The following is a 55,561-nucleotide window of genomic DNA, read 5'->3' as shown; positions in this document are numbered from 1 at the left end:
GGTAGCGGCGCTGTCGGTGCTGGTGGGCCTGGAGACAGTGCCTCAGGTGCTGCTGGCGCTTTCCACGGTGGTACTGCTCTACCTCTACCGCATCCCTCGCCAGCTGGGCTGATGCGCGTACTTCTCTGCCTGTTGGCCCTGCTGGCCTTCGGCGCCCTGGCCGAAGACAGGCCAAGGGTCATCAGCCTGGCGCCCTCAATGAGCGAAATCATGCTCGAACTGCACGCCGAGGACTTGCTGGTGGGTGTGCTTGATGGCGGTGAGCGGCCTGCGGCGTTGTCTGGCCTGCCATCGGTGGGACGCCATGGGCAATTGGACATGGAGCGCCTGCTCAGCCTCAAGCCTGATCTGTTGCTGCTGTGGCCCGACAGCGTGGCCCCGGCCCAGCGCGATCAACTCAGGCACCTTGGGATCGCGACGTTCGTCGGTGAACCCAAGGATATCGACCAACTCATCGGGCAGATCGAAACCATCGGACAGCGGGTCGGCCGAGCGGAGCAAGGCCGGCAATACGCACAGGCCCTGCGTGAGCGGATGCGCAGCTTGCGCGAGCAGTACCATCGTGAACGACCGCTGCGAGTGTTCTACCAGGTTTGGGACAAACCGCTGTACACCCTCGGCGGGCGGCAGATCGTCAGCGACGCTTTGACGGTTTGCGGTGCCAGCAACCTGTTCGCCGACCTTCCCCAGCCTGCACCACAGGTGAGCGTGGAGGCCGTACTGTTGCGCGATCCTGACGTGATCCTGGCCGGTGATCCGGCGCAACTGGCGAGCTGGAAGGCCTGGCGTACGCTCAGTGCGGTGAAGGCCGACCGCCTGCTGGTGGTGCCCGACAAAGGCCTGGAGCGCCCCAGCGGTCAGATGATCGACGCCACGGCACGTTTGTGCGCGTTGCTGGAGGCTAAAGCACCGGTGTCCAGGTGACGCTCAGCAGCCAGGTGCGGCCTTCTTCGCGATACCCGTAGTTGGCGCCCTCATAGTTGTAATGGGTGCGGCTGTATTGCTTGTCCAATAGGTTGTCCAGCTTCAGGTCGAACTTCACCTCATTGGTAGCTGCCCAGCTGCCGCGCAGTCCCAGTAGACCGTATCCGCCAATAGTGTCGGTGTTCGCTTCATCGTTGTAGCTGCTGCTGACCGCCTGCCAACTGGCGCCTAGCGCGAAACGTTCGAACTGCCGATCGAGGTCCAGGCTCACAGTACGCCGGGCACGGCGGGAGAGGGTGTGGCCGCTGTCGCGGTCGCGTGGATCGATTAGCGAGAGGCCCAGTTGGGAGGTCCAGCCGTCCCAGTCCTGGCTCAGGGCCATCTCGAAACCATTGACCCGCGCGGAATCGACATTCTCCGGGCGTACGCTGTAGTTGATAGCGTCCTGCAGGTCGGTGCGATACAGCGAGGCTTCCAGCTTACTGCGCTCGCTCAGCTGGCTGCGCCATTGCAGCTCGTAACTCTTGGAACGTTCAGGCTTGAGATCCGGATTGTTGTAGCCCGGGAAGTACAGGTCGTTGAAAGTCGGTGCCCGAAAACCTTCGCTGTACGAGAGCAGCACATCGTTATTCACGTTGAGCGGTACTGTCAGGCTACCGCTCCAGCTGGTCTGGCCGCCGAACTGCTGGTTGCGGTCATGACGTACGCCAAGCTCGGTGGAAAAGTATTCGCCACGGAATCGGTGCTGGGCGAAGGCGGCGCGGTTCCAGCGGCTGTCTTCGGTGAAATCGGCACTGGCATGGACACGATCTTCGTACCAGTCGCCTCCCAGCAGCAGGCTGTTGCGGTCATCCAGTGTCAGGTCGTTCTGCCAGGTGGCTTGGTCGCGGTAGGTATTGAATGGATAGCGGGTCCCGGCGAGTTTGTCGCGGCTTTCGTCGCGATTCTCGCTATGGGCCAACTCCAGCCGACTATTCCATCCCTCGCTGACCTGAGCGTCCAGATAGCTGCCGATGCTGCTGACGGAAAAGTCCGAATAGGGCTCTTGTGCGCTGAAACCACGAGGCTCGTCGTACTCGCGGCGTCCACGGCTATCGAGCACATTCAGCCCTGTCTCGAAACGTTCGCTGAAGGTGTGGCTTAGACTCAGGTTGAATGACTTGTTGCGGTAGGCGTCATGATCCGCGTCGCTGGCAAAGGATGGCCCGGTCGAATCGATGCCTGCCGTCTCATCCAGGCTGGCGCCGAGGTTGAAGCGGGTCGCCTCGCTGCCGCCGGAGAGCCCGAGGCTGCGCTGGAAGCTCTGGTTGCTGCCCGCCGCCAGGCGCAGGCGTGGTTGCAGGCCAGGACCTGTGCCGCGACGGGTGAAAATCTGGATGACCCCGCCAATGGCATCGCTGCCATAGATCGCCGAGCGTGACCCGCGCAGCACTTCGACCCGCTCGATCTGGTCGACGTCCAGGTATTGCAGGGCGCTGTCCCCGGATGTGGCATTGGCGATGCGCACGCCATCGACCAGCACTAGGGTCTGGGCCGCCTTGGTGCCGCGGATGAAGATCCCTGGCAGGCTGCCGCGTCCACCGGTGGGCGCTACCTGAACGCCAGGCACACGGGTCAGCAGGTCGGTGACATTGGAGGGTTGCAGGCGATCAATGTCGTGACGGGTGAACACGGTATTCGCGGCGCTGGTGGCGCTGCGCGACTCGACCTGGCGACTGGCGCTGATCAGCACGTCGGGGAGTTTGAGGGCATCGTCGCGATCCGGTTCGGCGGCCAGCAAGGCGGTGGGCAGGCAGAAAACTGCAGTGGCGAGGGACGAAATCTTCATCGGTAGTTCCATAACATTCGCGGGCAAGCCCCGCTTCCCTAGGGCTTGAGAGCAACCCTGTGGAAGCGGGGCTTGCCCGCGAATGCGTCAATCAGACAGCGTAAAGGCTTACAGGCCGAGCTTGGCCATCCGGGCCTTCACCGAGGCTTCGATACCGGCGGTATCGAGCCCGCACTCGGCCAGCATCTGCGCAGGCTTGGCGTGTTCGACGTAAATGTCCGGCAGGCCCAGGTGCAGCATCGGCTTGAGCACGGCTTCCTGGGTCAGGAACTCACTGACCGCAGCCCCCGCACCGCCCATGATGGCGTTCTCTTCGATGGTCACCAGCAGATCATGGTGGGCGGCCAGTTCCAGCACCAAGGCCTCATCCAAGGGTTTGACGAAGCGCATGTCGACCACGGTGGCGTTGAGGCCGTCGGCGACCTTCATGGCCTCGGCCAGTTGCACACCGAACACCAGCAGGGCGACTTTCTCGCCTTTGCGGCGAACCACGCCCTTGCCGATTGGAAGCGGCTCCAGGTCGCCGCTGATCGGTGCATTGGGGCCGGTACCACGAGGGTAGCGCACTGCCGCCGGGCCGTTGTACAGGTGGCCGGTGCTGAGCATCTTGCGCAGTTCGTTCTCGTCGCTTGGGGTCATCACCAGCATGCCCGGGATGCAACGCAGGTACGAGAGGTCGAAGCTGCCCGCGTGCGTCGGGCCGTCTTCGCCGACCAAGCCTGCGCGGTCGATGGCGAACAGCACGTCGAGGTTCTGTACCGCCACATCGTGGATCAACTGGTCATAGGCACGCTGCAGGAAGGTGGAGTAGATCGCCACCACCGGCTTGGCACCTTCGCAGGCCATGCCTGCGGCCAGGGTGACCGCGTGCTGCTCGGCAATCGCCACGTCGAAGTAGCGCTCCGGGTAGCGTTCGCTGAAGGCCACCAGGTCCGAGCCTTCCTTCATTGCGGGGGTGATGCCCACTAGGCGATTGTCGGCCGCGGCCATGTCGCACAGCCATTGGCCGAACACCGCCGAGTACTTCGGCCCGCTGACCTTCTTCGGTGCGACCGGTTTGTCGGCAGGTTCGAGCTTGGTGATGGCGTGGTAGCCGATCGGGTCCACTTCGGCCGGGGCGAAGCCTTTGCCTTTTTTGGTGATCACGTGCAGGAACTGCGGGCCCTTGAGGTCACGCATGTTGCGCAGAGTGGCAATCAGGGTCGGCAGGTCGTGGCCGTCGATAGGGCCGATGTAGTTCCAGCCCAGTTCCTCGAACAAGGTGCCGGGCACCAGCATGCCTTTGGCGTATTCCTCGGTGCGGCGGGCGATTTCCCAGGCGCCGGGCAGGCGCGACAGGACCTTCTTGCTGCCCTCGCGCATGCTCGCGTAGGTGCGGCTGGACAGGATCTTGGCCAGGTAGTTGGACAGGCCGCCCACGTTGCGCGAGATCGACATGTCGTTGTCGTTGAGGATCACCAGCATGTCGGCGTCGACTTCCTGGGCGTGGTTCAACGCCTCGAAGGCCATGCCGGCGGTCAGCGCGCCGTCACCGATCACCGCGATCGACTTGCGTGGGTCGTTCTGCAGGCGGGCGGCAATGGCCATGCCCAATGCGGCACTGATCGACGTGCTGGAGTGGCCGACACCAAAGGTGTCGTACTCGCTCTCGCTGCGCCGCGGGAAGGCGGCGATACCGTCCTTCTGGCGCAGGCTGAGCATACGTTGGCGGCGGCCGGTGAGGATCTTGTGCGGGTAGGCCTGATGGCCCACGTCCCAGACCAGACGGTCGTCCGGCGTGTCGAAGACGTAGTGCAGGGCGATCGTCAGCTCGATGACGCCCAGGCCGGCGCCGAAATGCCCACCGGTCTGACCAACGGTATAGAGCAGCTCCTGGCGCAGCTCGTCGGCCAGGGTCTCCAGGTCGGCTTCAGCCAACCGGCGCAGGCCGGCAGGCGTGTCGGCGCGGTCCAGCAGCGGCGTGACCGGGCGTTCGCGGGGGATCTCTTGAAACGTCGTGGGCATCAGGCGAGTCGTTATAGATGTGAAGACGCGGCAGTTTACCCCATTGTAGGAATTACTGCCCATTCAGACGCAGGTTGCATGCCCCCTGTGCGGGCCGGCTCACCCGCGAATGCGCAGGTCAATTGAGCATCGCATTTGCGGGCTAGCCGGCTCTCACAGTCGAGGTGTCAGGGTTTCAGTGGCGACGTTCGACGATGTAGCGGGCCAATGCGCGAAGGGGGGCTGCGCTGTCACCGAAGCCTTCGAGTGCTGCCAGCGCCTGGTCGCGCAGCTCGAGCGCGTAGGCCTTGGCCGCTTCCAGGCCGAGCAGGGCCGGGTAGGTCGGTTTGTCGCGGGCGATATCGGCCCCCTGGCGTTTACCGAGGGTGGCGGTGTCGCTCTCCACGTCGAGGATGTCGTCCTGCACCTGAAAGGCCAGGCCAATGGCCTGTGCATAACGTTGCAAGGCCTCGAGCTGCGCTTGGCTGGCGCGGGCGCTGGCCAGGGCGCCAAGGCGCACGCTGGCTTCGATCAGGGCGCCAGTCTTGTGCCGGTGCATGTATTCAAGGGCGCGCTGGTCGAGCTTGAGGCCCACCGAGCCCAGGTCGATGGCCTGACCGCCGACCATGCCCGCTGGCCCAGCAGCCTTGGCCAGAGCCTGGACCATGGCCAGGCGAGTGGCGTCGTCCTGAGGGCTCAGGCGCGCATCGAGCAGGGCGCTGAAGGCCAGGCTCTGCAGGCCGTCGCCGGCCAGAATGGCGCAGGCCTCGTCAAAGGCTTTGTGAGTGGTGGGCTGGCCACGACGAAGGTCGTCGTCGTCCATGGCCGGCAGGTCATCATGCACCAGTGAATAAGCGTGGATCAGCTCCACAGCGCAGGCGGCGCCATTGGCCTGCTCGGCCGGGGCACCGAAGGCCTCGCAGGCAGCGTAGGCCAGCAGTGGGCGTACGCGCTTGCCGCCGTTCATCACGCTGTAGCGCATGGCGGCGTAGAGGCGTTCGAGCTCCTTGGAAGGCGCCTGGAACAGCGGTTCGAGCGCAGCATCGACACGTGCCTGGCAGTTGGCCTGGTAGGCGCTGATCATGCTTCGGGCTCCGCATCGAAAGGCTGGGCCGCCAGTTCGCCATCGCGTTCGAGCAGGATCTGCACCTTCTGTTCGGCCTGTGCCAGGGCGCCCTGGCAGTCACGGGTCAAGGCAATGCCTTGTTCGAAGGCGGCCAGCGACTCTTCCAGCGACAACTCGCCGTTCTCCAGGCGCTCAACCAAGGCTTGCAGGTCGGCGAGGGATTGCTCGAAATCGATGGAGGCTTTTTTGCGGGCCATGGCGACTGTCTCGGTGGCATTCAGAACGGCGCGACACTAGCAGAGCGGGGCAGGGGGAGCAAACCGGGGAGGGTAATCATTCGTCGCATTTTGTTGCATTTGTGTCGGAGGCGGCAGCTTGCAAATTGCAAAGCGCTCAGATTGTGAGCGTTTTGGCCCTCTGCCATAATCCCGCGCGCTCTGCGCCGCGGCCTACAAACCGTCGGCATCTCTCCTACTCGATGTCACGTAACGGATTACGTTGTGAGCTTCCTTTCGATCGAATTCGGCCTCTGCTTCACGCTGTTCTTCATTGTCTATTGGAGCCTGTGCTGGAGCATACGTCTGCAGAACGTGCTGCTGCTGGCGGCCAGCTATGGGCTGGTGGCGAGTTACAGCCTGCAGTCGCTCTACATACTGCTGGGTTACAGCGTGCTGGTGTACCTGCTCGGGTTGCTGGCGGCGCGTTACCCGGGGCGCTGGTTCAGCCGGGCTTTGTTGCTGGGGTTGGTGCTGGGCTGCTTCTACCTATTCAAGTACCAAGCGTTCTTCGTCGAAGGCGTGCAGGCCGCCCTTGCCCAGTCGGGATGGCGCGTGTCCTTGCCGGTGCTGGAAGTGCTGGTGCCGATTGGCATGTCGTTCTACATCTTCCATTCGGTGAGTTACTTGGTGTCGATCAACCGGTGCGAGCTGGCGCCAGCCGCGCCACTGAATCTTGCGTTGTACCTGGCATTCTTCCCAAGCCTTGTGGCTGGCCCGGTCAACCGTGCCCTGGACATGCTGCCCCAGATCTGTCCAACTGCGATCCGCCAAGTGCTGGAGCCCCAGCGGGCCTTGGGGCTGATTGCCCTGGCAGTGGTCAAAGTGTTTTTACTCGGTGGTTGGCTGGCCAGCGAATGGGTGGATCCGGTGTTCGACACGCCCGGCAGCTTCACGCCCGAGCAGGTGTTGCTGAGTGTGTATGGCTACAGCTTCCTGATCTATTTCAACTTCAGCGGTTACACCAACCTGGTGACCGGCATCGCCCTGCTGCTGGGTTTTCGCCTGCCGGAGAACTTCAACGCGCCCTATGCGGCGCACAACCTCAAGGCATTCTGGGGGCGTTGGCATATCAGCTTGTCGCGCTTCATCCGTGACTATGTCTACATCCCCTTGGGCGGCAATCGCCAGGGCGTGTGGCGCGGCAACCTGAACATGTTGCTGGCCATGTTGGTGTCCGGCCTTTGGCATGGTGCGAGCCTGAACTTCATTCTCTGGGGCGCGCTTCATGGTGTGGGGCTGGCGGTCTACAAGCTGTTCGATCAACTGCTGCCTGGGGCCAAGGCACTGCCGGGGGCAGGGCTGGCTGCGCGATTGCTGACCTTCCACTATGTGGCATTCGCCTGGGTGTTCTTCCGCAGTACGACACTCGAGGGCGCCTGGGAAATGCTCGGCAATGTCGCCCAGGTGAGCATCGCCGGATTGTCGTCCTCCACGGGTTTGGCGGTGCTTGGCTGCGTGTTGTGCGTGGCGACTTATCCACAGTGGCTGGCGATCTTGCGCCAGGGCTTTGCCGCCAGCCAGCGCCTGCCATGGCCGTTGTATCCGGTGCCGCTGGCGGTATTCGTGTCGTTGGTGATCTTTGCATCGCAATCGGGCGTGCCGGGGTTCATCTATGCCAGTTTCTGATATCCGACAGTTGTTCCAGGCGCAGTTGGGCGCTGCCCGGGTGCTTTACGCGTTGGTCATCGCTACGCTGCTGCTGTGCTGGCTGAACCAGGACTCGATCAAGCTGTATTGCCAGCAGAAATACCACCAAGGTTGTGAGCTGCCGGTCATCGGCCAATCGTCTGCCTGGCGCCTGGGCGCAAGCCTTACCTTGGCACTGGAAGACGCACGCGACAGCTTTGTCGACAGCCTGCGGCGCAATACGCAGGTGGCCGCGACCCCGGCGCCTGTCGTCCTGCCGCCGACCATGCCGGTGGTGACCGTGGATCTGCAATCGGTCGCTCCGCCTGCCAAGCCTCGGCCAGCGCCCACGGTACAAGTGCCGCCGGCCAAGGCCATGCTGCCGATCGTAGCGCCCTCCGGCACGCTGGCGAGCCTAGCCACCGGCGATGAAGTCTTTCTGGTGGGGGACTCGCTGATGCAGGGCGTGGCGCCGCACCTGGCCAACAGCCTGCGCAAGCGCTACCAGATCAAGACGGTCAACCTTAGCAAGCAAAGCACCGGCCTCGCCTACCCGGGGTTTTTCAACTGGCCCAAGACCGTGACCGACACCCTGGCTGCCAATCCGAACATTCGCCTGATGATCGTGTTCATGGGGCCGAACGATCCCTGGGACATGCCCCAGGGCAAGGGCAAGCCGTTCCTGCGTTTCAAGTCGCCTGAGTGGGAGGCGATCTACCGTTCGCGGATCGACGCGATCCTCGAGCAGGCCCGCCAGCGCAAGGTCCAAGTGATCTGGGTTGGCCCGCCGAATATGGAACAGCCTCGGCTGTCCACGGCGATGGCTTACCTCAGTGGTCTGTATCAAGAGCGTACGGCGTTGTTCGGCCAGCACTATGTCTCGGCCAACCCGTTCCTTGGCTACCCTGACGAGCAGTTCGCCTATGCAGTGCAGACACCAGAGGGGCAGCGGGTCAAGGTGCGGGGCGACGACGGCATTCATTTCACCATCACCGGTCAGAAGATGATCGCAGCACAGGTGCTGTCGCTGATCGCCTTCCCGGGTTTGACTGTTACAGGACATTGAAATGCGCCAATGGCATCACCTGCTGGGCCTGACCCTGCTGATCTGCGCCCTGCCAGGCTGCAGCACCGGTGCGGGGGCTGCCGCACAGGCACAGCCTGCGGCCAGGACGATTCCCGCACAGCCGGCGCGTCAGGATGGCAACATCGCGCTGCTGGCGAACAAACTGCGCGGCGCCAATCGAGCGGGCGTCTCCATCGTCCAGTTCGGTGACTCGCATACCGCCGCCGACCTGTTCAGCGGCGAGCTGCGTCGGTTGTTGCAGCAGCGCTATGGCGATGGAGGTATCGGCTTGGTACCGGCATCGTCCGTGCCGGGAACCCGCAACGACCGGGTGATCGTCGCCAGTGCGCGGCAACAGTGGGAGTTGGTGTCGGCGCGCAATCAGCAGAGCAGCCAGTTTCCCCTGGGTGGATACTTGTCGCGGCCGGTGCTGGCAAACGCCAGCGTGACGCTTCAGGCCCGCGACCCCGATACGCAGCGCTACCGAATCTCGGCGTTGTACCAGGCAGCAGGCAACAGCACGCTGGTGGCCAATGGCAACCAGCGGCGCATGCTCCCGGCCAGCAATGGGCAGTGGCGCTTCAGTCCGGCGTTCACCAATCTGAGCTTGCCGGTGCGGCTCGGCGTGGAAGACAGTCAAGGTGTGATACTGGGTGGCTGGTACATCCAGGGCCAGAAGAACGCCGGCGTGACCTATTCGTCCCTGGGCATCAACGGTGCTCGGCTGGAGGTGGTGAACAAGTGGCAACCCGGTTGGCAGGAGAGCCTCAAGACCCTGCGAGCGGACTTGGTGATCCTCGCCTACGGCACCAACGAAGCCTTCGATGACACCCTCGACCTGAGTCTCTACCAATCGCAGTTGGACGCGGCCCTCAGCGGACTGCGCCAGGCGCTGCCGCGTGCGGCGATCCTGTTGATAGGCCCGCCCGACTCGATCAAGCATCGCAAGGCTCGCACCTGTACGGCTCGCCAGCCGCAGCCGTTGGCGTCGGTGATTCGCATCCAGCGCCAGGCCGCGCAGAAGCACAAGGCGCTGTTCTGGGACTGGCAGGCATACATGGGTGGGCCGTGCTCGATCGCGGCCTGGCAAGCGAGTGGGCTGGCGCGTCCGGATCTGGTGCACCTGACCGCCGAGGGGTATCGCAAAAGCGCGGCGGGGCTGTATCAATTCTTGAAAGGGCCGCTGCAGCTGCGCTGACAGCGGCAGCATTGTGAGCGCCGAAGACGGCCCGCTCCCGCAAAAACCACGATGCTCTCGAGAGCGCCTAGGATCTAGTGGGAGCGGGTTCACTGCGCAGAAGTCGCCGCGCAGCAAGCATGTTGCGCTGACTCAGGCCGGCACGGCTTCGCGCTCGGCCATCGCCTCGCGATAGCGCGCCAACTCCTCGATGGTCAGCACCGGCAGGTTGTACTGGCGGGCATAGACCGCCACCTGCTCGCCCCGGGCCATGCTGCCGTCGGGGTTCATCAGTTCGCACAGCACCGCCGCCGGGCGCAGGCCGGCCAGGCGTGCCAGGTCCACCGAGCCTTCAGTGTGGCCACGACGTGTCAGGACGCCGCCATTGCGCGCACGCAGCGGGAACACATGCCCGGGGCTGACGATGTGGCGCTGCTCGGCAGTGGAGCGCAGCGCGGCTTCGATGGTGGTGATGCGGTCCTGGGCGGACACGCCGGTGCTGACGCCCTCAGCCGCTTCGATGCTGACGGTGAAGCCGGTGCCATGGCGCGTCTGGTTGTTCTGCACCATCGGCGCCAATTGCAGGGCGTCGACCGTGGCTTCGTCCAGGCACAGGCAGACGATGCCGCTGCAGTCGCGGATCATCATGGCCATGGTCTGCAGCGAGATGTTCTCGGCGGCGGCGATGATGTCCGCTTCGTCCTCGCGGTCGTCATCGTCGAGCAACAGCACAGGACGCCCGGCCTGGAAGGCGGCGATGGCAGCGGTGACATTGGGGAATTGGGGATGATGCGTGGTGGACATGAAACGCTCCTCGTAAATGATCGATGAACGTCTCGGGGCGAATAAAATGCGCGCGCAGGAGCACCGGATGGCCCCCGCCTGACGCCTTCTTTCATCCGGACTATGACCGTCGGCCCTGGAATCTCACCAGGTCTGCTGACCCCCGGCATGGCCGGGGCGCTCGCGGGCTTATCTTTCGATTTACCGCCGGTGGGGACTTTCACCCCGCCCTGAAGACCGGGCAAGCATACCCCACTGTGCCACCCCGCTGGCAAGCCGGCGGTGTACGACCTTCGGCGGTATCATGGCCACCAAGGCTTTTGTGAGGCAGTACATCATGGACATTCTCGACGTCGCCGGCGGCAAGCCGGTCAAGCTGTGGACCGAAGGCGTGCCGGTGGAGGACGACGCCCGCAAACAACTGATGAATACCGCGCGCATGCCGTTCATCTTCAAGCACCTTGCGGTGATGCCGGACGTGCACTTGGGCAAGGGCTCGACCATCGGTAGTGTCATCCCTACCGTCGGGGCGATCATCCCGGCTGCGGTGGGGGTGGACATCGGTTGCGGCATGATCGCCGCGCGCACCTCGCTGCACGCCCGTGACTTGCCGGATAACCTGCACGGCCTGCGCAGCGCCATCGAAAAAGCCGTGCCCCATGGCAAGACCTTCGGGCGGCGTGACCAGGGCTCCTGGGACGCGGTGCCTAACCATGTCGACCAGGCTTGGCGCGGGCTGGCCGCGCGTTTCAAGGCGATCACAGACAAGTACCCGCGCTTGGAGAAAACCAACAATCGCCATCACCTGGGCACCCTGGGTGGCGGCAACCATTTCATCGAGGTTTGCCTGGATGAGGCCGACCGCGTGTGGTTCATGCTGCACAGTGGCTCGCGCGGTGTCGGCAACGCCATCGGCAACCTGTTCATCGAACTGGCCCAGGCCGACATGCGCCAGCACTTGGCGAACCTGCCCGACAAGGACCTTGCCTACTTCGAAGAAGGCAGCCGGCATTTTGCAGACTACGTGGAGGCGGTGGAGTGGGCCCAGGACTTCGCACGGCACAACCGCGAGCTGATGATGCAGGCGGTGATTGCCACCACGCGCAAGGTCTTGGGCAAGCCTTTCGAAGCGAATCTCGAGGCGGTCAATTGCCACCACAACTACGTGCAGCATGAGCAGCACTTCGGCCGTGAGGTATTGGTCACCCGCAAAGGCGCGGTGTCAGCGCAAAAAGGCCAGTTGGGTATCATTCCCGGATCCATGGGCGCCAAGAGCTTCATCGTGCGTGGGCTGGGCAACGAAGAGTCGTTCTGCTCCTGCAGCCATGGCGCAGGTCGGGTGATGAGCCGCACCAAGGCCAAGAGCCAATTCACTGTCGAGGACCAGCGGCGGGCCACGGCGCACGTGGAGTGCCGCAAGGACAAGGACGTGATCGATGAGATCCCGATGGCCTACAAGGACATCGATGCGGTGATGCACGCCCAGCGAGAGCTTGTGGAAGTGCTTCACACCTTGCGTCAGGTGGTGTGTGTCAAAGGCTAAGCCTTGTAGGTGCGGGTTCGGATGATGATTGCGCCGAGCCCTTGATTGGGTGCGGAGAATCCTCCACCGGCGAAAAAGTAGGATCGCGAGCACCCCTCGTTCTCTTTTCGGAGAGAAGCTTTTAGGACCCTTCCCAAACCACTGAACACCTACCTACGGCCCGATTACCTGTTGGTTTAATCCCGCCCCTACTGGATATCGGATGATCAGAAGGGGCACAGGGATGTCGCATGTTTTTTCGGCCTGGGTGCTCGTTGCCGTTGGCTGCACGAGCTTGATCATTGCCGCAGCGCCCATGTCACGCAGGGGATAGGAGCATTTGCGGACAATTAAAAAGCCGGCTTGTGGCCGGCTTCTCGGGGACGGTCTTGGCTAATTTTTGGTAAGCCGCAACCGCCTTAACGGGATGGCCATGAAGGCCTGAAAAGAGATGGCGGACGGCTGTGTGAGGCGTCGCCAGGCCCTCTGGATCGCGGCTTGCGCCGGCCGGGGCTGAATGTGCGGCGTAGCATACTAGGGCTGGCGCGGGTTGCCCAGCAAAAAGTGGCGCCGGGGTGTTTCAGCAAGGGCGGCGTAGGCTGAAACATGACCAGTGGAATACCCAACCGAGGATCTGCATGCCCTGGGCCTGGCGCTGGCGGGGGGTGTAACGCTCTGTGGGCTCATGACCGTGCAGGTACAGGTTGTCCAGTCGATCGCGGCTCAGGCGATGAACCCTCAAGCGGCCATTGTGCATCAACACGTAGGTCTCGCCGTCCACGACCCATGTCAGGCTCCGGTCGATGACCAGGGTGGCGTCGGTGGGGATGATCGAAGCGATGCCGGTCATGGGCATCGGGATGCAGGCGGCATCTTCTGGGGCAACGCCCAGCATCTGCAGCATTTGTTCGGAAAACGACAGGTATTTGCCTTCGTCGGGCTGGAGCGTTCCATTGCGCAGCAGATGGATCGGGAGGCGGATGAAGGTCCCTTCTTGATTGGCTGGTTGCGCCATGTTGAGGTGCGAGGGGTATGGGTTCGCGAGTGGATTGACGTGCTTGGGCCCTTCGCCCGTGCGCAGCCAGCGCCGATGTACGCAGAACAGTTCGGCGATATCGTCCAGCCGGGCCAAGGGCACGCCGCGCCTGAACCAGTTGTTGACGTGCTGGGGTGTGACACCGCGAAGGATGGCAAAGTCGGAAGGGGTCAGGTGGCACTCCTGGAGGAGGACTCTGAGACGGTCACCGGAAGTATTCATGGAGGCCGAGTCTAGCGAGTCGGTGCGGGGGCGGGAATGAACCGGGAGTTGATGAGTTTTGTAGGAAATAAATGCAATTGTCGGAGCTTTGCGTAGGGCGAAGTAGGCCGTTTCGCGTGAAGGTGCCGTGCATTTCAACCAGGCAAAAAAAACCCTGCCGAAGCAGGGCTTTTCTTCAATCCGGTCTTAGCCCTTGTAGGCGGCAACCGACTTGGTGATCTCGGCACGGGCGGCATCAGCGCCTTCCCAGCCCTTGACCTTGACCCACTTGCCTTTCTCCAGATCTTTGTAGTTCTCGAAGAAGTGCTTGATCTGTTCCAGCAGCAGGGCTGGCAGGTCGGTGTATTCCTTCACGTCGACGTACAGCTGGCTCAGCTTGTCGTGCGGAACGGCCAGGACCTTGGCATCGCCACCGCTCTCGTCGTCCATGTGCAGGACGCCGACCGGACGGGCGCGGATGACCGAACCTGGAGCGACCGGGTACGGGGTCACGACCAGCACGTCCAGCGGATCACCGTCGTCGGCCAGGGTATTCGGGATGTAGCCGTAGTTGGCAGGGTAGAACATCGGGGTGGCCATGAAACGGTCGACGAACAGGGTGTCGCTGTCCTTGTCGATCTCGTACTTGATCGGCGCGTGATTAGCCGGGATCTCGATGGCGACGTAGATGTCGTTCGGCAGGTCTTTGCCCGCCGGAATCTTGCTGTAGCTCATTGGGCAGTGCCCCCGTGTTTGACCAAAAAGTGGCGGCGATTATAGGCACATTCCTACCGGGCATGCCACGCCCCGCCGGATGTGCGGCCCCGTCAGGCCTGGGTTTCGCGGTACAGAGGGTGCTCGGCCTGCAACCGGTCCAGGCGTGCGAGCGGGTCCTGGCGATAGAACAGCGCCAGTTGCTGGTACACCTGTGGATAAACCTGGTGCAGCAGGTCGGGCGCACTGAAGAAGTACTCGCTGGTGACGGCGAAGAATTCCGCCGGGTTTTCGGCGGCGTACGGGTCGATGGCGGTCTCGGCGTCGGGATTGGCGTCCAGTTGCCGGTTCATGTCGTTATAGGCCTGCTGCATGGCGCTGGCCCAGTCTTCCACGCGCATGCCCTTGTGCAGCGGCGGCAGGCCATTGGCATCACCATTGAGCATGTCGAGCTTGTGGGCCAGTTCGTGGATCACCAGGTTGTAGCCTTCCCAGCCGCCACTGGCCAGCGCCCCGGGCCAAGCCAGGATCACGGGGCCCTGTTGCCAGGCTTCACCGCTGTGCTCGGCGTCCCAAGTGTGTTCGACACCGCTGGCGTCGCGGTGGCGCTGGGGGCTCACGAAGTCGTCGGGGTAGAGGATGATTTCGTGGAAGCCCTGGTACCAGTTCAGCTCGCCTAGATGCAGCAGCGGCAGTTGGGCCTGGGCGGCGAGGAACAGACGCTGTTCGTCGTCCAACTGCACCCCGGGCAAGGCGGTCAGGTGCTTGTCGTGCAGAAACAGCACACAGGCTTCACGCAGGGTGCGGTCTTCTTCGTCACTGATGCCGTCGAGCATGGGCAGGCGCTCGCGAATCACCTGCCACAGCTGCGGATCGACGGGGTATCGAGCCAGGGTACGTCGGCGACGCCAGGCGCGCAGCGACCACATGACCGGTCAGTGGGCCTTCGCCGTGCGGCCCAGGCGGCCACGCAGCAGACCCAGGATCATCGGCACCAGCGACAGGATAATGATGCCGACGACCATCAGCGACAGGTGCTGCTTGATGAACGGGACGTTGCCGAAGAAGTAGCCCAGGGTCACCAGGCCGCCGACCCACAGCAGCGAACCTGTGATGCTGAAGGCCAAAAAACGCGGGTAGAGCATGTGTGCGATGCCAGCGACGAATGGCGCGAAAGTCCGCAGGATCGGCAGGAAGCGCGCCATGGTCACGGTCTTGCCGCCATGGCGCTCGTAGAAGTCATGGGTACGCTGCAGGTAGTCGCGGCGGAAGATTTTCGAGTTGGGATTGCGGAACAGTCGCTCGCCCGTGGTTCGGCCGATGACGTAGTTGGTGCTGTCGCCCAGGATCGCCGCCGCCATCAGCAGGCCGGCCAGCAGTACCGGATCCATGCCACCGCCTGCAGCGACGGCGCCAGCGATGAACAGCAAGGAGTCGCCCGGCAGGAAGGGCATCACCACCAGGCCGGTTTCGCAGAAGATAACCGCGAAGAGAATCGCGTAGATCCAGGGGCCGTAGTTGGTGACCAGCAGATCGAGGTAAGCATCGAGATGCAGGATAAGGTCCAGCGGGTTGAATTCCATGTACAACACCTGTGTTCTTGACCCGCAGCTACGGGCGCACGATGACGGACTGTGCCAAGGGCGTAGGCTTTTTTACCTGCGGATGGGTAAATTTTCACACATGACAGGAAGGGCATTATACGGCGATGGCAGGAATGTGCCCGGGGAGTTTGTAGCGGCGGGTTTCGAGGGGCGTTGCTCAGGGAATCCAAGCGATTCATCCCCCTGTGGGAGCGAATAAACCCGCTCCCACAGGATAAGGCGGTGCTCAGTCCTGAGTGATCGGCAAAATGTAGTTTTCGAACTCGGTGTCCTTGCGAAAACCGATCGATTCGTAGGTCTTGCGTGCCACGTCATTGTCGCTGCTGGTAGAGACCCGCATGCGCACGGCGTTGGTGTCCTTGGCCATCTTCTTGGCTTCACGCATCAGATGATCGGCCACCAGCATGCGCCGGGAATCTTCGGCCACGTAGATGTCGTTGAGGATCCACACGCGCTTGAGCGACAGGGAGGAAAAGCTCGGGTACAGCTGGCAGAAGCCAAGCAGGCGACCCTCTTCGTCATCCGGTAGGGCCAGGTAGATCACCGATTCGCCCCGCTTGAGGCGTTTTTCCAGAAAACTGCGTGAGCTGTCCGGGTAGGGCAACTGCCCATAGAACTCGCGGTACTTCACGAACAATGGGGTCAGCAGGTCGAGGTGTTCCAGGGTTGCCTTGATGATGCGCATGTGCGGCCCTCAGTGTCCATTTGGGGATACGGCGGATTGCCAGCAGCTTCAATCGCATGCTGCCCAAAGCAGGTTAGAAGCGCAATCCGCCTTCCATTACATGTTTTTTACCGCTCTCCCAGCAGGAAGTTTCCGTTTTTGCCTGAAGCCGCCTCGCTCTCGATGCTGTGCACCTCGGCTTCGTCCTTGAGGTTCACCCCGGAGAGCTGGCGCCGGCAGGCCTCGCGCATCAAGTACAGCAGACGGTGGGCCGCCATGCCGTAGCTCAGGCCCTCCAGGCGGACGTTGGAGATGCAGTTGCGGTAGGCATCGGTAAGGCCGACCTTGGGCGCATAGGTGAAGTACAGACCCAGACTGTCGGGCGAGCTCAGGCCCGGGCGTTCGCCAATCAGCATGACCGTCATGCGCGCGCCGAGCAGTTCACCGACTTCATCGGCCACTGCCACACGACCCTGTTCCACCAGCACGACGGGTGCACAGCGCCAGCCGTCGGCTGCGGCCTGCTCTTCGAAGCGGGCCAGGAAGGGCAGGGTATGGCGATGCACGGCCAGGGCCGACAGACCATCGGCGACCACGATCGCAAGATCGACGCCGCCCGGGTTGGTCTGGGCGTGTTCACGCAGGCGCTGGACGGAATCCTCGTCCAGGCGCCGGCCCAAGTCGGGCCGCTGCAGGTACTGGTGGCGGTCGCTGGCCGCGCTGTGCACCAGCAGGGTTTCGCGCCCACGGGCATTGAGTTGCTCGCGCAGGCCAGCGTGGTCGAAGGGCAGGTGCACGGCGTCGCGGGCCTGGGCGTGGGCGAACTGGAAGTCCAGCTGCGCGCCGGTCGGTAGGCTGGTGCCGGTGCGGCCGAGGGCGATGCGTGCCGGGGTCAGGTTGCGCAGGGCCAGCCAGGGATTTTCGGGAGTGGGTGTCTGTCGGTCCATGGTCATCCCTATGCAAGCTGTGCCAGTGCCTGGCGGAAGGCTGGCGGCAGTTGGTCACCGAAGCGTACCCGGCCATCGGCCTGGGTGAAGATCCCGGTGCGTTCCAGCCAGGCCTCGAACTCAGGCCCAGGTTTTAGGCCCAGGGTCTGGCGCGCATAGAGCGCGTCATGGAAGGAGGTGGTCTGGTAATTGAGCATGATGTCGTCGGAGCCGGGGATACCCATGATGAAGTTGATCCCGGCCACGCCCAGCAAGGTCAGCAGCGTATCCATGTCGTCCTGGTCGGCTTCGGCATGGTTGGTGTAGCAGATGTCGCAGCCCATGGGCACGCCCAAAAGCTTGCCGCAGAAATGATCTTCCAGGCCGGCGCGGATGATCTGCTTGCCGTTGTACAGGTACTCCGGGCCGATGAAACCGACCACGGTGTTGACCAGGAACGGGTTGAAGTGACGTGCCACGGCGTAGGCGCGGGTTTCGCAGGTTTGCTGGTCCACGCCATGGTGGGCGTTGGCCGACAGCGCGCTGCCTTGGCCTGTCTCGAAGTACATCAGGTTCTGCCCGACGGTACCGCGCTTGAGCGACAGGCCTGCCTCGTAGCCTTCCTTGAGTACGTTGAGGTTGATGCCGAAACCGGCGTTGGCAGCCTCGGTGCCGGCGATGGATTGGAACACCAGGTCCAGCGGCACGCCACGGTTGATCGCTTCGATCGACGTGGTGACGTGGGTCAGTACGCAGGATTGGGTCGGAATCTGATAGCGCTGAATGATGGCATCGAGCATTTCCAACAGGGTGCAGATCGAGGCGATGCTGTCGGTGGCCGGGTTGATGCCGATCATGGCATCGCCGTTGCCATACAGCAGGCCGTCGAGAATGCTCGCCGCGATACCGGCCGGTTCGTCGGTCGGGTGGTTGGGTTGCAGGCGGGTCGAAAGACGTCCGCGCAGGCCCATGGTGCCGCGAAACTTCGTTACCACGCGGATCTTCTGCGCGACCAGCACCAAGTCCTGGACACGCATGATCTTCGACACCGCCGCGGCCATTTCCGGAGTCAGGCCGGGGGCGAGGGCCCGCAGGCTCTGTTCGTCGGCAGCCTCGCTAAGCAGCCAGTCGCGAAACCCGCCGACGGTCAGGTGGCTGACCGGGGCGAAGGCTTGCTTGTCATGGGTGTCGATGATCAGCCGGGTGACTTCGTCCGCCTCGTAAGGGATCAACGCCTCGTTGAGAAAGTGCGTCAGCGGGATGTCGGCCAAGGCCATCTGCGCGGCGACACGCTCGCCATCGTTGCTGGCCGCGACGCCTGCCAGGTAGTCGCCCGAGCGGGCCGGGCTGGCCTTGGCTAAGACGTCCTTGAGACTGTCGAAGCGGTAGATCTGGTTGCCTACCGTGTGTACGAAACTTGCCATACAGAATCTCCAGAGCGCCGCGGGTCGGCCCGCGGCGTAAGTCGGCGATCAGTGCAGGGCCTCTTCGGCCTTCTGGATCGCAGCGAATTCTTCTTCCGGCGTCCCCGCCACGAGGTGGTGACGGCTGTAGAAAGCAAAGTAGGCAATTAATACCCCATAGATCACGGCAGCGCCAATCACCACGCGTGGGTCCACCAGGAAACCGGCGACCACGGCCACGCAGGCCAGCACCAGGGCCACGCCCGAGGTGAAGACTCCGCCTGGGGTGCGGTAAGGACGCTCCATCTTAGGGCGGCGGATGCGCAAGGTGATGTGCGCGGCCATCATCAGCACGTAGGAGAGCGTGGCGCCGAACACGGCCACCAGGATCAGCAGGTCGCCCTGGCCGGTCAACGAAAGACCAAAGCCGATGATGCCGGGGATCACCAGCGCCAGTACCGGCGCCTTGCTCTTGTTGGTTTCCGAGAGCTTGCGCGGCAGGTAGCCGGCGCGCGACAAGGCGAAGATCTGCCGCGAATAGGCGTAGATGATCGAGAAGAAGCTGGCGATCAGGCCGGCCAGGCCGACCAGGTTGACGAAGCTGCCCATCCAGGTGGAACCACCATAGGCCTTGGCCAATGCCTCGACCAGTGGGTTGCCGGAAGCCTTCAAGGCTTCGGAACCGGCGCCGCCGGGGCCGATCACCAAGATCAGCAGGGCGAAGGCGACCAGCACCAGCATGGCGCCGATCAGGCCGCGTGGCAGGTCACGGCGAGGGTTCTTGGTTTCTTCGGCTGCCAGGGGAACGCCTTCGACCGCGAGGAAGAACCAGATGGCGTAGGGGATCGCCGCCCAGATGCCGACGTAGCCAAAGGGCAGGAAGCTGCTGGCACCGGCCGCGTCGGTCTGGGCGATGTCGAACAGGTTGGATGCCTCGAAATGGGGCACCATGGCCACCAGGAAGACCGCCAGGGCGATCGCGGCGACGGCGGTGATGATGAACATCAGCTTGAGCGCTTCACCGACACCGAAGATATGGATACCGATGAAGATGATGTAGAAGGCCAGGTAGACCATCCAGCCGCCGATGCCGAACAGTGACTGGCAATAGGCGCCGATGAAGGTAGCGATGGCCGCGGGCGCGATCGCGTATTCGATCAGGATCGCCGTGCCCGTCAGGAACCCGCCCCAAGGCCCGAAGGCACTGCGCGCGAAACCGTAGCCGCCACCGGCGGTGGGGATCATTGAGGACAGCTCGGCCAGGGAAAAGCACATGCACAGGTACATGGTGGCCATCAACAAGGTGGCGAGGAACATGCCACCCCAGCCGCCTTGGGCCAGGCCGAAGTTCCAGCCGGCATAGTCACCGGAGATGACATACGCCACGCCCAGGCCGACCAGCAGGACCCAGCCGGCGGCGCCTTTTTTAAGTTGTCGGTGCTGGAAATAATCCGCGTCGACTTTCTCGAAGTCGACCGAAGAGCTCGCCGGCGCGCTGCCGGAGTGATCGCTTGGCATAGTGTTCACCTGTTGTTTTTCTTGGTGGCCAGAAGCGTTCCGGCCCTTGGTGATTGGTCTGGCAAGAAGCGAGCCAGAGCGGTGGTGCACGCCATCGCCCTGGTTGTTGGGCCGTACGGGTAAACCCAGCCCCACAGCACAAGCACTGCAGAAGCAGGTTCACCCGCGAAAAAGGCAACGCGATTTAGAAGAAGCCCAGCGGATTGATGTCGTAGCTCACCAGCAGGTTCTTGGTCTGCTGATAGTGGTCGAGCATCATCTTGTGGGTTTCACGGCCGACACCGGACTTCTTGTAGCCCCCGAACGCAGCGTGAGCCGGGTACAGGTGGTAGCAGTTGGTCCATACGCGACCGGCCTTGATGCCGCGGCCCATGCGGTAGGCGCGGTTGATGTCGCGGGTCCATACGCCAGCGCCGAGGCCGAACTCGGTGTCGTTGGCGATCGCCAGGGCTTCGGCTTCGTCCTTGAAGGTGGTGACGCTGACCACCGGGCCGAAGATCTCTTCCTGGAACACGCGCATCTGGTTGTTGCCCTTGAGCAGGGTCGGCTGGATGTAATAGCCGGTGGCCAGGCTGCCTTCGAGTTTCTCCACCTTGCCGCCGGTCAGCAGCTCGGCGCCTTCCTTCTGGGCGATGTCCAGGTACGAGAGGATCTTCTCGAACTGCTGCTGGGAGGCCTGGGCGCCGACCATGGTGTCGGTGTCCAGCGGGTCGCCGCGCTTGATCTGCAGGACCTTTTTCATCACCACTTCCATGAACTGCGGGTAGATCGACTCCTGCACCAGGGCGCGCGATGGGCAGGTGCACACCTCGCCCTGGTTGAAGAACGCCAGCACCATGCCTTCGGCGGCCTTGTCGATGAAGGCAGGCTCGGCCTGCATGATGTCCTCGAAATAGACGTTCGGCGACTTGCCGCCCAGCTCCACGGTGGACGGGATGATGTTCTCGGCGGCGCATTTCATGATGTGCGAGCCGACCGGGGTGGAGCCGGTGAAGGCGATCTTGGCGATGCGCTTGCTGGTGGCCAGGGCTTCACCGGCCTCGCGGCCGAAGCCTTGCACCACGTTGAGCACGCCCTTGGGCAGCAGGTCGCCGATCAGTTCCATCAGCACGGCAATGCCCAGCGGGGTCTGCTCGGCGGGCTTGAGCACCACGCAGTTACCGGCGGCCAGCGCCGGCGCGAGCTTCCAGGCGGCCATCAGCAGCGGGAAGTTCCATGGGATGATCTGCCCGACCACGCCCAGCGGCTCGTGGATGTGATAGGCCACGGTGTTTTCGTTGATTTCGGCGGCGCCGCCTTCCTGGGCGCGGATGCAGCCGGCGAAGTAGCGGAAGTGATCGACCGCCAGCGGGATATCGGCGTTGAGGGTTTCGCGGATCGGCTTGCCGTTGTCCCAGGTTTCGGTGATGGCCAGGATCTCCAGGTTCTGCTCGATGCGGTCGGCGATCTTGAGCAGCACATTGGAGCGGTCTTGCACCGAGGTGCGGCCCCAGGCGTCGGCGGCGGCGTGGGCGGCATCCAGGGCTTTGTCGATGTCTTCGGCAGTGGAGCGTGGGAATTCGGCGATCGGCTGGCCGTTCACCGGGGAGGTGTTGGTGAAGTATTCACCCTTGACCGGAGGAACGAACTCACCGCCGATGTAGTTGCCGTAGCGGCTCTTGAAGGAAATTTTCGCGCCTTCGGTACCCGGATGTGCGTAACGCATGGTGTGTCTCCTGGCTATTGTGTTTGTTGCGGAGTTGAAAAGCGTAGAGCAAAGGTCGGGCCAGTGCCGTGCGCCCCTTGTAGATCAAGGGCTTTGCCTGATGCGGTGAGGAAGTGGGGGGCGCGGCTGTGGCAACAGTGGCACGCCTGTCGTGACATTTTGTACCGCTCCCGGTACAGCATATGACTCAGTGGTCAGCGTGTCGTTGCAATGCGCTGACAGGTGGAGGATGCTGGCGCAACGCTCTATCTGCGGAGAAGAACAACAATGCAGAGCAACTCGTTCAGCCGCCATGCCCACCAGGTGCTCACGGTCGCCAGTGGGCAGGCCAGTGGGCCAGGCAGCGACCCTTCGATCGCGCGCTCCTGGCTGCGTTGCCTGGAGGACTATCATCTCGACCCGGCCCAGGCCCAGGCGCCTGTGGTGCTGGAGCATGGTCGCCTGCTGGAAAGCCGCGAACGCCTGCAGCAGGTGCTGCAGATCGCCGACACTGAGATGAACAGCCTGCACCAGCAGCTTTCCGGCGCTGGCCATGCCGTGCTGCTGACCGATGCTCGCGGCGTGATCCTCAACTGCGTGACCGCCCCCACCGAGCGGCGCATTTTCGAGCGTGCCGGGCTGTGGCTGGGCGCCGACTGGAGCGAGGCTCGCGAAGGCACCAATGGCATCGGCACCTGCCTGGTCGAGCGCCAGGCCTTGACCATTCATCAAGGCGAGCACTTCCGCGGCCGGCATACCGGCCTGACCTGCTCGGCGAGCCCGGTGTTCGATCCACACGGAGAACTGCTGGCGGTACTCGATGTGTCTTCGGCCCGCCCGGAGGTCTCGCGACAGAGCCAGTTCCACACCATGGCGCTGGTCAACCTGTCGGCAAAAATGATCGAGAGCTGCTACTTCCTGCGTCATTTCGAGCATCAGTGGCTGCTGCGCTTCCACCTGCAGGCCGAGTCGGTCGGGCTGTTCAGTGAAGGGCTGGTGGCATTCGACGGTGACGGCCGGATCTGCGCGGTCAACCAGAGCGCGCTGAACCTGCTGGGCACCATCCGCGGCGGTATGCTCGGCAAGCCGGTAGGAATGTTCTTCGCCTGTAGTCATGACGAACTGTTCAGTCGTGCCACACCCCAAGGCAGTACGGCCTGGCCGCTGCATACCCGCGATGGCCGCCAAGTGTTCGCCACCCTGCGTGGCCAGGCGCGGGCATCCGCCTGGTCGGTGCCGGCGAGCCTGCCCGAGATCCGGCGTGACATCCCTACGGGTATTTGCGTGGTCGACCCTGCACTGGAGCAGGACTTGCGCCGTGCCGTGCGAGTATTCGAACGTGACGTGCCGCTGCTGCTGTGCGGCGAGACCGGCTGCGGCAAGGAGGCGTTCGCCCAGGCCGTGCACCAGGCCAGTCAGCGTCGCGACAAGCCATTCGTGGCCATCAATTGCGCGTCGATCCCCGAGAGCCTGATCGAGAGTGAGCTGTTCGGCTATCGCGGTGGCAGTTTCACCGGGGCACGTAAGGAGGGCATGCGCGGCAAGCTGCTGCAGGCCGACGGTGGCACCTTGCTGCTCGACGAGATCGGCGATATGCCGCTTGCCCTGCAGACTCGCCTGCTGCGGGTGCTGGAGGAGCGCCAGGTGGTGCCGATTGGGGGGGAGCCCCAGGCGGTGGATGTACGGATCATCAGCGCCACTCACCGTGACCTGTTGGAACGGGTGAGCGAGGGCAGCTTCCGCGAGGACTTGTATTACCGGCTCAACGGCCTGGAAGTGGCGCTGCCGGCGTTGCGCGAGCGCAGCGACAAGGCGCAGTTGCTCGACTTCCTGTTGCGCCAGGAGGCCTCTGGCGAGGCCATCGACCTCGCACCGTCCGCTCGCCAGGCGTTGCTGAAGTTTGCCTGGCCGGGCAACGTGCGGCAGATGCGCAATGTGCTGCGCACGCTGGTCGCTCTGTGTGAAGACAATCGCATCGAGTTTTCCGACTTGCCAGCCATCGTGAAAGCGGGCGCCTACTCGATGGGAGCGGGTTTGGCCCACGAACGTGTCAAGGATGTCGACCCTGCTGGCGCCACTGCGGGGCAGGCCCGATCCCACAAAGATCCCGCCACGCTCGAGCATGCCGAGCGGGACGCGCTGCTGACCGTGCTAGAGGCAAAACACTGGCACATGACACATGTCGCCGAGCATCTGGGCATCAGTCGCAACACCTTGTATCGAAAACTGCGCAAACACGGCATCGCCAGGGCGGGTTGAGCGAAACAGCGAGTGCGATTTCCCTCGCCCTGGGCTAACCTGCCCCGAAGTTTTGCGAGGTCGACCATGCACATTCACATTCTCGGTATTTGCGGCACTTTCATGGGTTCGCTGGCGGTGCTGGCCAAGGAGCTGGGCCATCGGGTCACCGGCTCCGACGCCAACGTCTACCCTCCCATGAGCACTCAGTTGGAGGCCCAGGGCATCCAGTTGACCCAAGGGTACGATCCGGCCCAGCTGGAGCCAGCGCCTGACCTGGTGGTGATCGGCAACGCCATGTCCCGGGGCAACCCGGCCGTGGAGTACGTGCTGAACAAGGGGCTGCCCTATGTCTCCGGCCCTCAGTGGTTGGCCGATCACGTGCTGCAGGGCCGTTGGGTGCTGGCAGTGGCCGGGACCCACGGCAAGACCACCACCAGCAGCATGCTGGCCTGGGTGCTGGAACATGCAGGCATGAGCCCGGGCTTCTTGATCGGCGGCGTGCCGCAGAACTTCTCGGTATCGGCACGCCTGGGCGGCACGCCGTTCTTCGTCGTCGAAGCCGACGAGTACGACAGCGCCTTCTTCGACAAGCGTTCGAAGTTCGTCCATTACCACCCCCGTACGGCGATCCTCAATAATCTTGAGTTCGATCATGCGGATATCTTCCCAGATCTGGCGTCCATCGAGCGGCAGTTCCACCATTTGGTGCGAACCATCCCTAGCGAAGGCCTAGTCATCCACCCGACCACAGAACAGGCCTTGGAGCGCGTCATCGGCATGGGTTGCTGGACGCCGGTGCAAACCACAGGCGAGGGCGGCCAATGGCAGGCGCGCCTGCTGAGCGCCGATGGCTCGCACTTCGAGGTGTTGTTCGAAGGCGTGGTCCAAGGAGCAGTCCAGTGGGAGTTGACCGGCCAGCACAACGTCGCCAACGCCCTGGCCACCTTGGCTGCAGCTCGCCATTTGGGGGTGGCGCCGGCCATGGCCATTGAAGGCCTGAGCGCCTTCAAGAGCGTCAAGCGGCGGATGGAAAAGGTCGCCGAGGTTCAAGGCGTGACCATCTATGACGACTTCGCCCATCACCCGACCGCCATCGCCACCACCCTCGACGGCCTGCGCAAGCGCGTCGGCGAGGCGCCGGTGATTGCGGTGATCGAGCCGCGTTCCAACTCCATGAAGTTGGGTGCCCACCGTGACGGCCTGCCGGACAGCGTCGAGCACGCCGACCAAGTGATCTGGTACGCCCCCCCCAACCTGGGCTGGGACCTGGCGGCCACCGCAGCGCAGTGCAAGGTACCCTCGGTAGTGGCCGACAGCCTCGAGGCGATCATTGAGCGGGTCAAAGGCCAGGCGCGCCCAGGCACCCACGTGGTCATCATGAGCAACGGCGGCTTTGGCGGGCTGCACGGCAAACTGGCCGAGGCCCTCAAGTGAGCGGTCCGGAGCGCATCACCCTGGCCATGACCGGCGCCTCCGGCGCGCAATATGGCCTACGCCTGCTCGATTGCCTGGTGCGCGAGGACCGGGAGGTGCACTTTCTGATCTCCAAGGCCGCGCAATTGGTGATGTCCACCGAGACCGACGTGGTACTGCCGGCCAAACCTCAAGCGATGCAGACCTTCCTCACCGAGTATACAGGCGCTGCCGACGGGCAGATCCGCGTGTACGGCAAGGAAGACTGGATGGCGCCGGTGGCCTCCGGCTCCGGCGCGCCGGCGGCGATGGTGGTGGTGCCGTGCTCCACCGGAACGTTGTCGGCCATCGCCACGGGAGCCTGCAACAACCTGATCGAGCGTGCCGCGGACGTCACCCTCAAGGAGCGCCGCCAGTTGATCCTCGTGCCCCGCGAGGCGCCGTTCTCGACCATCCATCTGGAGAACATGCTCAAGCTGTCGCAGATGGGCGCGGTGATCCTGCCGGCGGCCCCAGGCTTCTATCACCAGCCCCAGACCATCGACGATCTTGTCGACTTCGTCGTGGCGCGCATCCTCAATCTGCTGAACATCCCCCAGGACATGCTGCCGCGCTGGGGTGAGCATCATTTCGGGGCTGACGATTGAGCCGACTGCTGGTGGGAATGCTGGCGGTGGTGCTGCTCAGCGGCTGCGCGACCGTGCGCACCTTGGATGCCAACAAACCCGGGGCACCGGTCGTGTATGCAGGAACGCGGCTGGACCTGTATGTGATGAACGGCGGCTGCTGCCCCGAGGATCGCTTTGGCGCCCAGGCGCCGGCTTACCCGGGGCTGGACCTGCCGGGTAGCGCATTGCTGGACACATTGTTATTGCCACTGTCGTTGCTGACCGCGGCAGGGGTGGGGTTCAACGCCACGGGCGGTCTGTGAGGGCGTTTATCGGGTGAACCCGCTCCCAACGGGCCTTGCGCAGGTCAGGTGGGAGCGGGTTTGCCAGCGCTAGGCTATTTCTTGCCCAGCTTGCGCAACTCGTCGGACTCGACGATCCGAATCCCGTCCTCTTCCTCCAAAGCCAGGCGCCACAGTGCTCGGGCCAGGGTGCAGGCTTCAATGCCCCGGTACTTGCCAGGGATCAGGCGGGCGAAGGGGGCGGCAATGCGTTCGCTTGCCCGGGGTTCGACACGGTCTCCCAGCAGCAGCGAAGGTCGGACGATGGTCAATTGTGGCCAGTCCTGGGCCTTGAGTGCTTCTTCCATCTCGCCCTTGACCCGGTTGTAGAAGATCGACGATTTGGGGTCGGCGCCCAGGGCGCTGACCACCAGCAGGTGACGGGCGCCCATTTCCCGGGCTCGTTTGCTGAAGGCGACGACCATGTCCAGGTCTACGGCGCGGAAGGCGGTTTCCGAGCCTGCCTGCTTGAGCGTGGTGCCCAGGCAGCAGAAAGCGATATCGACGCGACCGGCCAGTTGCGGGAGAAACACGGCCGGATCACCCACGGGGTTTTCCAAGTGTGGATGTTCGGCCAGCGGGCGGCGGGTCGGCGCCAGCACCCGGCTGATGGTGGGCTCGTTGAGCAGGCGGTCGAGCAGGTGTTCACCCGTAAGACCCGTGGCTCCGGCAAGCAGGACATGCTGAGGCGTCAAGTACATGATGTCTCTCCCTTTGTTACTACCAAGCTTAGTGGGCCTCAGGTGTTTTTGCCTGGTCCCCACGCACTGGTTGGGCTTCATTGCGCAAGGCTTCCTCGGCCTGTTGCCGGCGCAGGCTCTGCCAGTGTGCAAGCACTGCAGGCGGCGCCCAGAGCTGCGGCTCGGAGGCTTCGAAACCTTCCCTTCTTTCACGTTCGGCAACACTGGCGCGCGCCAGTTCGAAGGCCTGCTTGAGGTCGTCGGTCTGATTCAGCGCTTCGGCGAACAGGGCGTCGCCGAAATAGGTGAAATCAGCCTCTTCCGAACAGCCGAAGGACACCCGGTCGGGGCGCGCCGCAGTCATGATCAGCGTGCGGTCGTCCTTGAGCGGGGCGATATAGCCACCTGAATAGCAGGCCGAGATCACAATGACCTTGTCGCGCTCCTTGAGCGGAGCCAAGGCGCTGGCTAATTCGTCGGCGGACAGGTCCGCCAGTTGCAGGCGGGGCTGGTCGAATACCAGTTGGTGGTCAGGGCTGCCATGGCTGGTGAGGTAGATGAAAATCAGGTCTTCAGGGCCGCTGCGCTCGGCCAGGGTGCGCGCGGCACGGGTAAGGTTCTCGCGAGTGGCCATGGGACGGTCGGCCATATGGTCGCGGTGGTTGACCAAGGTGATCTGGCCATGGGCGCCGAAGCGGATCTTGAGCATATTGCTCACGTAGTCGGCCTCACGCAAAAACACGCTCTGCTGGCCGTCGCCAGCCACAACCAGGCTATACAGCTGGATCGGCGGTTGGGAAGGCGGCACGCTGGCCAGCGACCGCTCGAGCAGTTGGCCTTGGTTGAGCAGGGCCAGATCCAGCGGGTCGGGGAGCAGTTTGTTCTTCTCGTCGCGTACCCGTACGCCCTTGACCCAATACCCGCCTTCGACCTTGCCGTTGGCCTGGATCAGCCGGCCATGGCCCTGGTAGGTGTCGTTCTCGAAATTGCCCACATACTGGCTACCGTCGGCGAGTTGCAGGTGGCCTTTGCCGCTGAACTGCCAGTCGCGAAAGCCGCCTTTGTAGCGGCTGCCATCGCTGCCGAGCATCTCGCCCTGGCCGTCGAGGGTGCCGTCTTTGAAGTCACCGATCCATACATCGCCCTCGGCGTTCTCGTAACGTCCGCGGCCTTCGAGGCGGTTGTCCTTGAACTCGCCGATGTATTGCTCGCCTTCGACGCTGTCGTAGGTACCGGCTCCCTGGAGCAAGCCGTCGACGAAGTGGCCACTGAACTGATTGCCGCTGGCATCGCTGCGGACGCCGGCGCCGTTGGGTTTGCCTTTGGCGAACAAGCCCTGGTAGCGGCTGCCGTCGGCCAGCTCCAGTTCGCCGGCGCCTTCGTACTGGTCGTTGGCGAACTGGCCGCGGTAGGTCTGGTCGTTTTGCTTGAGGGTGCCTTCGCCGTCGCGCCGGCCATGCTTGAAAGTGCCCGCGTAGTGGCTACCGGGTGTGGTCAGATCGCCCAAGCCATGGAACAGGCCTTCGGCGAACTGACCTCGGTAGATCTCGCCATTACTGCCGTGCCACTCGCCCTGGCCATGCCATTGGCCGTTGAGGAAAGTGCCGGCGTACCAACTCCCATTGGGGTAGTCGATGCGCCCTTCGCCCTGCAGCAGGCCGTCGACCACCTGCCCTCGGTAGCGGCCCCCATCGGGCAGACGAGCATCCGGTGGCGACAAGGGTTCGCCTTCGCCACAAGCGGCGAGCAGCAGGATCAAGGTGAAGGGCAGCAGTGCGCGCATGGCGGATTCCGGGCAAACGATGCGTCGAGTATGCCGCAGAATGCGCCGGCGAAGGTACTGGGCGCCGCACGCCTATGGCCTGTGCGGCCCCTTCGCGGGTAAAGCCGCTCCCACAGGTTTTGCGGTGCTTTTGATGGAAGCGCCGCGCCTGTGGGAGCGGTTCACTCGTGTAGGGCTGGCGGGTTGTCCCGAGTCAGACGAAGCACAACGAGAGTGGCTCGGCAATATAGGCCGGTTTTTCCTCGCCTTCGATTTCCAGGGTGGCGGTGATCTTGAGCAGCCATTGCCCGGGCTTTTTCTCGGTGGCGTCGGCCAGCTCGACTCTCAGGCGCACCCGGCTGTCCACCTTTACCGGCTGGATGAATCGCACGCTGTCCAGCCCGTAGTTGAGCGCCATCTTCAGACCTTCGGGCAGGACGAGAATGTCCTCCATCAACTTGGGAATCAGCGAGAGGGTCAAGAAACCGTGGGCGATGGTGCCGCCGAATGGCGTCTTGGCGGCCTTGTTTGGGTCGACATGGATGAACTGGAAGTCCCCCGTGGCCTCGGCAAACAGGTTGATGCGCTGCTGATCGATCTTCAACCACTCGGAACGTCCCAGTTCCTTGCCGACATACTGCGATAACGCGCTAACAGGTACATAGGGCATCGCGACTCTCCAGGTTGTCTTGCTGCTCGATTTGGTACGGCAGTGCAAGATCATCACGGCCGTCCGTTACAGTCAAGTTGTCATCTTTTCGCCGCAAATCGGCTTACTAGGGCTGCCGGGCGCATGCTTATAATGGCCGCACTGCCTGGAGGAGATCCTTATGCTGTTGCGTGGTTTGACCTGGCTGGTGTTGTTTCAACTGCTGGGGACGGCGATCAATCATCTGTTCGTACCCATCTTGCCGGGACCGATCATTGGCCTGCTGCTGTTGCTGGTATCGCTGATGGTGCGAGGGGAAGTGGGCAAGCCTTTGAGTGAGGCGTCCGGTAGCCTGCTGCGCTACCTTCCGTTGCTGCTGGTGCCGCCGGCGGTGGGTGTGATGGTCTATGCCAAGGACATCGCCGCGGACTTCTGGGCCATCGCCGGCGCCTTGGTGATTTCCTGCCTGGTGACCCTAGTGTTCGTCGGTGTGCTGATGCAAAAGCTCATCAACCGCCAAGGCAAGCACAAGGAGCAGCCATGATGTTCGACTGGCAAGGCGCGCTCGACGCGGTCATCCACCATCCTCTGTTCGGTATTGGCATCACCCTGGGGGCCTACCAGGTGGTGTTGGCAGCCTACGAGAAAACCCGCTGGATCTTCCTGCAACCGGTATTGATGTCGATGGTGCTGGTCATCGGCGTACTGCTGGCGTGTGGCATCGATTACACCGAGTATCGCAAGAGTACCGAGATCCTCTACATCCTCCTGGGCCCGGCCACCGTGGCCTTGGCTGTGCCGCTCTACCTGAACCTGCGGCGGATCCGCCAACTGTTCTGGCCGACATTTACTACGCTGGTAATCGGAGGCCTGTTCGCCACCGTGGCGTGCCTGGCGCTGGGGTGGTGGTTTGGGGCCGAGCACATGATCCTGATGACCATGGCGCCAAAGTCGGTGACATCACCCATTGCCATGCTGGTGGCCGAGCAGATTGGTGGCGTTGCGGCTCTGGCAGCGGTGTTCGTGCTGATCACCGGGGTGATCGGGGCAATCTTCGGCCCGGCTTTGCTGACCCGCTTTGGCGTGCTCAGCCCCGAGGCGCGCGGCATGTCTCTGGGCATCACCGCTCATGCGGTAGGCACCTCGGTTGCCTTGCAGGAAAGTGACGAATGCGGCGCCTTCGCCGCGCTGGCGATGAGCCTGATGGGCGTGGCCACGGCGGTGTTCCTGCCGTTGGCGGTCAGCCTGCTGGTGTGAGGAATGAAGATGACGCTACCGCTGTTTCCCCTCGATACCGTGCTGTTTCCCGGCTGCCTGCTCGATCTGCAGATTTTCGAGGCGCGCTACCTGGACATGATCAGCCGTTGCATGAAGCAGGGCGGTGGGTTCGGCGTGGTGTGCATCCTCGAGGGCGAGCAGGTCGGCAAGGCGCCGCCGGTGGTGGCCTCGGTCGGCTGCGAGGCGCTGATCCGCGACTTCGTGCAGCAGGAAAACGGCTTGCTGGGCATCCGTGTGGAAGGCGTGCGGCGTTTCCGCCTGGAGCAGACCGAGGTGCAGAAAGATCAGTTGATGGTTGGCGATGTGCACTGGCTGCCGGAGCTTGCGGACAGCGCGTTGTCCGAGCGGGATGACGATCTGCTGGCGCTGCTGCAAGCGCTGGGTGAACACCCGATGGTGGCGGCGCTGGATATGCCGCGGGCCGTGGATGGATGCCAGTCCCTGGCCAACCAGCTGGGCTACCTGTTGCCGTTCATGGAAGAAGACAAGCTCGACCTGTTGGCCATCGACTCGCCGCAGTTGCGGCTTGAGGCCATCCAGAACCTGCTGGACCGCATCCAGGGCGAGCTGTTTGCTTGAATTGCCCGGTGCAGCGCAGTAGATGCAACGGTCCGTTGCATTGCTTGTCCGGGCCCTTTCGCGGGTAAACCCGCTCCCGCAGAAATAACGCAAGAGTGGTAGGAGCGGGTTTACCTGTGAATGCGGCGGCGAGTACACCGAACCGGTCGCGTCTCAATATTGGTAGCGCAACAGCGCCTGGGGCAGGGCGTGCAGGGCGAAGAACGCCAACAGGGCAACGCAGGCCGGCAGTACCAGCCACCACACGCGCAGCGGCAAGGCCTGAAGGGGTTGGCGATGCTGCACCAGGGTCAGGCTCAGCGCGCAGACGCAACACGCCAACAGCGCTCCGGCAAGGATATCGGTCGGCCAATGGGCCCCCAGGTATACCCGCGACAAGGCGATCGCCAGTGCCGGCAGGCAGCCCAGCATCACCCAGGTCAGGCGCATGCGCGGTGGCTGGCCGCGTCCGGCCAGCACTGCCAGCACCAGGAAGAACGCAAACGACGCCGAGCTGTGGCCGCTGGGCATGCTGTAGCTGGTCAGTGGGTCGGTCAGTACTTCGGGGCGTGCGCGAGCGAATAGCCATTTCAACGTGCCGTTGGCGATCGCCGTACCCATCAGCGCGCCACCGGCGAACAGGGCATGACGCCACTGCCGTGCCAGCAACAGAAGCCCGGTGAGCAAGCCACCCAGGAACAGCTGTGTACGAAAATCTCCCAAGCGGGTGATCAGCACCACGGCGCCATCGACTGCCTGGCTACGGTGCTCCTGCACCAGGGTCATGATTCCTTGGTCGAATTCGTGCAGAAATGGCCAGCCCAAGAAGATGCCTGCCAAGGCGAGGAGGCTCAGGCCGGCGATCAGGCGTGTGCCGTAGCGCTGGTCACGCAGGCTGCTGTTGAGGCTAAAGCCGATCAGCACCGCCAATGTGCCGGCGATGACGCCTGCATCCAGCCAGAACCCTTCCGGCAGAGGTAGGCGCATAGCCGCCCCGGTGGCCCAGCCCGGCAAAAGGTAAGCCACCGACCAGCCGGCGCCGGCCAGCAGGCTGACGGCGATGAAGCGCGGCAGCGGCATGTCGAACATGCCTGCGACCATGGGCAGCATCGGTCGCAGCGGGCCGATGAAGCGTCCTACCAGCAAGCTGGCGATTCCATAACGCTGGAAGTAGGCCTCGGCGCTGCCGATCCATTCCGGATGATGGCGCAATAGCGGCAGGCGGCGGATGTTCTGATGGAACCGCTTGCCCAGTGAGTACGACACCGCGTCCCCCAGCAGCCCGCCGAGAAAGCCCAGCAGCAATGTCTCGCCGAGGCTGAAGGCGCCGCTGCCGGCCAGCACGGCCACGGCGAATAGCAGAACGGTCCCCGGCACGATGATGCCGGCGATGGCCAGGCATTCCACGCAGGCCACCAGGAAAATCGCCAGGCCAAGCCACTGGGGGTTGGCGCTGAGCCAGCCGGTCAGGCTGTCGAGCCATTGGCCCATGGGGTCAGCTTCCTTGTTTCAGGATGGAAAAATCACGCCCTTCGACTTGGCCCCGGCGCAGCGGGTTCCGTGTACAAAAGCGCGCGTATTCGGCATCGACGAAGCGGTAGGGGAGATGTTCGTCGCGGCCATGGGGGATGCCCAGGCGAGTGGTCTGGATCACCTGCGCTACCACTGCACCGCAGTCCTCGACATACAGGCGCTCAGGGTCGAAACGCTTGGCGTCCCAGTCCGGCACTTTCAGGCCCAGGGCTCGACATAGCAGGGTCTGCCCCGCGCACAGGCGCTCGGCCGGACGCAGGTTGCCGCTGGCATCGGGATTGTTCAGTTGCATCTGCGCCAGGCTGTTGGCATCTGAAATCGCGTCCACCCAGGGGTAGGCGGATTTTATCAGCACGGCATTGCCCGGGCCGTGGGCGCTGAAGTTCAGCGAGTCGCCGCCGCGGGCGTAGTACATGTAGATGTGCCCACCGTCGAGGAACAGCGCCTTGCGCTTTTCGGTGTAGCCGAGCGAGGCGTGGCTGCCTTTGTCGGTGAGGTAATAGGCCTCGGTCTCGATGATGCGTGCCGCGAGCCAGAGATTGCCCTGGCGGTGGCGGATCACCTTGCCCAAAAGGTCCCGGGCCAAGGTCTGGGCGTCTCGGTCGAAGAAGCTGTCGGGCAGGGCGCGGGCCGGGCAGGGGGCTGTGTCTGGCATGCGGTCGGCTCGTGGTGGTCGGGGCGCAGATGATAGCAATTAATGGCTTAATCGAGGCTGAACCGAGGGGTAGCAGTGCCCCTTTCGCGGATAAAGCCGTTTTCGCATGCGCTGTGTCGTTTTCTGGGGGCAGCAGGTTGCCCCATGATCGGTTTGGCAAAATTTCGATATGGGTAGTTACATCTTTCCTACAGATCCTGTCGCTCATTTTCGACCATCCGCCACCCGCCGCTGGGCGTACCCGAGCGTGCCAGTTATAATCAGCCGATTTCCCCTTCGCCAAGACACCGAGCCCATGACTGAGTCCGTTCTTGACTACATGACCCGCCTGGGTCGCGCCGCCCGTGAGGCCTCGCGCGTGATCGGCCGTGCCAGCACCGCGCAGAAGAACCGCGCCCTGCAGGCCGCCGCAGACGCCCTGGATGCCGCCCGTGCCGAGCTGACAGCAGCCAATGAACAGGACCTGGCCAATGGCCGCGCCAACGGCCTGGAGCCGGCATTGCTGGATCGCCTGGCCCTGACCCCGGCGCGCATCGACGGCATGATCACCGGCCTGCGCCAGGTGGCCAGCCTGCCGGATCCGGTCGGTGCCATCCGAGACATGAGCTACCGCCCGTCGGGCATCCAGGTCGGCAAGATGCGCGTGCCGCTGGGCGTGATTGGGATCATCTACGAGTCGCGCCCGAACGTGACGATCGACGCCGCCAGCCTGTGCCTGAAGTCCGGCAACGCCACCATCTTGCGTGGCGGCTCCGAAGCCATTCATTCCAACCGCGCAATCGCCGCCTGCATCCAGCGGGGCCTGGCCGAGGCCGGCTTGCCGGCGGCCGTGGTCCAAGTGGTCGAGACTACCGACCGCGCGGCCGTGGGCGCGCTGATCAGCATGCCTGAGTTCGTCGATGTGATCGTGCCGCGTGGCGGTCGTGGCCTGATCGAACGCATCAGTCGCGATGCCCGGGTACCGGTGATCAAGCACCTGGACGGCATCTGCCACGTCTATGTCGACCAACATGCTGACCTGGACAAGGCCTGGCGCGTCGCGTTCAACGCCAAGACCTATCGCTACGGCATCTGCGGCGCCATGGAAACCCTGCTGGTGGATGCCACTGTCGCCGAGGCGTTCCTCCCGGAGATGGCCCGCCGCTTCCAGGAGAAGGGCGTCGAACTGCGCGGCTGCGAACGCACCCGAGCGATCATCGCCGCCAATCCGGCCAGCGAAGACGACTGGCACACCGAATACCTCGACGCGATCTTGTCGATCCGTGTCGTCGAAGGCCTGGACGCGGCCATCGAGCACATCAACCACTATGGCTCGCACCACACCGATTCGATCATCACCGAGCATCAGGGCCAGGCCCGGCGTTTCATGGCCGAGGTCGACTCGGCCTCGGTGATGCTCAACGCCCCGACCTGCTTCGCCGATGGTTTCGAGTATGGCCTTGGCGCGGAGATCGGCATCTCCACCGACAAGCTGCATGCCCGCGGACCGGTCGGCCTGGAAGGGCTGACCTGCGAGAAGTACGTGGTGATCGGTGACGGCCAGCTGCGCGGTCAGGAGTCCTGCTGAGTTGAGCAAGGCCCAGGCAGTCCGGCGCATCGGCATTCTCGGCGGCACTTTCGACCCTGTGCACATCGGTCACCTGCGCAGCGCGTTGGAAGTGGCCGAGTTCATGGCGTTGGATGAGCTGCGCCTGCTGCCCAACGCCCGGCCACCGCACCGCGACACCCCGCAGGTGGCACCCCAGGACCGCCTGGCCATGGTGCGTTGCGCCGTGGCCGGGGTCGAGCGGCTGAGTGTGGATGCGCGGGAGCTTTCGCGGGACAAACCGTCTTACACCATCGATACATTGGAGTCGATCCGCGCCGAACTCGGCGCTGACGACCAGCTGTTCCTGGTGCTGGGTTGGGACGCATTCTGCGGACTGCCCAGCTGGCATCGCTGGGAAGAGTTGCTGCAACACTGTCACATCCTGGTGCTGCAACGCCCGGATGCCGATGTCGAACCCCCTGACGAGCTGCGCAACCTGCTGGCTGCGCGCTCGGAGAGCGATCCCACCGCCATGTCCGGCCCGGCGGGGCACATTTCGTTCGTCTGGCAGACGCCGCTCGCGGTGTCCGCCACGCAGATCCGACAGCTGCTGGCCAGCGGCAAGTCGGTACGGTTCCTGGTGCCGGACGCAGTACTGGCCTATATCGAGGCGCACGACCTTTACCGTGCGTCGCACTGACGGCGCCACCAGGCGCCTCATTCATGAATTGAACGAGTTTCTTATGAGCAAGCAGAAAATCAACGGCGAAGAGCTGGTCAACCTGGCCAAATCGGCTTTGGAAGATGTCAAAGCCCAGGACATCCAGGTCATCGACGTGCGTGAAAAGCACAGCCTGACCGACTACATGATCATCGCCACCGGTACTTCCAACCGGCAGATCAACGCGATGGCCGAAAAGGTCCGCGAAATCGTCAAGCTCCAGGGTGTGCAACCGCTGGGCGAAGAAGGCAAGGGCGACAGCGACTGGGTCCTGCTGGACCTCAACGACGTCATCGTGCACATGATGACTGCCGCTGCGCGTCAGTTCTACGACCTCGAGCGCCTGTGGCTGGGTGCCGAGCAGAGCCGCTCCGCCGATGGCAAGCACCACAGCCCGGAAAACGCTCACAGCTATTCCGAAAACCTCAAGGACCGGGGCTGAGGAAACGCTGTGCGCCTGCGCCTGATCGCGGTCGGCTCGCGCATGCCCCGCTGGGTCGAGGAAGGCTGGCATGAATATGCCAAGCGCCTGCCCCCGGAGCTGTCGCTGGAGCTGGTGGAGATTCCGCTGAATACCCGTGGCAAGAATGCCGACGTCGCCCGCCTGATTCGCCAGGAGGGGGAGGCCATGCTGGCCAAGGTTCAGCCCGGAGAACGCATCGTCACCCTCGAGGTCCATGGCAAGCCTTGGAGTACCGAGCAACTGGCGGGCGAGCTGGATCGTTGGCGCCTGGATGCGCGTACGGTCAATCTCATGGTGGGAGGCCCGGAAGGCCTGGCGCCGGAGGTCTGCGCACGCGCCGAACAGCGTTGGTCGCTGTCGCCACTGACCCTGCCGCACCCGTTGGTAAGGATACTGATCGGCGAGCAGATCTATCGCGCCTGGACCGTACTGTCCGGGCACCCCTACCACAAATGAGCCTGTAAGCCCGTCCGATGTCGCAGCCGATTCGTCTGAAGGACCATGAGAAAGACGCCCGCCTGGTGCGCAGCCGCGTCGTGGTCGGCGCGGTGGCGGTCGTGCTGCTGGTGTGCGTCCTGATCGCCCGGCTCTACTACCTGCAGGTCATCCAGTACGACTACCACTCCACGCTTTCGGAAAATAACCGGGTGCACGTGCAGCCGATCCCGCCGACCCGCGGGCTGATTTTCGACCGCAACGGGGTGATCGTCGCTGACAACCGTCCCAGCTTCAGTCTCACCATGACCCGTGAGCGCTCAGGTGACTGGCGCCAGGTGCTCGACACCATCGTCGAGGTGCTGGAGCTGACGCCCGATGACCGGGCCCTGTTCGAAAAGCGCATGAAGCAGGGGCGCAGGCCATTCGAGCCGGTGCCTATCCTGTTCGAGCTCAACGAAGAGCAGATCGCCCGCATTGCGGTGAACCAGTTCCGTCTGCCGGGTGTGGACGTGGCGGCGCAGCTGGTGCGCCATTACCCACAGGGCGCGCATTTCGCCCATTCGGTGGGCTATGTCGGGCGCATCAACGAGAAGGAGCTCAAGAGCCTCGACCCGGTCAACTACAGCGGCACCCACCATATCGGCAAGACCGGCATCGAGCGTTTCTACGAGGCCGAGCTGCACGGCCAGGTGGGCTACGAGGAGGTCGAGACCAACGCCCGAGGCCGGGTTCTGCGGGTGCTCAAGCGCACCGACCCGGAGCCTGGCAAGGACATCGTACTGAGCCTTGACATCAAGCTGCAGGAGGCTGCCGAGGCTGCCTTGGGCGGACGTCGCGGCGCGCTGGTGGCCTTGGATCCGCGTACTGGCGAGGTGCTGGCGATGGTCAGCCAGCCGAGTTTCGATCCCAACTTGTTCGTCACCGGCATCAGCTTCAAGGCCTATGCCGAGCTGCGTGACTCGATCGATCGGCCGCTGTTCAACCGTGTCTTGCGCGGGCTCTATCCGCCCGGCTCGACCATCAAGCCGGCAGTGGCCATCGCCGGGCTGGACAGCGGTGTGGTGACCGCGAGCAGCCGGGTGTTCGACCCCGGCTACTACCAATTGCCCAACTACGATCACAAGTACCGCAACTGGAACCGGACCGGTGACGGCTGGATCGATCTGGACACCGCAATCATGCGCTCCAACGACACTTACTTCTACGATCTTGCCCACAAGATGGGTATCGATCGCCTGTCCAGCTACATGAACAAGTTCGGCATCGGCCAGAAGGTTTCCCTCGACATGTTCGAGGAGTCTCCCGGGCTGATGCCATCGCGCGAATGGAAGCGCGCCACCCGTCGCCAGGCCTGGTTCCCTGGCGAGACTCTGATCCTCGGTATCGGCCAGGGCTACATGCAGGCTACGCCCTTGCAGCTGGCCCAGGCCACCGCATTGATCGCTAACAAGGGCAAGTGGAACCGTCCCCACCTGGCCAAGACCATCGAAGGCAAGCCGCCGGTGGACGAGAACCCGATGGAGGACATTGTCCTGCGTGACAAGTCCGACTGGGCCAAGGTCACCCATGGCATGGAGCAGGTGATGCATGGCGCCCGGGGTACCGCCCGCAAGGCCGCGCTCGGCTCCCAGTACCGCATCGCCGGCAAGAGCGGCACCGCTCAGGTGGTGGCGATCAAGCAAGGCGAGAAATACGACCGCAACAAACTCCAGGAGCGCCACCGTGACCACGCCTTGTTCGTTGCCTTTGCCCCTGCCGAAGATCCGAAGATCGTGGTCTCGGTGATGGTCGAGAACGGCGAATCCGGCTCCGGCGTCGCAGCGCCTGTCGTGCGCCAGGTGATGGACGCCTGGCTGCTCGACGAGAACGGCCGACTCAAACCTGAATTCGCGCCTGCCACCGTTGTCCAGGAATCGGCCCAGTGAAGAACAATTTCGATCGCATGCTCTCCAGCGAGGACGTGATGCGTCGGCGTGCGAGCTTTCTGCAGCGCATCCATGTCGATGGCCCTTTGCTGGTCATCCTGCTGACCCTGGCGGCCGGCAGCCTGTTCGTCCTTTATTCGGCCAGTGGCAAGAACTGGGACTTGCTGCTCAAGCAGGCCACCTCGTTCGGCATCGGCCTGGTGTCGATGTTCGTCATCGCCCAGCTCGAGCCGCGCTTCATGGCGCGCTGGGTGCCCTTGGCCTATGTGGTCGGGGTGCTGCTGCTGGTAGTAGTGGACGTCATGGGGCACAACGCCATGGGGGCCACGCGCTGGATCAACATCCCGGGGGTGATCCGCTTCCAGCCCTCGGAATTCATGAAGATCATCATGCCGGCGACCATTGCCTGGTACCTGTCCAAGCGCACTTTGCCGCCGCACCTCAAGCATGTGGCGATCAGCCTGGTGCTGATCGGCGTGCCGTTCATTCTCATCGTGCGCCAGCCGGACCTCGGGACTGCGCTGCTGATCCTGGCCTCGGGCGCCTTCGTGCTGTTCATGGGGGGGCTTCGCTGGCGCTGGATCATCAGCGTGATCGCCGCAGCGGTGCCGGTGGCGGTGGCGATGTGGTTCTTCGTCATGCACGACTACCAGAAGCAGCGAGTCCTGACCTTCCTCGACCCCGAGAGCGATCCATTGGGCACGGGCTGGAACATCATCCAGTCCAAGGCGGCGATCGGCTCGGGCGGTGTGTTCGGCAAAGGCTGGCTGCTGGGCACCCAGTCGCACCTGGATTTCCTCCCGGAAAGCCACACCGACTTCATCATCGCCGTGCTCGGCGAGGAGTTCGGTCTGGTCGGCATCTGCCTGTTGCTGTTGATTTACCTGTTGCTGATCGGTCGTGGGCTGGTGATCACCGCCCAGGCCCAGACATTGTTCGGCAAGTTGCTCGCAGGCAGCTTGACCATGACGTTCTTTGTATATGTATTCGTCAATATCGGTATGGTCAGTGGCCTTCTGCCCGTGGTTGGCGTGCCGCTGCCCTTCATTAGCTATGGCGGAACTTCGTTGGTGACGCTGCTGTCAGCGTTTGGCGTTCTGATGTCGATCCATACGCACCGCAAATGGATTGCACAGGTTTGAATAAGGTGAAGAATTTCATGCAAGTAGTGCGTGGCTGGGCTGCCCGTTGTGCGCCGTGGATTGGCGCGATGGGTTTGTTCGGCGCAGTCCAGCAGGCCAATGCCGGTGATTATGATGGCTCGCCCCAGGTGGCAGAGTTCGTCGGCGAAATGACCCGCGACTACGGCTTCGCCGGTGAGCAATTGATGGGCGTGTTCCGTGAGGTGCAGCGCAAGCAGTCGATTCTCGATGCGATCTCGCGTCCGGCCGAGCGGGTCAAGCCGTGGAAGGAATATCGCCCGATGTTCATCACCGACGCGCGCATTGCCCGTGGCGTGGACTTCTGGCGCCAGCACGAGGAGGCGTTGGCCCGCGCCGAGCAAGAATACGGTGTGCCGGCTCAGGTGATCGTCGCGATCATTGGCGTCGAAACCTTTTTCGGTCGCAATACCGGCAACTACCGGGTGATCGATGCCTTGTCGACCTTGGGCTTCGATTACCCGCCCCGGTCTGAGTTCTTCCGCAAGGAACTGCGAGAGTTCCTCCTGCTGGCTCGTGAAGAGCAACTCGATCCGCTGACCCTGAAGGGTTCCTACGCCGGGGCCATGGGCCTTCCGCAGTTCATGCCCAGCAGCTTCCGCAGCTATGCCGTGGATTTCGACGGCGACGGCCACATCAATATCTGGAACAACCCCACCGATGCCATCGGCAGCGTCGCCAGTTACTTCAAGCGTCACGGTTGGGTGGCCGGTGAGCCGGTGGTCAGTCGCGCCCTGGTGCTCGGCGAGCGCGCCGACGAGGGGCTGACCACGGGTATCGAGCCGGTCAAGACCGTTGGGGAGTTGCGAGCCCTGGGTTGGTCGAGTCATGATGCGCTGCGCGATGATCTGCCTGTGACCGCCTTCCGCCTGGAGGGCGACAATGGCCCTGAATACTGGATGGGCCTGAAGAATTTCTACGCGATCACGCGTTACAACCGCAGCGTGATGTACGCCATGGCGGTGCATCAGCTTTCGGAACAGCTGGTTCAAGCACGGGGCGTCAAGTAATGCGCGCAAAGATCTCTGCCAACACTCTCAAACTGCTGACCTGCATGACTGTCGCCGTGCTGCTGGTCAGCTGTTCGTCCAACCGACCGACTCAGCAGAGCGGCAATGTCGTTCGCTCCAAGCCAGGGTTGGACATCAACCGTGCCCACAAGGACGGTGCGCCCTGGTGGGACGTGGACGTCAACAAGATTCCCGATGCCACGCCGACCGTACATACCGGTCCTTACAAAGCCAACCCCTACACCGTGCTGGGCAAGACCTACTACCCGATGCAGGACTCGCGCAACTACCGCGCCGAGGGGACGGCGTCGTGGTATGGCACCAAGTTCCATGGCCAGAACACCGCCAATGGCGAGCTCTACGACCTCTATGGCATGAGCGCGGCGCACAAGACCTTGCCGCTGCCTGCCTACGTGCGGGTGACCAACCTGGCCAACGGTCGCAGCGTGATCCTGCGCGTCAACGACCGTGGCCCGTTCTATTCCGACCGTATCATCGACCTTTCCTACGCCGCGGCGAAGAAGCTCGGCTACGCCGAGATCGGCACGGCGCACGTGCGCGTCGAAGGCATCGACCCGCAGCAGTGGTGGGCCCAGCGGGGCCAGCAGCCACCGATGGTGCTCAAGGAGCCCCAGGTCGCCCAGACCCAGGCGATTCCGGCCAACACCGGCCGGGTCGAGCAATGGACTCCGCCGCCGCAGCAACACGCGGCACCCGTCGTGCCGGTCCAGGTGGGCGGCAACAATGTGCCTGCCGGCAACGGTGGCAGCTTCCTGCAGGTGGGCGCCTTCGCCAACCCCGATGCCGCCGAGTTGCTGCGCGCCAAGCTGAGCACCATGGTCAGTGCGCCGGTGTTCATCAGCTCCATCGTGCGCAACCAGCAGACTCTGCACCGTGTGCGCCTTGGACCAATCAACAGCCAGGGCGAGATTCAGCAGGCCCAGGACAGCATTCGCCTGGCCAACCTGGGGCAGGCCAAGCTGGTCACTGCCGACTGAGCTATCCGAGCGGCTAGCGACCAGCGGCAAGCGCCAAGCTGAGAGGGGCTTGCCACTCAAGCTGTCGGTTTTGTCATGAATTGCCGGGCGCTCCCATGTACAATGTTGGCTTTTGCCCGCCGCGACACAAAGCCGCATTTCGCGGGCCAGGCCCATGGCCGCAAAACCAGCCTGACTGGCGCTGGGCACATGACGTGTCCCAGGGAACATCAGACCATTAGCGATTTTCGAGAGACGGATGAACATCACCAACCTTGCCAAACGACTTTGCCTGCCCGTTCTGCTGATGATCATGCCTGCTGCGTTCGCAGCAGAGCAGATGATGCCAGCGCCACCGCAACTGGCCGCCAAGTCCTATGTACTGATGGATGCGTCCAGCGGCAACGTGCTGGTCGAGAACAACGGTGACGAACGCCTGCCGCCGGCCAGCCTGACCAAGCTGATGACCGCCTACATCGCCACCCTGGATATCCGTCGTGGCCAGATCGGCGAGAACGACCCGGTCACCGTCAGCGAGAATGCCTGGCGCACCGGCGGCTCGCGCATGTTCATCAAGGTCGGCAGCCAGGTCAGCGTCAGCGACCTGCTGCACGGCATCATCATCCAGTCGGGCAACGACGCCTCCGTCGCCCTGGCCGAGCACATCGCCGGCAGCGAAGATGCCTTCGCCGACATGATGAACAAGACCGCCGCCGACCTGGGCATGAGCAACAGCCACTTCATGAACCCCACCGGCCTGCCGAACCCGGAGCACTATTCCTCGGCCCACGACATGGCCCTGCTGGCGCGCGCGATCATCGACGAAGATCCGGCCCACTATGCGATCTACTCGCAGAAGGAGTTCTACTGGAACAACATCAAGCAGCCGAACCGCAACCTGTTGCTGTGGCGTGACAAAACCGTCGACGGCCTGAAGACCGGCCACACCGACGAAGCCGGCTACTGCATGGTGGCTTCGGCCGTCCGCGACGGCCAGCGTCTGATCGCCGTGGTGTTCGGCACCAACAGCGAACAGTCCCGCGCCGCCGAGACCCAGAAGCTGCTGACCTACGGCTTCCGCTTCTTCGAAACCCAGACCTTCTACCAGAAGGGCACCGAGCTGACCCAATCCCCGGTCTGGAAAGGCGCCACCAGCCAGGTGAAGGCCGGCCTCGCCAACGACCTGACCCTGACTATGCCTAAAGGCCAATTGAAGCGCCTGCAGGCTTCGATGACCATGAACCCGCAACTGACCGCCCCGATCGCCAAAGGTGACGTGATCGGTAAAGTTGAAGTCAAACTGGACGAGAAAGTGGTTCACAGCGCCGACCTCATCGCCCTCGACGGCGTCGAGGAAGGTGGTTTCTTCCGCCGTATGTGGGATAGCATCCGTCTGTTCTTCTACGGGTTGTTCAACTGATACGTGACCTGCACGCCCCTGCGTATCCTGCAGGGGCGTTGTTGTTGCCACGGCTTACGAGGCCGTTTCCGCCATGAGCGAACCTGACGTCAAGTCGCACAAGATCGAATTCCCCTGCGACGATTACCCGATCAAGGTAATCGGCGATACCGTGGTCGGTTTCAAGGACACCGTGATCGAGATCCTGAGCAAGTATGCCAAGGTCGATCTGTCCACCCTGGCCGAGCGCCAGAGCAAGGAAGGCAAGTACACCACGGTGCAGTTGCACATCGTTGCCGAAAGCGAGAACCAGTTGCACGATATCAACAGCGCCCTGCGCGCGACCGGCATCGTTAAAATGGTGCTCTGATGCCTTCCTGCCTCGGTTTTCGCGATCTTGGCCTGCAGCCCTATGAACCGGTGCTGGAGGCCATGCGGCGCTTTACCGAGCAGCGCAGCCCGGACAGCCAGGACGAAATCTGGCTGGTCGAGCACCCCTCGGTCTTTACCCAGGGCCAGGCTGGCAAGGCCGAGCACCTGTTGGTCCCCGGCGACATCCCGGTGGTGCAGACCGACCGTGGCGGCCAGGTGACCTATCATGGCCCCGGCCAACTGGTGGCCTACCTGTTGCTGGATGTTCGTCGCCTGGGGTTTGGTGTACGCGAGCTGGTCACCCGGATCGAGCACAGCCTGATCGACCTGCTGGCCAGTTATGACGTCCAGGCCGTGGCCAAGCCCGATGCGCCTGGCGTCTATGTCGACGGGGCGAAGATCGCCTCCCTCGGCCTTCGAATCCGCAATGGCCGTTCGTTCCACGGCCTTGCCCTGAACGTGGACATGGACCTTGCGCCATTCCGCCGAATCAACCCCTGTGGGTATGCGGGGCTGGCGATGACCCAGTTGCGTGACCTGGCAGGTCCGATCGAACTCTCCGAGGTCAGGACAAGGCTGCGCGGACAGCTGGTCAAGCACCTCGACTATGCTGAGCAGACGACCCTCACGGGCGGAATCGACTGAATATGACAACAACTGTGCAAGAAGCCGTGCCGAACCCGGTACCCACCCAGGACGCCGCCGCGCGTCCCGCGCCAAAGAAAGTCGAAGCAGGCGTGAAGCTGCGCGGTGCTGAAAAGGTCGCGCGTATCCCGGTCAAGATCATCCCTACCGAAGAGCTGCCGAAGAAGCCGGACTGGATTCGCGTGCGCATTCCGGTTTCCCCGGAGGTCGACCGCATCAAGCAACTGCTGCGCAAGCACAAGCTGCACAGCGTGTGCGAAGAAGCCTCCTGCCCGAACCTGGGCGAGTGCTTCTCCGGCGGCACCGCGACCTTCATGATCATGGGTGACATCTGCACCCGTCGCTGCCCGTTCTGTGACGTCGGCCACGGCCGGCCGAAGCCGTTGGACCTCGACGAGCCTAAGAACCTGGCCGTGGCCATCGCCGACCTGCGCCTGAAGTACGTGGTCATCACCTCGGTGGACCGCGATGACCTGCGTGACGGCGGTGCCCAGCACTTCGCCGACTGCATCCGCGAAATCCGCGCCCTGTCGCCTGGCATCCAGCTGGAGACCCTGGTGCCGGACTACCGTGGGCGCATGGACGTTGCCCTGGAAATCACCGCCCAGGAGCCGCCGGATGTGTTCAACCACAACCTTGAGACCGTACCGCGCCTGTACAAGGCTGCGCGTCCGGGTTCGGACTACGACTGGTCGCTGGACCTGCTGCAGAAGTTCAAGCAGATGGTCCCGCATGTACCGACCAAGTCTGGCCTGATGCTCGGCCTTGGCGAGACCGACGAAGAAGTCATCGAAGTAATGCACCGCATGCGCGAGCATGACATCGACATGCTGACCCTGGGCCAGTACCTGCAGCCTTCGCGCAGCCACTTGCCGGTGCAACGTTTCGTGCACCCGGATACCTTCGCCTGGTTCGCCGAGGAAGGGTACAAGATGGGCTTCAAGAACGTTGCCTCCGGCCCGCTGGTGCGCTCTTCGTACCACGCCGACCAACAGGCCCACGAAGCCAAGATCAAGCTCTGAGCCTGGTTGAGTGATCGATGCCGATGCACGCCGGAAGGCGGCATCGGCATTTTTGTTTCCGAGAGCTGCCCCTGTACGTGCAAGGAGTTGTTCGATGAACTGCGTTGAAACCCTGGATGCATCTCTGCCTGCAGCGCTGCCCGGCAATGCCTGTTTTGCCATCGTCGCCCCGGCCGGCCCTGCCCGGCTGGACGGGCGCAAGGCAAGCCAGTGGTTTGCCGACCGAGGCTACCAGTGCCGCCTGTTTCCGGGCGTCGGTCAGGCCGAAGGCTATCTGGCCGGCGCAGACCAGCAGCGTCTGGATGACTTGCATGGGGCGTTTGCCGATCCTGCAATCGACGCCATCCTGTGCATGCGCGGTGGCTATGGCAGCATGCGGCTGTTGGATCGGCTCGATTTCGACCTGATCCGCCAACACCCCAAGCCGCTGGTCGGCTATAGCGATATCACTGCCCTGCACACGGCGCTCCAGCGCCACGCTGGGCTCATCACTTTCCATGGCGGCATGCTCAATGCCGATCTGCTCGGCGCGAAGCAGGAGCCGACCGTCAGTTCATTGTTCGATCAACTGCACGGCAAGGTCCACCAGGGCGATGTACTGGCCCATCCCGATGCCTATCCACTGACCTGCGTGGCCCCTGGCATGGCCAGCGGGCGTTTGCTGGGCGGCAATCTATCGGTGCTGTGTGCGACCTTGGGGACGGTGGGCGAGATCGACAGCCAGGGCTGTATCCTGTTCATCGAGGATGTCAACGAGCCGCTGTACCGCGTAGACCGGCTACTCACCCAATTGCGTCTTGCCGGCAAACTGGACGGGATTCGCGGTGTGCTGGTGGGCGATTTTGCCGGAATCACCGTGCCGGCGATGACGCCGCTGCTGAAGGATATCTTCGGGCCGTTGGGTATCCCGGTATTGGCGGGGTGGCGCAGTGGGCATTGTGATCCCAACCTGTGTCTGCCGCTGGGGGCCAGGGTAAGGCTGGACAGTCAGGCCATGCGGCTGTCATTGGAGCAGTCGTTGTTTGAGCGCTAAGGCCTGGGCGCTGGCCTTGAGGCTTGCATAAGCTTGTGGGAGCGGGTCTACCCGCGCTCCCACAGGGCTGCGCTCGTTGCCAGGTTAGCGACGACGCAGGCTGTCGAGCAGCTTGTGGGTCGGGTACCCATCTGCCGGCCAACCCAGCGCCTGCTGGGCATTGCGGATGGCCTTGCGGGTATTGGCGCCGATGATGCCGTCGGCATTGCCGGCCTCGTGGCCGCTGGCGTTGAGCAGATCCTGTAGTTCGATGCGCTCGCTACGGCTCAGTGGCAGATCGTCCTTGGGCCAGCTACCGGCGATGAAGCCCCAGCCATAGAAGCGATCACCCAGCAGACTGACCGCCAGGGCGTAGGACGAGGAATTGTTGTACTTCAGGATCGCCCGGAAGTTGTCCAGCACCAGGAACGCCGGGCCACGAGCCCCTGCCGGCAGCAGCAGGGCGGCGGACAGCTGGCTGCTGCCTGCAGGCAGCTGGGTGCCGGCTGGCAGTTTCACGCCCAGTTGCAGCCATTCACTGACGCTCTTGCGCTGCACGCCATCGGCCAGCCAATAGTCGAAGCCTGCGGGCACTTGGACTTCGAAGCCCCACGGCTGCCCACGTTTCCAGCCCGAGCTTTGCAGGTAGTGGGCGGTGGATGCCAGGGCATCGGCTGTGCTGTTCCAGATATCGCGACGGCCATCGCCGTCGAAGTCCACCGCGTGGGTGTTATAGGTGGTCGGAATGAACTGGGTCTGGCCCATGGCGCCGGCCCAGGAGCCGCGCATGGCCTCGGGCTGGATGTCGCCGTTCTGCAGGATCTGCAGGGCGGCGATCAGTTGGTCCTGGGCGAAGGTCGGACGACGGCCTTCGTAGGCCAGGGTGGCCAGGGAGCGGATCACTGATTTGTTGCCCTGGAACTGGCCGAAGTTGCTTTCCATGCCCCAGACCGATACCAGCACCTGGCGGTCGACGCCATAGCGCTGCTCGATGCGCGACAACAACTCGGCATGTTGCTCGAGCAGCTTCTTGCCGTTGCGCACACGCAGCGGCGACAGGGCGCCGTCGAGGTATTCCCACACCGGGCGGGCGAATTCGGGTTGGCTGCGGTCGGCCTTGATCACGTCCATGTCGGGTGTGACGCCTAGGAAGGCGCGATCGAAGGTGTTGGCACTGATGCCGGCTTGCAAGGCCTGCTGGCGGAAGCCTGCCTGCCATTGGGCGAAGGTTTGCAGGGGCTGGATGTCGTTGCTGGTGTCAGGCGTGGTGCCCGGCAGGGACACGTTCGGCGCAGGCTGCGCGGGGGCCAGCGGCAAGGCGTCGGCGGCGGTGGGTTTTTCCGCACAGGCGACGAGCAGGATGAAGCTGGAGGCTGCGATCAGCTGGCGAGACGGCCAGCGCAGGGACAGACGAAAGGGCATGCACAGATCCAGAATTGCGGTTCAGGTGCCGACCATATCATGACTGGGGGTTTCCTGCCTTCATGCGGCCAAAAAGCAAGAAGCCTCCCAATCTCTCGATTGGAAGGCTTCGCGGCGGTAGCTGCCTTTGCCCTTGTTCGGTCGTTCCTGGCGGCAGCGGAACAGTGGCTGGGCGATGATGGACTTGGCCTTGTTCGGCCCGTGCTTCTTCGGCTTCTTGCTCATGGCGATACCCCGGTTGGGTGGATGTCGGGGCGCACTGTAAGACCAGGGTAGGGCAGGAGCCAATTGATTGTATTTATGGGCAGATAGGGGCTGTCTTGCAGACTTTTTCAGCCCATTGCTGGCTTCGCCAGCCCCTACAGGAATAGTGCAGATAGCTTACTCGCCAGGCAACGCCAGGCGTTGCCCGGCCATCAGCAGCGCCAGCCGCGCCAGCCCCGTCCAGGGGGAACCTTCGGCCTGACCTTTGATCTGGGCGTCGATGCGCTGAGCATCCTGCAGCAACTGCGCCCAACGCTGCGCGGACAGGCGCTGGAGAGCTTTGCTGACCAGTGGTCGGCGTTTATCCCACACAGGTGGTCGTGCCTGGCTGAAGGCCTTGTCCAGCGGCACGCCTTGGCTGAATTGCTGGGCAAGCCCAGCCAGCAGGCGCAACTCGCGCGCGAGGGCCCAAAGGATGACTGGTGGCTCGACCCCTTCGCCGCGCAAGCCTTCCAGCATGCGCAGGGCGTGGGCCGCCTCGCCGTTGAGGATGGCATCGACCAGCCCGAACACGTCGAAGCGAGCGCTGTCGGCTACGGCAGCCTGCACGGTTTCCACCGTGATCTGGTTGCCTTCGGCTAACAACTTGAGTTTTTCGATCTCTTGGGCGGCTGCCAGTAGGTTGCCTTCGACCCGCGCGGCGATCAGGTCGACCGCGTCACGTTGGGCGGACAGTCCGGCCTGGGACAGGCGCTGATTGATCCACTGTGGCAGTTGCTGCGCGTCGACTGGCCAGATCTGGATGAATTGGCAGTGCTGGCCTTCGATCAGCGCCTTGCCCCATTTGGTCTTCTGCGCGCTGCCGTCGAGTTTGGGCAGGCTGACCAGCAGTAATGTGTCTTCGGCCGGGTTGGCGCAGTACTCCATTAACGCGGCAGCGCCCTTGTCGCCGGGCTTGCCCGATGGCAGGCGCAGCTCCAGCAGGCGCCTTTGGGCGAACAAGGAAAGGCTGGCGCCGGCCTGGAGCAGGGTGCCCCAATCGAAATTGGCGTCGGCACTGAACACCTGGCGTTCGTCGAAGCCCTGCTGGCGAGCCGCGGTACGGATGGCGTCGGCGGCTTCCTGACAAAGCAGCGGATCGTCGCCGCTGACCACGTAGACCGGGGCCAGGGCACCTTGCAGGTGTTTGTTGAGTTGGGCGAGGGAGAGCTTCATGGTGGATGCGGGGGCACCCGAAGGTGCCCCGTTCGGCCTCGGTCAGTTGGCCGGAACTTCCATTGGGGATTGCTGCGGCGTTTCGTCCTGCTGGCGGCGGGCCGCCTCCTGGGCCTGGGCTTCGGCCTTGGCGCGTTCTTCTGCTTCGCGCTGCAGCTCGTCCAGGTGGCCCGGGGTCAGCATTTGCAGGCGAACGAGCATGGCCTGGACCAGATCGCGGCGCATTTCTTCGCGGGCTTGGGTGGCTTCCTGGTCGGAGCCTGTGATGTTGTCGCCGTCATGCACGTAGATCTTGCGCACTTCGATCTTGTCGCTCAGCAGCGGGATGTCGTTCAGGCCCAGCATGCTGTAATTGAGCACGGTGGTGAGTTCATATTCGACCGACCGGTTGCCGCCGCTATAGGTGGCGGCGCGCTGGGTTTGCTGCTCGTCGGTCAGCACCAGGCGGTAGGGGGCGCCTGAGTGGACATTGACGCCGTTGCGCTTGAGGGATTCGCGCAGCTCGGTCACGGTCTCGCCATAAGCATTGCGCGCGCGCAGGTCCATTTCCTTGATGCTCAGCTCGGTGGTGCCGGTGCCGCGCAGCTGGAAACCGCAGGCGCTGAGCACGACGGCCAGGCCCATTACCAGCAGATTGCGTTTGATCATGTTGTAGCTCCCTTGTGGGCCAATTCCGCCCGCCCGCAACATGCGTGGGCGGGCGTTGCCATCAGTTGGCGACGATGTTGACCAGCTTGCCCGGCACCACGATGACCTTGCGGATGGTCAGGCCATCGATGAAGCGCAGGACGTTCTCGTTGCTGCGGGCGGCGGCTTCGATCTCTTCACGGCTGGCGCTGGCGGGCATTTCGACCTGGCCACGCAGCTTGCCGTTGACCTGGACCACCAGAGTGATGCTGTCCTGGACCAAGGCGCTTTCGTCTACGCTTGGCCAAGTGGCATCGATCACGGCCTGGTCGTGACCCAGGTGCTTCCACAGCTCATGGCTGATGTGCGGCGTGATCGGGGCCAGCAGCAAGGTCACGGCTTCCAGGCCTTCGTGCAGCAGGGCGCGGTCCTGCTCGGTGGCTTGCGGGGCTTTTTCCAGCACGTTCATCACGGTCATCACCTGGGCGATGGCGGTGTTGAATTTGTGGAACTGGCCCACGTCGGTGCTGGCCTGCTTGATGGCGGCATGGATGGCGCGGCGGATGGTTTTCTGCGCATCGTCCAGTACGGCGACGTCCAGCTTGCCCGGCAGGCCCTGGCTCACGTGGGCCTGGGCCAGGCGCCATACGCGGCGCAGGAAGCGGCTGGCACCCTCGACGCCGGAGTCGGACCACTCCAGGCTCATGTCGGGCGGCGAGGCGAACATCATGAACAGACGGCAGGTGTCGGCGCCGTAGGCGTCGATCATGGCCTGTGGATCCACGCCGTTGTTCTTGGACTTGGACATCTTCTCGGTACCGCCGATTTCCACCGGCAGGCCATCGGTCTTCAGGCGGGCACTGATGATCTTGGCCTTGGCGTCACGCTCGACCTCGACGTCCGCCGGGTTGAACCAATCCTTGCCGCCGTTGCTGGCGGTACGGTAGTAGGTCTCGGCGACCACCATGCCCTGGGTCAGCAGGTTCTTGAACGGCTCGTTGGAAGTGACCAGGCCTTCGTCGCGCATCAGCTTGTGGAAGAAGCGCGCATACAGCAGGTGAAGGATGGCGTGCTCGATACCGCCAATGTACTGATCGACCGGCAGCCAGTGGTTGGCCGCTTTCGGGTCGACCATGCCGCCTTCGTAGTTTGGCGAGGCGTAGCGGGCGAAGTACCAGGACGACTCGACGAAAGTGTCCATGGTGTCGGTTTCGCGCTTGGCCGCGGCGCCGCATTTCGGGCAGCTGCATTCGTAGAATTCAGGCATGCGCGCCAGTGGCGAGCCAGCGCCGTCCGGCACCACGTTTTCGGGCAGGGTGACCGGCAATTGGTCTTCCGGTACCGGCACATCGCCGCAGGTCGGGCAGTGGATGATCGGGATCGGGCAGCCCCAGTAGCGCTGGCGGCTGATGCCCCAGTCGCGCAGGCGGAACTGGGTACGCGATTTGCCCAGTTGCTTGCGGATCAGGGCGGCTTCGATGGCGTCGAAGGCGCCTTCGAAATCCAGGCCGTCGAACTCGCCGGAGTTGATCAGCTGGCCGTGCTCGCCGTAGGCGGCCAGCCACTCGCTGCCCACGTCGTCGCCGGCGCTGGTGCGGACCACAGCCTTGAGCGGCAGGTTGTACTTGTGGGCGAACTCGAAGTCACGCTCATCGTGGGCCGGAACAGCCATCACGGCGCCATCGCCATAGTGCATCAGCACGTAGTTGGCGACCCAGACCGGGAGCTTCTCGCCGGTCAGCGGGTGCTGGACGAACAGGGAAGTGGGCATGCCCTTCTTCTCCTGAGTGGCCATGTCGGCCTCGGCGACGCTACCGCTCTTGCATTCATCGATGAACGCCTGCAGTGCCGGGTTGCCCTGGGCGGCCTGGGTGGCCAACGGGTGCTCGGCGGCGACTGCGACGTAGGTCGCGCCCATCAGGGTGTCCGGACGGGTGGTGAAGACCTTGAGGGTGCCTTCGTGGCCGACGCTCGCCTGGTCGTAGGGGAACTGCACTTCCATGCCGCGGGATTTGCCGATCCAGTTGCGCTGCATGGTCTTGACCTGCTCAGGCCAGCCCGGCAGCTCGTCGAGGCTTTCAAGCAGCTCGTCGGCGTAGTCGGTGATGCGGAAGTAGTACATCGGGATTTCGCGCTTCTCGATCAGCGCGCCCGAACGCCAGCCGCGGCCGTCGATGACTTGCTCGTTGGCCAGTACGGTCTGGTCGACCGGGTCCCAGTTGACGGTGCCGTTCTTACGGTAGATGACGCCTTTTTCGAACAGGCGGGTGAACAGCCACTGTTCCCAGCGGTAGTAGTCCGGCTTGCAGGTGGTGACTTCACGCGACCAGTCGATCGCCAGGCCCAGGCTCTTGAGCTGGGACTTCATGTAGTCGATGTTCTCGTACGTCCACTTGGCCGGGGCGACGTTGTTCTTCATCGCGGCGTTTTCGGCCGGCATGCCGAACGCATCCCAACCCATTGGCTGCAGGACGTTCTTGCCCTGCATGCGCTGGTAACGGGCGATCACGTCACCAATGGTGTAGTTGCGCACGTGGCCCATGTGTAGCTTGCCGCTCGGGTACGGGAACATCGACAGGCAATAGTAGGTGTCCTTGCCTGGCTGTTCGGTGACAGCGAACGATTGTTGCTCGTCCCAGAAGGTCTGGGCGGCGGCTTCTATATCACGGGGCGTGTATTGTTCGTGCATGGCTACTTTGTGCTGAGAGAGATAAGGACCCTGTTTCCAGGCAGCGCAACCTCGCTGCGTCCGGCACTGCGGTGTCGTTGGAGTGAACGCCGTAGCATACATGAGCGCCGCGCATCGTGGGAAACCTTGAATGCGGCTCCGGGGCCGTTGGTCGCGGCACCGGGCTGCTTTTCAGAGTGACGCTAAGCTCATCTTTGGGGGAGATATTCTTATCTTCAATGAGGTGAACGGATGGGAGAGTCGCAGCTACCCGCAATCAAACCGGAGCTATACGAACGCTTGATCGACCGCCTGGGCTTGGCACTCGAAGTGGCCAGGACCTCCGTACGATTACGCGACGAGATGCCAGCTGAACTGGAACTGCGTGGCCTGAGCCACGCCGAGTTCGAAGTGATCAAGGCCTACCTGGAAACCCTCCCGGAAGGTCGTTTCGCCAGCGCCGGTGCTTACCAGCAACCGGAGCCGACGTCGGCGAAGATCGTCTGGCTCAAGGACAAGAAACGCCCCGCCACCACGGCGAGATCCCGGACGCTGTCCCGCTAGCCGTTCTGGATTCCAGGCGCAGACCGTCGTGCGCCGGTACTCAACTTAAACTGCTCATGATCGGCGCCGGACGCGCACTTGTTGCCCGGCGCCGATCCTCTTAGGCTGCACTCCTTTCCAGGAGGACCGTGCATGCCGCTTCGCTATTTCATCAAACAATGGTTGCTGCCTCCCGGCGTGCTGTTTTTGCTCTTGCTGGCAGCTTGGTGGCTGCGCACGCGACGCCCGCGCCTGGCGGCCTTGTGCTTTGCCCTTGGCCTGGGTGGTTTGTGGCTGATGAGCTTGCCGCTGGTGGTGGAACGGGCGGCCCGGCAGTTGGAGACCGAGGCGCCATTGCCGATGGCGCAATGGGCGACCCTGGCAGGGCGAGCCGACGCGATCGTGGTGCTGGGCGCCGGGCGTGAGCGTGGCGACCCGGCCTGGGGAGCAGAGGACCAGCCGACCGGCACCGCTCTTGAGCGCATGCGCTATGCCGCGCAGCTGGCCAAGGCCTCGGGGCTGCCGGTATTGACCACCGGTGGGCTTCACTACGGCACGCCGCCGAGCGAGGCCCAGTTGATGGCCGATCGCATGAAGTCGGACTTCGGCGTTGACGTGCGCTGGAAGGAAGAGGCCAGCCGCACTACTTGGGAGAACGCCCAGTTCAGCGCGCGGCTGGTGCAACCCCAAGGCGTGCGCCGCGTGGTGCTGGTGACCCAAGCCTGGCACATGCAGCGCTCGCGCTGGAGTTTCGAGCAGGCAGGGTTCGAGGTGGTGCCGGCACCGGTCGGATTCCTGGGCAAGGACCATGCGCAGCCGTTCGCCGGCTTGCTGCCCGATAGCCGGGCGGTGTGGCGCAGCGGACAGTTGCTCAACGAGGCGGTGGGGTTGGTGGGGTATCGGTTGTTTTACTGACCACCGCGGGGCCGCAATGCGGCCCCTGGAAGGTCACACGGTCTTGGCGATCCGGCTCGCCAGGAGCGCCCATCCCAGCAGTAGCGCACAGAGAATCGCCAGCGGCCAGGAGCGCCATTGCAGGTAGGGCGTCAGTTGCTGCATTGGCACCACATCCCCGTAGAGGACGGCTTGCTGGAACTGCGGGATCTGCGCAGTGATCTTGCCGAAGGGGTCGATCAACGCGGTGACGCCATTGTTGGTGGCGCGGATCATCCAGCGCCCGGCCTCCAGGGCACGCATCTGGGCCATCTGCAAGTGTTGCAGGGGGCCGATGGAGGTGCCGAACCAGGTGTCGTTGCTGATGGTCAGCAGCAAGTCGCTGCGTGCGGCCAGGCCCGCTGCGAACTCGGGATAGACCACCTCGTAGCAGATGAACGGCGCAACCTGATAGCCCTTGGCCTGCAGCAAGGGCTGGTCCGCTGGGCCGCGGGCGAAGTCCGACATCGGCAGGTTGAAGAACTCGATCAGCCCACGGAGCATGTCCTGCAGCGGTACGTATTCGCCAAAGGGCACCAGCTTCTGCTTGAGGTAGGTGCCGTCGCCCTCTCCGGTCACGGTGATGCCGTTGTAGTAGCGGCGCTGGTGGTGCACCACTTCACGCACCGGCACCCCGGTGATCAGCGCCGAATGCCGATCGGCGGCAAAACGCCCCATTACGTCGATGTAGCCTTGGGCCTGGTCCTTGAGTACGGGGACGGCGGTTTCCGGCCAGACCAGCAAGTCCACTGGCTTGGAGCTGAAGCTCATGTCGCGGTAAAGCGCCAGTTGCGCATCGATGTGCGCCGGGTCCCATTTCAGGTCCTGCTCGACATTGCCCTGCAACGCTGCGACCTTCAGTGGATCACCGGAGGGTTGTGTCCAGGCATGCCCCTTGAGCGCCATGCCGATCACCCAGGGCGCCAACAGCACTATCACGCCCACCGCCAGAAACGAGGGACGCTCACGCAGGCGGTGCAGGTTGCACAGCAGCGCAGCGCTCAGTGCCAGGACAAAGGAAATCAGCCACACGCCACCCAGCGGTGCCAGACCGGCCAGGGGGCCATCGAGCTGGCTGTAGCCTGCGTACAACCACGGGAAACCGGTCAGGAACCAGCCGCGGAAGGCTTCCTGCAGCAGCCACAGAGCGGCGAAGCACAGGGCATCGGCCAGGGGAGCCTCATTGCGACGCAGCCAGCGCGCCCATAGCCAGGTGGGCAGGGCGAAGAACCAGGCCAGGGCGGCGAAGAACGCCACCAGCAGCGCGATCGCCAGCGCCGGGGAGGCGCCGCCGTAGGTGTTCATGCTGACGTAGATCCACCAGGTGCCGGCACCGTACAGGCCGAAACCGAACCACCAGCCACGCCACATCGCCTGGCGCGGGCTGAGCTCGCGCAGGCCAAGGTAGAGCAGGGCGATGGACAGCAGCGCCAGAGGCCAGATGTCGAACGGCGCCAGGGCCAGGAGGGTCGATGCGCCGGCCGCCAGGGCCAGCAGGTTACCGGGCCAGCCGGGGCGGGTGATCCAACGCATGTTTGTCCTTAACGGGTGATCGG

General features: G+C 63.5%; 54 protein-coding genes and 1 riboswitch (2 of these 55 running past the window's edge). Of the genes, 28 read left to right on the top strand and 26 right to left on the bottom strand.

Annotated elements, in window-relative coordinates:
• Window positions 1-112 carry the end of an MFS transporter gene (locus J5X93_RS23160; RefSeq protein ID WP_090346923.1) on the top strand. 308 nt of this gene lie to the left of the window's left edge, so only the last 112 of its 420 coding nucleotides appear in the window; the start codon falls outside the window, past its left edge; its stop codon occupies window positions 110-112.
• Window positions 112-924, top strand: a complete 813-nt coding sequence (locus J5X93_RS23155) for a cobalamin-binding protein (RefSeq protein ID WP_250034062.1) — start codon at window positions 112-114, stop codon at window positions 922-924. The genes J5X93_RS23160 and J5X93_RS23155 overlap by 1 nt, the downstream gene beginning before the upstream one ends.
• Here the strand turns inward: J5X93_RS23155 and J5X93_RS23150 are convergent.
• The 4 genes from J5X93_RS23150 to J5X93_RS23135 all read right to left on the bottom strand — a co-directional run bounded on the left by J5X93_RS23150 (window position 902) and on the right by J5X93_RS23135 (window position 6,058).
• The gene (locus J5X93_RS23150) at window positions 902-2,752 is read right to left on the bottom strand and encodes a TonB-dependent receptor plug domain-containing protein (protein WP_250034059.1); all 1,851 of its coding nucleotides are present in this window, start codon (window positions 2,750-2,752) and stop codon (window positions 902-904) included. The genes J5X93_RS23155 and J5X93_RS23150 overlap by 23 nt on opposite strands.
• Before the next feature lie 108 nt (window positions 2,753-2,860).
• On the bottom strand, window positions 2,861-4,756 hold the full coding sequence (dxs, locus tag J5X93_RS23145) for a 1-deoxy-D-xylulose-5-phosphate synthase (protein WP_250034056.1): 1,896 nt from the start codon (window positions 4,754-4,756) through the stop codon (window positions 2,861-2,863).
• 175 nt (window positions 4,757-4,931) lie between these two features.
• The gene (gene ispA / locus J5X93_RS23140; RefSeq protein WP_090346926.1) at window positions 4,932-5,819 is read right to left on the bottom strand and encodes a (2E,6E)-farnesyl diphosphate synthase; all 888 of its coding nucleotides are present in this window, start codon (window positions 5,817-5,819) and stop codon (window positions 4,932-4,934) included.
• Complete coding sequence (locus tag J5X93_RS23135; RefSeq protein ID WP_011531978.1) at window positions 5,816-6,058, bottom strand: exodeoxyribonuclease VII small subunit; 243 nt, start codon at window positions 6,056-6,058, stop codon at window positions 5,816-5,818. The genes ispA and J5X93_RS23135 overlap by 4 nt, the downstream gene beginning before the upstream one ends.
• 243 nt (window positions 6,059-6,301) lie before the next feature.
• Between J5X93_RS23135 and J5X93_RS23130 the strand changes: the two genes are divergently transcribed.
• The 3 genes from J5X93_RS23130 to J5X93_RS23120 are packed head-to-tail and all read left to right on the top strand — an operon-like array spanning window position 6,302 to window position 9,969.
• A complete protein-coding gene (locus tag J5X93_RS23130; protein ID WP_250034054.1) occupies window positions 6,302-7,705 on the top strand; it encodes an MBOAT family O-acyltransferase in 1,404 nt (467 codons plus the stop codon).
• Complete coding sequence (locus J5X93_RS23125) at window positions 7,692-8,771, top strand: SGNH/GDSL hydrolase family protein (RefSeq protein WP_182816556.1); 1,080 nt, start codon at window positions 7,692-7,694, stop codon at window positions 8,769-8,771. Before J5X93_RS23130 ends, J5X93_RS23125 begins: the two co-directional genes overlap by 14 nt.
• Window position 8,772: 1 nt before the next feature.
• Window positions 8,773-9,969, top strand: a complete 1,197-nt coding sequence (locus J5X93_RS23120) for an SGNH/GDSL hydrolase family protein (protein ID WP_250034052.1) — start codon at window positions 8,773-8,775, stop codon at window positions 9,967-9,969.
• 132 nt (window positions 9,970-10,101) lie between these two features.
• Here the strand turns inward: J5X93_RS23120 and ribB are convergent, their stop codons facing one another.
• Entirely contained in the window at window positions 10,102-10,752 is a 651-nt protein-coding gene (gene ribB / locus J5X93_RS23115) for a 3,4-dihydroxy-2-butanone-4-phosphate synthase (protein ID WP_250034050.1), read from the bottom strand.
• Between the two features lie 79 nt (window positions 10,753-10,831).
• Window positions 10,832-10,973: riboswitch (FMN riboswitch) on the bottom strand.
• A gap of 95 nt (window positions 10,974-11,068) precedes the next feature.
• On the opposite strand from ribB, the gene J5X93_RS23110 reads away from it, so the two are divergent.
• Entirely contained in the window at window positions 11,069-12,274 is a 1,206-nt protein-coding gene (locus J5X93_RS23110) for an RtcB family protein (protein ID WP_250034048.1), read from the top strand.
• A gap of 559 nt (window positions 12,275-12,833) precedes the next feature.
• On the opposite strand, the gene J5X93_RS23105 is transcribed toward J5X93_RS23110, so the two are convergent.
• The 9 genes from J5X93_RS23105 to exaC form a co-directional block, all read right to left on the bottom strand.
• Window positions 12,834-13,511 (bottom strand): XRE family transcriptional regulator, encoded by a 678-nt coding sequence (locus J5X93_RS23105; RefSeq protein WP_090346931.1) that lies wholly within the window; start codon window positions 13,509-13,511, stop codon window positions 12,834-12,836.
• Window positions 13,512-13,697: 186 nt separating this feature from the next.
• Window positions 13,698-14,225, bottom strand: coding sequence for an inorganic diphosphatase (gene ppa / locus J5X93_RS23100; protein WP_043210184.1), 528 nt, complete (start codon window positions 14,223-14,225; stop codon window positions 13,698-13,700).
• A gap of 92 nt (window positions 14,226-14,317) precedes the next feature.
• The gene (locus J5X93_RS23095; protein ID WP_250034045.1) at window positions 14,318-15,133 is read right to left on the bottom strand and encodes a M90 family metallopeptidase; all 816 of its coding nucleotides are present in this window, start codon (window positions 15,131-15,133) and stop codon (window positions 14,318-14,320) included.
• Window positions 15,134-15,139: 6 nt separating this feature from the next.
• Complete coding sequence (locus J5X93_RS23090) at window positions 15,140-15,787, bottom strand: DedA family protein (protein ID WP_043210180.1); 648 nt, start codon at window positions 15,785-15,787, stop codon at window positions 15,140-15,142.
• Window positions 15,788-16,034: 247 nt separating this feature from the next.
• Window positions 16,035-16,493: a GNAT family N-acetyltransferase gene (locus tag J5X93_RS23085; protein WP_043210178.1), complete on the bottom strand. Its 459-nt coding sequence runs from the start codon at window positions 16,491-16,493 to the stop codon at window positions 16,035-16,037.
• A gap of 107 nt (window positions 16,494-16,600) precedes the next feature.
• Window positions 16,601-17,419: an ethanolamine ammonia-lyase subunit EutC gene (gene eutC / locus J5X93_RS23080; protein WP_043210319.1), complete on the bottom strand. Its 819-nt coding sequence runs from the start codon at window positions 17,417-17,419 to the stop codon at window positions 16,601-16,603.
• 8 nt (window positions 17,420-17,427) lie between these two features.
• Window positions 17,428-18,822 carry an ethanolamine ammonia-lyase subunit EutB gene (locus tag J5X93_RS23075; RefSeq protein ID WP_070573965.1) on the bottom strand — a complete coding sequence of 465 codons (1,395 nt, stop codon included), beginning with the start codon at window positions 18,820-18,822 and terminating at the stop codon, window positions 17,428-17,430.
• Window positions 18,823-18,870: 48 nt separating this feature from the next.
• Window positions 18,871-20,319 (bottom strand): ethanolamine permease, encoded by a 1,449-nt coding sequence (gene eat / locus J5X93_RS23070; protein ID WP_070573967.1) that lies wholly within the window; start codon window positions 20,317-20,319, stop codon window positions 18,871-18,873.
• A 184-nt stretch (window positions 20,320-20,503) separates the two neighbouring features.
• On the bottom strand, window positions 20,504-22,024 hold the full coding sequence (exaC, locus tag J5X93_RS23065) for an acetaldehyde dehydrogenase ExaC (RefSeq protein WP_070575988.1): 1,521 nt from the start codon (window positions 22,022-22,024) through the stop codon (window positions 20,504-20,506).
• Window positions 22,025-22,291: 267 nt separating this feature from the next.
• Here exaC and J5X93_RS23060 point away from each other — a divergent pair, with 267 nt between their 5' ends.
• The 4 genes from J5X93_RS23060 to J5X93_RS23045 all read left to right on the top strand — a co-directional run bounded on the left by J5X93_RS23060 (window position 22,292) and on the right by J5X93_RS23045 (window position 26,588).
• Window positions 22,292-24,262: a sigma-54-dependent Fis family transcriptional regulator gene (locus tag J5X93_RS23060; protein ID WP_250034041.1), complete on the top strand. Its 1,971-nt coding sequence runs from the start codon at window positions 22,292-22,294 to the stop codon at window positions 24,260-24,262.
• 66 nt (window positions 24,263-24,328) lie between these two features.
• Window positions 24,329-25,678, top strand: coding sequence for a UDP-N-acetylmuramate:L-alanyl-gamma-D-glutamyl-meso-diaminopimelate ligase (gene mpl / locus J5X93_RS23055; protein ID WP_250034040.1), 1,350 nt, complete (start codon window positions 24,329-24,331; stop codon window positions 25,676-25,678).
• Window positions 25,675-26,304, top strand: coding sequence for a flavin prenyltransferase UbiX (gene ubiX / locus J5X93_RS23050; RefSeq protein ID WP_043211143.1), 630 nt, complete (start codon window positions 25,675-25,677; stop codon window positions 26,302-26,304). The genes mpl and ubiX overlap by 4 nt, the downstream gene beginning before the upstream one ends.
• Window positions 26,301-26,588 (top strand): YceK/YidQ family lipoprotein, encoded by a 288-nt coding sequence (locus J5X93_RS23045; protein WP_043211146.1) that lies wholly within the window; start codon window positions 26,301-26,303, stop codon window positions 26,586-26,588. The genes ubiX and J5X93_RS23045 overlap by 4 nt, the downstream gene beginning before the upstream one ends.
• A 74-nt stretch (window positions 26,589-26,662) precedes the next feature.
• Here the strand turns inward: J5X93_RS23045 and J5X93_RS23040 are convergent, their stop codons facing one another.
• From J5X93_RS23040 to J5X93_RS23030, 3 genes are all read right to left on the bottom strand, one after another.
• The gene (locus tag J5X93_RS23040; RefSeq protein WP_043211149.1) at window positions 26,663-27,307 is read right to left on the bottom strand and encodes an oxidoreductase; all 645 of its coding nucleotides are present in this window, start codon (window positions 27,305-27,307) and stop codon (window positions 26,663-26,665) included.
• Window positions 27,308-27,335: 28 nt separating this feature from the next.
• The gene (locus tag J5X93_RS23035; protein WP_102082034.1) at window positions 27,336-29,069 is read right to left on the bottom strand and encodes a C13 family peptidase; all 1,734 of its coding nucleotides are present in this window, start codon (window positions 29,067-29,069) and stop codon (window positions 27,336-27,338) included.
• A gap of 193 nt (window positions 29,070-29,262) precedes the next feature.
• A complete protein-coding gene (locus tag J5X93_RS23030) occupies window positions 29,263-29,718 on the bottom strand; it encodes a MaoC family dehydratase (protein ID WP_043211153.1) in 456 nt (151 codons plus the stop codon).
• A gap of 160 nt (window positions 29,719-29,878) precedes the next feature.
• Between J5X93_RS23030 and J5X93_RS23025 the strand changes: the two genes are divergently transcribed.
• The 3 genes from J5X93_RS23025 to J5X93_RS23015 are packed head-to-tail and all read left to right on the top strand — an operon-like array spanning window position 29,879 to window position 31,554.
• A complete protein-coding gene (locus tag J5X93_RS23025; RefSeq protein ID WP_070092174.1) occupies window positions 29,879-30,241 on the top strand; it encodes a CidA/LrgA family protein in 363 nt (120 codons plus the stop codon).
• Window positions 30,238-30,954 carry an LrgB family protein gene (locus J5X93_RS23020; protein WP_043211158.1) on the top strand — a complete coding sequence of 239 codons (717 nt, stop codon included), beginning with the start codon at window positions 30,238-30,240 and terminating at the stop codon, window positions 30,952-30,954. Before J5X93_RS23025 ends, J5X93_RS23020 begins: the two co-directional genes overlap by 4 nt.
• A gap of 9 nt (window positions 30,955-30,963) precedes the next feature.
• Window positions 30,964-31,554, top strand: a complete 591-nt coding sequence (locus J5X93_RS23015; RefSeq protein ID WP_043211231.1) for an LON peptidase substrate-binding domain-containing protein — start codon at window positions 30,964-30,966, stop codon at window positions 31,552-31,554.
• A 153-nt stretch (window positions 31,555-31,707) separates the two neighbouring features.
• Here J5X93_RS23015 and J5X93_RS23010 read toward each other — a convergent pair whose 3' ends face one another.
• Together J5X93_RS23010 and J5X93_RS23005 are read right to left on the bottom strand one after the other, a co-directional pair.
• On the bottom strand, window positions 31,708-33,024 hold the full coding sequence (locus J5X93_RS23010) for a bifunctional DedA family/phosphatase PAP2 family protein (RefSeq protein WP_090346799.1): 1,317 nt from the start codon (window positions 33,022-33,024) through the stop codon (window positions 31,708-31,710).
• Window positions 33,025-33,028: 4 nt separating this feature from the next.
• Complete coding sequence (locus J5X93_RS23005; RefSeq protein ID WP_090346798.1) at window positions 33,029-33,721, bottom strand: DNA-3-methyladenine glycosylase; 693 nt, start codon at window positions 33,719-33,721, stop codon at window positions 33,029-33,031.
• A gap of 295 nt (window positions 33,722-34,016) precedes the next feature.
• Here J5X93_RS23005 and J5X93_RS23000 point away from each other — a divergent pair, with 295 nt between their 5' ends.
• From J5X93_RS23000 to J5X93_RS22940, 13 genes are all read left to right on the top strand, one after another.
• On the top strand, window positions 34,017-35,288 hold the full coding sequence (locus J5X93_RS23000) for a glutamate-5-semialdehyde dehydrogenase (protein WP_102082032.1): 1,272 nt from the start codon (window positions 34,017-34,019) through the stop codon (window positions 35,286-35,288).
• A 1-nt stretch (window position 35,289) separates the two neighbouring features.
• On the top strand, window positions 35,290-35,949 hold the full coding sequence (nadD, locus tag J5X93_RS22995) for a nicotinate-nucleotide adenylyltransferase (protein WP_043211166.1): 660 nt from the start codon (window positions 35,290-35,292) through the stop codon (window positions 35,947-35,949).
• Window positions 35,950-35,992: 43 nt separating this feature from the next.
• A complete protein-coding gene (gene rsfS, locus J5X93_RS22990) occupies window positions 35,993-36,412 on the top strand; it encodes a ribosome silencing factor (RefSeq protein ID WP_043211169.1) in 420 nt (139 codons plus the stop codon).
• Window positions 36,413-36,421: 9 nt separating this feature from the next.
• Complete coding sequence (rlmH, locus tag J5X93_RS22985) at window positions 36,422-36,889, top strand: 23S rRNA (pseudouridine(1915)-N(3))-methyltransferase RlmH (RefSeq protein WP_043211172.1); 468 nt, start codon at window positions 36,422-36,424, stop codon at window positions 36,887-36,889.
• A 17-nt stretch (window positions 36,890-36,906) separates the two neighbouring features.
• Complete coding sequence (gene mrdA, locus J5X93_RS22980) at window positions 36,907-38,796, top strand: penicillin-binding protein 2 (protein ID WP_250034036.1); 1,890 nt, start codon at window positions 36,907-36,909, stop codon at window positions 38,794-38,796.
• A 38-nt stretch (window positions 38,797-38,834) separates the two neighbouring features.
• Window positions 38,835-39,938 (top strand): rod shape-determining protein RodA, encoded by a 1,104-nt coding sequence (gene rodA / locus J5X93_RS22975; protein ID WP_052352461.1) that lies wholly within the window; start codon window positions 38,835-38,837, stop codon window positions 39,936-39,938.
• Window positions 39,939-39,943: 5 nt separating this feature from the next.
• Window positions 39,944-40,966: a lytic murein transglycosylase B gene (mltB, locus tag J5X93_RS22970; RefSeq protein ID WP_180962724.1), complete on the top strand. Its 1,023-nt coding sequence runs from the start codon at window positions 39,944-39,946 to the stop codon at window positions 40,964-40,966.
• The gene (locus J5X93_RS22965; RefSeq protein WP_043211179.1) at window positions 40,966-41,964 is read left to right on the top strand and encodes a septal ring lytic transglycosylase RlpA family protein; all 999 of its coding nucleotides are present in this window, start codon (window positions 40,966-40,968) and stop codon (window positions 41,962-41,964) included. The genes mltB and J5X93_RS22965 overlap by 1 nt, the downstream gene beginning before the upstream one ends.
• Window positions 41,965-42,202: 238 nt before the next feature.
• On the top strand, window positions 42,203-43,363 hold the full coding sequence (locus J5X93_RS22960; RefSeq protein ID WP_043211181.1) for a D-alanyl-D-alanine carboxypeptidase family protein: 1,161 nt from the start codon (window positions 42,203-42,205) through the stop codon (window positions 43,361-43,363).
• 73 nt (window positions 43,364-43,436) lie between these two features.
• A complete protein-coding gene (locus tag J5X93_RS22955; protein WP_043211184.1) occupies window positions 43,437-43,712 on the top strand; it encodes a DUF493 domain-containing protein in 276 nt (91 codons plus the stop codon).
• On the top strand, window positions 43,712-44,359 hold the full coding sequence (lipB, locus tag J5X93_RS22950) for a lipoyl(octanoyl) transferase LipB (RefSeq protein WP_090346793.1): 648 nt from the start codon (window positions 43,712-43,714) through the stop codon (window positions 44,357-44,359). Before J5X93_RS22955 ends, lipB begins: the two co-directional genes overlap by 1 nt.
• Before the next feature lie 2 nt (window positions 44,360-44,361).
• Complete coding sequence (gene lipA / locus J5X93_RS22945) at window positions 44,362-45,381, top strand: lipoyl synthase (RefSeq protein ID WP_043211188.1); 1,020 nt, start codon at window positions 44,362-44,364, stop codon at window positions 45,379-45,381.
• Window positions 45,382-45,475: 94 nt separating this feature from the next.
• Entirely contained in the window at window positions 45,476-46,414 is a 939-nt protein-coding gene (locus J5X93_RS22940) for a S66 peptidase family protein (RefSeq protein ID WP_182816501.1), read from the top strand.
• Window positions 46,415-46,498: 84 nt separating this feature from the next.
• Here J5X93_RS22940 and J5X93_RS22935 read toward each other — a convergent pair whose 3' ends face one another.
• The 5 genes from J5X93_RS22935 to leuS all read right to left on the bottom strand — a co-directional run bounded on the left by J5X93_RS22935 (window position 46,499) and on the right by leuS (window position 52,550).
• Window positions 46,499-47,815, bottom strand: a complete 1,317-nt coding sequence (locus tag J5X93_RS22935) for a lytic murein transglycosylase (RefSeq protein WP_043211191.1) — start codon at window positions 47,813-47,815, stop codon at window positions 46,499-46,501.
• Window positions 47,816-47,875: 60 nt separating this feature from the next.
• On the bottom strand, window positions 47,876-48,040 hold the full coding sequence (gene arfA / locus J5X93_RS22930; RefSeq protein ID WP_043211193.1) for an alternative ribosome rescue factor ArfA: 165 nt from the start codon (window positions 48,038-48,040) through the stop codon (window positions 47,876-47,878).
• A gap of 156 nt (window positions 48,041-48,196) precedes the next feature.
• A complete protein-coding gene (gene holA / locus J5X93_RS22925; RefSeq protein ID WP_250034034.1) occupies window positions 48,197-49,234 on the bottom strand; it encodes a DNA polymerase III subunit delta in 1,038 nt (345 codons plus the stop codon).
• 42 nt (window positions 49,235-49,276) lie between these two features.
• Window positions 49,277-49,882, bottom strand: a complete 606-nt coding sequence (locus J5X93_RS22920) for an LPS-assembly lipoprotein LptE (RefSeq protein WP_043211198.1) — start codon at window positions 49,880-49,882, stop codon at window positions 49,277-49,279.
• A gap of 61 nt (window positions 49,883-49,943) precedes the next feature.
• The gene (leuS, locus tag J5X93_RS22915; RefSeq protein ID WP_250034032.1) at window positions 49,944-52,550 is read right to left on the bottom strand and encodes a leucine--tRNA ligase; all 2,607 of its coding nucleotides are present in this window, start codon (window positions 52,548-52,550) and stop codon (window positions 49,944-49,946) included.
• Between the two features lie 231 nt (window positions 52,551-52,781).
• On the opposite strand from leuS, the gene J5X93_RS22910 reads away from it, so the two are divergent.
• Window positions 52,782-53,093: a hypothetical protein gene (locus tag J5X93_RS22910; protein WP_043211202.1), complete on the top strand. Its 312-nt coding sequence runs from the start codon at window positions 52,782-52,784 to the stop codon at window positions 53,091-53,093.
• Between the two features lie 132 nt (window positions 53,094-53,225).
• Entirely contained in the window at window positions 53,226-53,987 is a 762-nt protein-coding gene (locus tag J5X93_RS22905; RefSeq protein WP_090346790.1) for a YdcF family protein, read from the top strand.
• A gap of 33 nt (window positions 53,988-54,020) precedes the next feature.
• Here J5X93_RS22905 and lnt read toward each other — a convergent pair whose 3' ends face one another.
• Both lnt and J5X93_RS22895 read right to left on the bottom strand, forming a co-directional pair.
• On the bottom strand, window positions 54,021-55,538 hold the full coding sequence (lnt, locus tag J5X93_RS22900; protein ID WP_043211206.1) for an apolipoprotein N-acyltransferase: 1,518 nt from the start codon (window positions 55,536-55,538) through the stop codon (window positions 54,021-54,023).
• Between the two features lie 8 nt (window positions 55,539-55,546).
• Window positions 55,547-55,561, bottom strand: the final stretch of a protein-coding gene (locus J5X93_RS22895; protein ID WP_043211207.1) for a CorC family transporter. 825 nt of this gene lie beyond the right edge of the window; the window shows 15 of its 840 coding nt (coding positions 826-840); its start codon lies beyond the right edge, outside the window; it ends in the stop codon at window positions 55,547-55,549.

The organism is Pseudomonas sp. BYT-1, from assembly GCF_023611805.1.
In the GTDB taxonomy this organism is placed as follows: Bacteria; Pseudomonadota; Gammaproteobacteria; order Pseudomonadales; family Pseudomonadaceae; genus Aquipseudomonas; species Aquipseudomonas guariconensis.
This window is presented reverse-complemented; position numbering and strand designations above follow the sequence as displayed.

Coding starts and splice junctions, on each gene's coding strand:
- J5X93_RS22940 (WP_182816501.1), top strand. CDS start 45,476: ATGAACTGCGTTGAAACCCTGGATGCATCTCTGCCTGCAGCGCTGCCC.
- J5X93_RS23105 (WP_090346931.1), bottom strand. CDS start 13,511: ATGAATACTTCCGGTGACCGTCTCAGAGTCCTCCTCCAGGAGTGCCAC.
- J5X93_RS23025 (WP_070092174.1), top strand. CDS start 29,879: ATGCTGTTGCGTGGTTTGACCTGGCTGGTGTTGTTTCAACTGCTGGGG.
- lipA (WP_043211188.1), top strand. CDS start 44,362: ATGACAACAACTGTGCAAGAAGCCGTGCCGAACCCGGTACCCACCCAG.
- J5X93_RS22960 (WP_043211181.1), top strand. CDS start 42,203: ATGAACATCACCAACCTTGCCAAACGACTTTGCCTGCCCGTTCTGCTG.
- exaC (WP_070575988.1), bottom strand. CDS start 22,024: ATGCGTTACGCACATCCGGGTACCGAAGGCGCGAAAATTTCCTTCAAG.
- leuS (WP_250034032.1), bottom strand. CDS start 52,550: ATGCACGAACAATACACGCCCCGTGATATAGAAGCCGCCGCCCAGACC.
- J5X93_RS23015 (WP_043211231.1), top strand. CDS start 30,964: ATGACGCTACCGCTGTTTCCCCTCGATACCGTGCTGTTTCCCGGCTGC.
- J5X93_RS23120 (WP_250034052.1), top strand. CDS start 8,773: ATGCGCCAATGGCATCACCTGCTGGGCCTGACCCTGCTGATCTGCGCC.
- ispA (WP_090346926.1), bottom strand. CDS start 5,819: ATGATCAGCGCCTACCAGGCCAACTGCCAGGCACGTGTCGATGCTGCG.
- J5X93_RS22905 (WP_090346790.1), top strand. CDS start 53,226: ATGCCGCTTCGCTATTTCATCAAACAATGGTTGCTGCCTCCCGGCGTG.
- lnt (WP_043211206.1), bottom strand. CDS start 55,538: ATGCGTTGGATCACCCGCCCCGGCTGGCCCGGTAACCTGCTGGCCCTG.
- mrdA (WP_250034036.1), top strand. CDS start 36,907: ATGTCGCAGCCGATTCGTCTGAAGGACCATGAGAAAGACGCCCGCCTG.
- J5X93_RS23040 (WP_043211149.1), bottom strand. CDS start 27,307: ATGTACTTGACGCCTCAGCATGTCCTGCTTGCCGGAGCCACGGGTCTT.
- J5X93_RS23150 (WP_250034059.1), bottom strand. CDS start 2,752: ATGAAGATTTCGTCCCTCGCCACTGCAGTTTTCTGCCTGCCCACCGCC.
- mpl (WP_250034040.1), top strand. CDS start 24,329: ATGCACATTCACATTCTCGGTATTTGCGGCACTTTCATGGGTTCGCTG.
- holA (WP_250034034.1), bottom strand. CDS start 49,234: ATGAAGCTCTCCCTCGCCCAACTCAACAAACACCTGCAAGGTGCCCTG.
- J5X93_RS23155 (WP_250034062.1), top strand. CDS start 112: ATGCGCGTACTTCTCTGCCTGTTGGCCCTGCTGGCCTTCGGCGCCCTG.
- J5X93_RS23085 (WP_043210178.1), bottom strand. CDS start 16,493: ATGCGCATCATCAAGGCAACCCTGGAACACCTCGACCTGCTGACCCCA.
- eat (WP_070573967.1), bottom strand. CDS start 20,319: ATGCCAAGCGATCACTCCGGCAGCGCGCCGGCGAGCTCTTCGGTCGAC.
- J5X93_RS23005 (WP_090346798.1), bottom strand. CDS start 33,721: ATGCCAGACACAGCCCCCTGCCCGGCCCGCGCCCTGCCCGACAGCTTC.
- J5X93_RS23110 (WP_250034048.1), top strand. CDS start 11,069: ATGGACATTCTCGACGTCGCCGGCGGCAAGCCGGTCAAGCTGTGGACC.
- J5X93_RS23075 (WP_070573965.1), bottom strand. CDS start 18,822: ATGGCAAGTTTCGTACACACGGTAGGCAACCAGATCTACCGCTTCGAC.
- J5X93_RS23095 (WP_250034045.1), bottom strand. CDS start 15,133: ATGTGGTCGCTGCGCGCCTGGCGTCGCCGACGTACCCTGGCTCGATAC.
- J5X93_RS23010 (WP_090346799.1), bottom strand. CDS start 33,024: ATGGGCCAATGGCTCGACAGCCTGACCGGCTGGCTCAGCGCCAACCCC.
- eutC (WP_043210319.1), bottom strand. CDS start 17,419: ATGGACCGACAGACACCCACTCCCGAAAATCCCTGGCTGGCCCTGCGC.
- J5X93_RS22910 (WP_043211202.1), top strand. CDS start 52,782: ATGGGAGAGTCGCAGCTACCCGCAATCAAACCGGAGCTATACGAACGC.
- J5X93_RS22955 (WP_043211184.1), top strand. CDS start 43,437: ATGAGCGAACCTGACGTCAAGTCGCACAAGATCGAATTCCCCTGCGAC.
- arfA (WP_043211193.1), bottom strand. CDS start 48,040: ATGAGCAAGAAGCCGAAGAAGCACGGGCCGAACAAGGCCAAGTCCATC.
- J5X93_RS23020 (WP_043211158.1), top strand. CDS start 30,238: ATGATGTTCGACTGGCAAGGCGCGCTCGACGCGGTCATCCACCATCCT.
- J5X93_RS22920 (WP_043211198.1), bottom strand. CDS start 49,882: ATGATCAAACGCAATCTGCTGGTAATGGGCCTGGCCGTCGTGCTCAGC.
- ppa (WP_043210184.1), bottom strand. CDS start 14,225: ATGAGCTACAGCAAGATTCCGGCGGGCAAAGACCTGCCGAACGACATC.
- J5X93_RS23135 (WP_011531978.1), bottom strand. CDS start 6,058: ATGGCCCGCAAAAAAGCCTCCATCGATTTCGAGCAATCCCTCGCCGAC.
- J5X93_RS22965 (WP_043211179.1), top strand. CDS start 40,966: ATGCGCGCAAAGATCTCTGCCAACACTCTCAAACTGCTGACCTGCATG.
- J5X93_RS23090 (WP_043210180.1), bottom strand. CDS start 15,787: ATGGAATTCAACCCGCTGGACCTTATCCTGCATCTCGATGCTTACCTC.
- J5X93_RS22935 (WP_043211191.1), bottom strand. CDS start 47,815: ATGCCCTTTCGTCTGTCCCTGCGCTGGCCGTCTCGCCAGCTGATCGCA.
- rsfS (WP_043211169.1), top strand. CDS start 35,993: ATGAGCAAGCAGAAAATCAACGGCGAAGAGCTGGTCAACCTGGCCAAA.
- dxs (WP_250034056.1), bottom strand. CDS start 4,756: ATGCCCACGACGTTTCAAGAGATCCCCCGCGAACGCCCGGTCACGCCG.
- J5X93_RS23030 (WP_043211153.1), bottom strand. CDS start 29,718: ATGCCCTATGTACCTGTTAGCGCGTTATCGCAGTATGTCGGCAAGGAA.
- J5X93_RS23000 (WP_102082032.1), top strand. CDS start 34,017: ATGACTGAGTCCGTTCTTGACTACATGACCCGCCTGGGTCGCGCCGCC.
- lipB (WP_090346793.1), top strand. CDS start 43,712: ATGCCTTCCTGCCTCGGTTTTCGCGATCTTGGCCTGCAGCCCTATGAA.
- J5X93_RS23035 (WP_102082034.1), bottom strand. CDS start 29,069: ATGCGCGCACTGCTGCCCTTCACCTTGATCCTGCTGCTCGCCGCTTGT.
- rodA (WP_052352461.1), top strand. CDS start 38,835: ATGCGTCGGCGTGCGAGCTTTCTGCAGCGCATCCATGTCGATGGCCCT.
- ribB (WP_250034050.1), bottom strand. CDS start 10,752: ATGTCCACCACGCATCATCCCCAATTCCCCAATGTCACCGCTGCCATC.
- J5X93_RS23125 (WP_182816556.1), top strand. CDS start 7,692: ATGCCAGTTTCTGATATCCGACAGTTGTTCCAGGCGCAGTTGGGCGCT.
- J5X93_RS23060 (WP_250034041.1), top strand. CDS start 22,292: ATGCAGAGCAACTCGTTCAGCCGCCATGCCCACCAGGTGCTCACGGTC.